Genomic DNA, 57,671 nt, shown 5'->3' with positions numbered 1-57,671 from the left:
CATGCTGTTTCTGCCCAGTATTGACGGTCGCTCATTACGTGCCGATTCCCACCTCGGTGAACCTGATGGTGAGGCCCGCGGGTGGGAGTTTGAGGTGGACGATTTTCGCCAACCCCTGGCCCATGTTCTGCAAAACGGTAAACCCATGCTGCTGGATCCACAGACAGTGGTTTATTGGCGGGAGCAGTCTGAGTTTAGTGAGTTAAGCCAGCTCAACGCCCAGCAAGCGTTGCTCATTTACCCCATGGCCGATGCTGAGCATGTGCTTGCCGTGCTTTGTCTTTGGGTAGATGGGCAGCAGGCGGCTGCCGTGCTCTGTGAGAACGATTGGCAAGATTACAGTAAGGTATTTTTGGGGCAGTGGCAGATGTTGACTCAGATGCACATCAGTGCTGTTCGCCAGTCAGAGCTATCGGACTCTTTACAACAGATGTGTCACCAGCAACGTGAAGCACAAAATTGCGAAGGGCTGAGCCGAACGCTTGTTGGTGAAACCGACGCGATGATCAAACTTCGTCGGGAGTTAAGTCGCGGTGCACCTTTGCAGTTAGCGGTGATGATCCAGGGTGAAACCGGTACCGGTAAAGAGGTTGTTGCCCGCGCTATTCATGACTTGTCTCCTCGCGCGGGTAAGCCGTTTGTTGCCATTAACTGTGCGGCAATTCCTGAAAATCTTTTGGAGTCTGAGCTTTTTGGTTATGTAAAAGGTGCTTTCTCGGGGGCTGATAAAGATAAGAAAGGACTGATAGCCCAGGCCCAGGAAGGAACGCTGTTTTTGGATGAGATTGGCGACATGCCACTCAATCTGCAATCAAAGCTGCTGCGGGTGTTGGAGAGCTACCAGTACCGTCCAGTGGGCGGGCAGGAGGAAGTCTCAGCAGATTTCAGGCTGGTTACTGCAACTCATGTGGATCTCAAGACACAAATCCAGCAAGGCGGCTTTCGACGGGACTTATATTATCGGCTTTGTCAGTACCCTTTGAGCCTGCCGCCTTTGCGTGAGCGGCGTGATGATCTGCCTCTGCTGGTTCAGCATTTTATCCAGCAGTTTAATCGTGAGCAGCAGCGTCAAGTACCAGGGATCCGTCATGGTGCATTTAAGGCATTGTATGGGCACGATTTTCCCGGCAATGTCCGTGAGCTCAAAAACCTGATCGAATATGCCTGTGCTCTGACTCCCGATCATGAGGAAATCAGTCAGGACAATCTTCCGCCGCTGGATGGTGTATCCCTCGATTCCGGTGAGCTGGATGCCCAACATGAATTTGACCGCATTTTTGATTTAAAGGCGGCAGTTTCTCAATTCGAGCGGGCGGTGATCCGTTCCCGCTTAAAGGCGTTTAATGGCGATCGTAACAAAGCGGCAATGAGCTTGGGGCTGCCCAAGCGTACCTTGTCCCATAAGTGCCAGAAGCTGGAGATCACCGAATGAATGCCATGGTCAAACACCTGTTTCTGTGGGGGAGTCTGTGGCTGGCGGCTAATGCGCACGCCGACACCTTATCTGAGGCGAAATCCTGCACCCTCATTCAGGCGAGACTTGAGCGTCTGGCGTGTTTTGATGCTGTTTTTCAAACCCAGGTGTCACCGGACAGTTTGGTCGTAAATGCCAGACGTGAGCCTGACAGTGTGGTCTTTGCCAACGCTTCTGAGGCGTTACGGTCCGACCGCAGTGGCTTTATCGCTGCTCCGAGTAATACAGAGAGAGATTATAGATTCACGGCATCGGCACTCGGCGCGCTGCCGCCACGACCCATACTCATGCTCAGCTGTGTAGATGATATCAGTCGGGTCGAATTAATCCTTCCCAAAGCAGTGGCGGCATCAAAGGTCTCTGTGACATTGGCCAGCAGCAACGGCGGGGCCATGACGCAAGATTGGCTAAGCGACGATACAGGGCATATATACCGCTCCGGCAGGGGGCTGGTTGCCATTGGTGTGATGAAGCATGTGTTAAGAGGGAATGAGCTGACACTGTCTTCGGATGTCGAGGCTATAGAGGGATTGCGTTTTGATACCAGCCATTTGGCTGAGGTAATTGCACCGATGCGAGGTGCCTGCAAATGGTAACCATGGTCATTTCCGATTATGTCGACAGCATCGTCCGCCCTGTGTCAGCAAATAAGCCCGAGGGCGACAGGCTGAATGACGACCCGGTATTCGATTTCATTGAAAGCCAAATGATGAAGGTGGGTTCACTTGCCCACGGTGACGTAGCTTGGCAGGAGGTGGAGCGAGCTGCGGTGGGGTTGCTTGAATCAAAATCTAAAGATCTGAAATTGATCAGTTATTTACTTCAATGTTTGCAGTATCAAAGCAGTATTCAGCGGTTCAGTTGCGGGGTGGCGGTTTTAGGGGCGTTCATGGCCGAGTACTGGGATGTTTGCCACCCGGCCCCAGGCCCCCGGGGAGCGTTGCCAAGGCGGCGTTTTTACCTGCAGATCATGCAGCGATTTCTGAAGTCTATCGACACTATGCGATTGGCTGACGATCCGTCTCAGTGGGACGAGTTGCACAGGTACATGGATTTGCTGCGTCAGCAAGTGGTTGCGCAAGATTTACCTCTGGACGAGCTCAATCAACTTCAGAGCTTGGTATCCCAGAGGCACAAGGAACAGCAGAGTCAGTCTCAGGCCAATACGACTGTGCCCGAAAACCATCACACGGCTCCGTCAAACGCCTCTTCCACGCTGGAACATGACAGTAGCAGCGACAAAAGCAGCAAACAAACTTTGCTGAAAGTTGCTGAGTTCATCTGCGAAACCCCCGGAGGCATGGCCTTGGGCTTAAGGCTCAGACGTTTCGCCGTTTGGTTCTCGATTGCCACAGCGCCGGAGAATGCCAATGCCAAAGGCGTGACCAGTTTGATGCCAGTGTCAGCTGACAGGATTGCCGATTATGAATCGGCCGTGGAGCGCAGCCCGGATTTAGCGCTGCTTCGGAAGATAGAACAAAGCCTTTGCCTCGCGCCTTTTTGGTTGGATGGTCACTATCTTTCGGCACGATTGGCGCTGAAGTTGGAACAGCCAGCCTGGAGTCAGGCCATTCGTGAGGAAACCCACGCCTTTCTTGAGCGCTTACCCATGCTGGCGCAAATGAGCTTCAAAGATGGTTCACCGTTTGCGTCCAAAGCGACGCTTGCCTGGCTCAATGAAGAACCCCGTGGCGGCGCCGGGAAAGCACAACATGGCGGCGAAGCTGAAATCAAGGATTTAGCTCAGCAAGGTGGATTGGTATTGGCGTTGTCGGCGCTGAACGAGCAACTGCTCAGAGCCAAGGAGCCAAGAGACCAGTTCTACCTTCGCTTGTTGGGAGCGGATTTGAAACACCAGCATAAATTGGGTGCGTTGGCACAGAGCGAATATCAGGTGCTGCTGGAGCAGGCTAATAAAACCGCCCTGGCCGACTGGGAGCCTGGTTTGATGTCGCGGTTAACACAAAAAGCAAACATAAATTGAGTACAGGGAAAGTGATATGTGGTCAATGGTGAAATCGGTATTTAAACGTCTGCAACCCGAGCTGAAAGCCGCGTTGCCGGTGTTGATTGTGGCCATCATCGTCTTGGTGAATGTTGCGATTTGGTGGATGGGTCCCTGGTGGGAATATCAGGACGACAGGCCGCTGGAGAGTGTGAGCGCGAGGCTGATAGCCAGCATCATGTTCACCCTGATGTGTTTCTGTATTTGGGGCTGGCGTCAGTGGCGTCGACTCAAAGGCATGGAAGCGCAACAACAGAAATCCAAGCAATTGCAGGAAGATCCTATTCTGGCGCTGGAAGAGCGTCAGGAACGGGAACTCGACCAGGTCATGAAGGGCTTAAAAGATAGCTTGGCGCGTTCAGACTATCTATATGCGCTGCCTTGGTATCTGGTTCTGGGCATCGAAAATGCCGGGAAAACCAGTCTGATTAATCGCTCTGGGCAGAAGTTTGTTTTCTCCTCTGTGATGCGCGCTTCGGGCAAGAAAAGCGACAACCCGCATTCGTTTGACTGGTGGATTGGTGATGATGCTGTTGTGATTGATCCCGATGGCGAGCTGCTGACACAAAAGAACAACGGCCGTGATGGTCAGCAGGATATGGAGCGCCGGTTATGGCTGCATTTTGTGCAGTGGCTTGAGAAAACCCGTAGCCGACGTCCGTTGAACGGTGTGGTGCTGGTACTTGACCTCTCCGCATTGCTGGTTGAGACGGTTGCTGAGCGGAAGGCTTATGCACATCTGCTTCGTGCTCGTCTGCGGGAATTGATGGAAACACTCAGCACCCGCTTACCTGTGTATATTTCCCTGACCAAGCTGGATTTACTCCAGGGGTTTGAGCCGTTTTTCCGTCATATGACCAAGGCTCAACGGGAGGAAATTCTGGGGTTTACCTTCTCGTTGGATTCGGTCAACAACCTCGACAGTTGGTTGAATGAATTCGATCAGGACTGGCTGGCATTTATCGAGCGGATCAACGCTTGTTTACCCAAAGCCATGTTGAATTGCCGAGATAAAGATGAAAGGGCGCAGCTCTACGGCTTTTCGAGGCAGTTGGCCGGAGCTCATGGACTATTGCGTGAGTTTTTTCATGATGCGCTTGCCAGCGATTCGTTTTCCACTTCTGCCTTGGTGCGCGGCGTTTACCTCACGTCTGTATACCAGCAGGGTGTTCCCACCAATGCCTATGTTGATGGCGCTGCCCGCAGATACGGCCTTGCCGATGCTATCAACAGTGCACAGCGAAGCGAAAATTCAACGACTTACTTCACTCAGTCACTATTTAGCCGGATCATTTATCCCGAAGCTGGATTGGCATCGGACAACTTCAGGGTGGCCAAGCGTAAACGGCGGATCATGATGTTGTCTGTGGTTGCCTGTTCCATCGCATCAGCGATGTTGATAGGCAGTTGGCATCGATATTATCTGAAAAACAGCGCTCAGGCAGATGCGGTTTTGGATAAGGTCAATAGCTTCAATGCCCAGATTGAGAAAAACAGCCTGGACCCGGCGGCAAGCAATATCATTCCGCCACTGAATACCATTCGTGCCGCGACACTTGAGTTTGGTTTTTTCAGGGAAAAGCCCTGGCTTATATCTGATTTAGGGCTGTATCAAGGCCACGCCATCGGCCCAAAGGTTGAAGAAACCTATCTGAACCTGCTGGCGTATCGGTATTTGCCCATTTTACAGCGCCAATTGGCCGCAGAACTTGCCAATGCACCCAAAGCCAGTGAGCAAAAACTCGCGCTGCTTCGTGTCTATCGGATGCTGATAGACAAGAGTGGACGTCGGGATGCGTTTGTCACCGACTATTTCGCTGACACCTGGCAAAAGGCGTTTCCCGGTAACCGTGAGCTTCAGGATCAGTTGATGCAACATCTGCAATATGCGTTGCAACATACTGATTTGGCAAAAGCACAGGCTGAGGGTAACAAAGAGGCGATAGCCGTGGTGCAGCCCTTTGCATGGCTGGTGAAACAAGCGCAGCAGGAGTTGACCCAACTGCCTATCGAAGAGCGGGTATACCGTTATCTGAAACGTTCATCTGTTTCTCAACTGGGGGAGCCGTTGGATTTGCGCTTGACCATTGGTCCTGTAAATGAGCTGGTGTTTGAGAAACGAAGCGCTGCTGAAGATTCGTTGCAAATCCCACAAATGCTGACCAGTAATGGGTTTAAGACTTACCTTATCCCAGCATCTGACTCTGTCACCGAATTGGCGCTGATTGACAGCTGGGTGCTTGGGCAGTCGCAAAACATCAATTTCAGCGAGGCTGACAAACTGGCGTTGCAAAACAAGATAGTGGCCCAATATTTGGCTGACTATAACGCAACCTGGCGCAAGGCATTAAATAGCTTCAACGTTAAGGCTTTTGATGGCATCGGCGATGCGGTGACGGTGTTGGACAACATTGCAGTGAGTCATCAGCCGCTTAAACGCATCCTTGAAACTCTGGATGCCAATACAGAGCTGTTTCCCCAACTACCTGAGGATGAGCAAGCCAAAGCTGCCTTGCTCAAGAGCCAGGATTATCGTTGGGCTCAGGTAATTGACAGCAATTTCCATGAACTGAACCAATTTTACGGCGTCAACGCGGCGAAAGCTGACTACTTTGAGGAGGTGATGGCGGCCATAGTGCAACTGCATGATTACATGCTGGACATTCAGAATTCGCCTGATCGGGGAAAGACTGCACTTGAAGCTGCTCAAAAGCGGATAAACCTCAGTGGTTCTGACCCTGTATACGCGCTGCAACGAATCGCTTCCGGTTTGCCCAAGCCAATGGACTCCATGGTCGCCAAGCTCGCCGACGAAAGCTGGAAAGTGGTGCTCAAAGAAGCCGTTCGTCATTTGGAAATCAAGTGGTACGACGAAGTCTACAGTGAATACGAGCAAACCTTGGCAACGCGTTATCCATTTGATCCCAAGGCAAGTAAACAGGCCTCGATTGCCGATTTTGAACGTTTCTTTGGCCCTCAGGGAGTGATGGCGTCCTTCTATGACAAACAGCTTAAATGGTTTGTTGAAGAGCATGCTGCCCAGCTTTCAGCACTGACAAACAGTGATAAAGGCTTGATAAAACCTGAAGTTTTGTCGGCATTCGATGATGCTCAGAAGATACGTGCTGCTTACTTCAATTTGAAAGGTAACCTTGATGTGCAATTCAGCCTCGAACCACTGCAAATGAGTCCGAATAAACGTCGTAGCGTGTTCAATATTGATGGTCAGTACGTGGAATATACCCACGGCCCGAGTCGCAATATAGAACTGGTCTGGCCCAACACCTTACGCCAGGGGGCTGAGAGCCGGTTAACACTGGTTCCGAGTGAGCAAAATCAGTCACCGCGGTCCTTAGGCTCTCAGGGGCCATGGGCGTTCTTCAAGTTATTGGAAGGCGCCAGGATCACGGGTTCAAGTTCCACCAGCGTTGACTACCGGTTTGCTGTCGACAATGGGGAGGTGACATATCGCATCCACACTCGGGACAGTATCAATCCCTTCACGACCAATTTGCTCAGCAATTATCAATTGCCCAAAACACTTTACTGAGCATGTTGGGCAGGCAGCCAAGCTGCCTGCCCCTGAATATGAAGTCGCTTTTACCGCTAAGTGAGTTGCCATTGACCTCTATCCCATTGCCCAAGTTGGCGCAATTTTCCATATCACAATCCCCTGACACATTGCGGGAGGATAAGCGCTATCAAAGGATCCGCCACATGATAAACAGTCGCTATTCGCCACTGAGCGGCGGTGTTGATTGGGAGCGTATTTATCAGGATGGACGAGAACTGTTGTTGTCTGACGGCGTCGACATGGTGCTTGCCGGCTATCTGAGTGTGTCGGCAGCTAAAACCCGTGGCGTTGAGGGGCTCGCTTTCGGGCTTGAGCTGTTGTTGGTTGCATTGCTGGGAAGCGCTAAAGACCAAAGTCTAAGCGGAGATAAGCTTGCCGATAACATCCATTGGGCAATGGGCAAACTCTTGCCTGAAATTAAGCTGATGGTGTGTACCGGTTCAAATATGAAGGAGTGGTTTCGCAGTGAATATGCCTGCGAGCAACTCTATGAGGCACTCAGGATCCGTGGCGTGAGACAGCTGGATTCTTTGGATGCTGTTGGGTTTCAGGTGTTTGAAAAAATTGATGAGTTCAGACCATCCTCTGCTGAGTTGACGCAAGGATTGTCTGAGCGACAGCACGGACGTCGCCGGCCGTTATGGCTGCCTCTGATGCTGGCTTGTCTATCGGGCGTTGTGGTCGGGGTGCTGTCGATGCCATTGACACAAGTACCACTTGCCAAAGTATTTCCCTCGTTCTTTGCTCCAAAGCCACATCATGGAACGGTCGAGGTTGCACCCGTTTCAGGGTGGCAGCGCATAGAAGAAGTGTTTGCCCCCCAGACCGTACTCGATGCCAATGAGGCCGACTACGCTCTCCAGCTCGGTTACCTCACTGAACTTGACCGTTACCATCAAAGATTCACGGTTGCCCGTACCCAGGCTGCCAATATTGAGCGGATGCTGCTCAAAGCCGATGCTCAGGATATGAGGATTGTCCGCAGCCAGGCTCAGGGTCTTGCAGAGTATGCCAGTGGGTTGTCTCCGCTGCTTGGACGGATTTATTACGTCGATAAGTTGCTGGAAGAACAGGCGATAGAGCGCGCAGGTCACGAGTTGGCACAGGCTGACAGATTGCTAAAAGGCATGCTTATCAAACGTACTTTGCAATTTGGTCGACAGCAGGAGCTGCAAAAGGCACTGGACCGTGAGGCGCCAATTGAACTGGCACCATTCACGACCACCGCGAGCGAAAACTTGCCCGCCGAGCAATAAATTGCCTGGGCTTAAGCAATATGTTGCTTGCAGACGTAATGCAAACAGCAAAGTCGCGTAAATACAATGAGTTAAATATTGGCACGGGATTGGCAGTATCTCCCGTACCCCGGCGTAAGCCCGGTCATTCAATGTGTAAAAAAGGAATTTAACTATGCCAACACCATGTTATATCGCCATCGAAGGTCAAACTCAGGGCAACATCACTGCAGGTGCTTTCACTCCTGATTCTGTGGGTGACATCTTTGTTGAAGGCCATGAGGATCAAATGCTGGTTCAGGAATTTAACCACGTTGTGACTGTTCCAACTGACCCTCAGTCAGGCATGCCTTCTGGCCAGCGCGTTCACAAGCCGTTCAAGTTCACTGTCGCGTTGAACAAAGCTGTACCGCTGCTGTATAACTCACTGTCTTCTGGTGAAAAGCTGACCAAGGTGGAAATGAAATGGTACCGTACTTCTATCGAAGGTAAGCAAGAGCACTACTTCACTACCGCGCTGGAAGGCGCCACCATCGTCAATATTGACTGCCACATGCCTCACTGCCAGGACCCGACCAAGGCTGACTTCACTCAGCTGATTGAAGTGTCTCTGGCCTATCGCAAAATCACCTGGGATCACGTCAGTGCCGGTACTTCCGGTGCCGATGATTGGCGCAAGCCCATCGAAGGTTAAGACACATTAATGGCATAACCGATGAAAGAGCCTTGTCTGTTTCATCGGTTCGCAAGGAGTGAGTCTTATGCCGAAGGAATACTTTTACCCTGATGTGAAAGAGCCCCATATTCACCACCACAAGGGTGGCGTCACTTTCACTGATATCGGGCATAGCCACCGTACATTGGTCAGCGGTTCCAAGGACTACCATGGCGTGATCCGTGAGGTGATTGCAGATCTTCAGCGCCGTGGCGATAGTCGCAGCTTGGACATAGTGCAGCACATCCGTAATCAGGTTGCCTGAATATTAAAGCCAGTCCCGAGAGGGATTGGCTTTCTTTGGGTAAGCAGCAGTGTTTACCCAAAGGAAGCCAAACGCATGGCGCTCTAACCTGCATCCAAACGATGTCGGGCTGCGGTAGCCATGGCCATTGTGAGTGGCAGTCAGCAATAAGGATAGGCATATGTACCATCTTGGGTCAGGTCTGAGATTTCATTTCAAGGCAGAAGGATTGGCTGAAGAAGTCTTCAGTCCCTTATCTTTTACAGTAGATGAAGGGTTATCATCGGATATGCACGGCGAGCTTGATTTGCTTAGCCGTGACCCCTCTATGACCCCGGAGGCCATTGTTGACAGAAGTGGCGTGCTTAGCGTTTGGCGTGATGGCAAAGCCATTCGGCGCTTCCACGGTGTTGTTACGGCGTTTGAGCGGCGCGATACCGGCCATCATCACAGCCAATATCGTCTGGTGATGAACAGCAATATGGCCAGATTGAAACTGCGTCATAACAGTCGAATTTTCCAGCAACAAAGCCTGAAACAAATTCTGGAAACACTGCTCGCAGAGATGGGTATTGCCGATTATGCCTTCAATTGGGATACCCGCCACGAAACAGAGCAAAGAGAGTATTGTGTCCAATATCGAGAGTCAGACTTTGAGTTTATCCAGCGTTTGACTGCTGAGTCCGGCGTATTTTGGCTGGTAACTCAAGGGAACGACAACCACAGCATCGTCTTTTGTGATGCGACTTCTCGCTTAACTGCTTCGGGGCTGGCATTGCCTTACAACGCACTTGCTGGAGGAAAAAGTGAGCAGCCTTTTGTGCGCCGCTTTGCCTACAAGAAGCAGTTGGCATCCGGCAGTGTCGCGCTGAAGGATTACAGCTTTAAAAAACCCGCCTACAGTTTTTTGCAGCAACAGATTGGTAAACGTTTAGAGCACCAGCAAATGGGTTCTGATGCCTTGTACGAGCATTATGATTACCCCGGTCGCTATAAAGACGATAGTCAGGGCAAACTCATTACCCAAAGTCGCTTACACGCCAGGCGTGCTGAAGCTGAGGTGGCGCGGGGTGAAAGTGACATCCCCCAGTTGGCAGCTGGGTTCAAGTATGGGCTGCAAGATCATCCTGAGCGCAGCTTCAATCGTGACTGGCTGCTGTTGTCCGTTCGCCACAGCGGCGAGCAGGGCGCGGCAGCTGAAGAAGCAAACACCGAAGCACCAACTCGCTTTCACAACCAATTCAGGGCCCTGGAGGCCAATTTGCCTTGGCAGGCTAATATACCTGCGAGGCCCATGGTCGGCGGGCCGCAAATTGCCACGGTTGTTGGGCCAAAAGGGGAAGAGATTTTTTGTGATGAGCACGGCCGGGTAAAGGTGCAATTCCCTTGGGACAGATATGGACAGGCTAACGAAAACAGCAGCTGCTGGGTACGTGTCAGCCAGGGATGGGCAGGTGCTGAGTACGGCTTTTTGGCGATTCCCAGAATTGGCCATGAAGTCATCGTCTCGTTTTTGGAGGGCGATCCGGATCAGCCTATCATCACCGGCCGAACTTATCATGTGGTGAACACGCCGCCTTATTTACTGCCTAATCACAAGACTCGAACTGTCCTGAAAACTCAAACCCATAAAGGGGAGGGATTCAATGAACTGCGCTTTGAAGATGAGGCCAGCCGTGAGCAAATCTACCTCCATGCCCAAAAAGACATGGACAGAGTGGTCAATCATATTCGTCGCACGGAAATCGGCGTCGATGAACATTTAAGTGTCGGTAATGACAGTGTGGCAAAGATAAAAGCGAGCCGTCACTGTGAAATCGGCAAAGATGAGTTGATACGCATAGGGCAAGACAGGCACGAAACTCTGGGACGGAATCTTCTGCAAAAAATTGGCGGAGCCATTCAACGTTATGTGGCTGGTGGCATGATATCGCGCATAGATGGTGGGCGTCAGACCAAAATCGCAGCGTCTGACCATACCAGCATTGGTGCTGATTGGTTGATTAAAGTCGGGAATGAGACAGGGCTCAAAGCGAAAACCATAGTCCTTGATGCTGGCGATCAACTGACGATTAAAGGGCCTGGTGGCTTTATTAAACTCGACAGCGGTGGTGTAACCATCAGCGGCAGTAAAGTCAAAATTAATGAAGGCGGTTCGCCGGGTAAGGCAACAGAACCGAAACCGGTCGATCCTGAAGCGCCAGCCAGCCCGACGGCACCAACCGCAGCAGACAGGCGTTAAGGAGGCACTATGCCCAAGGCTGCAAGATTGGGTGATAGCTGTGCTGGACACGGCTGCTTTCCTGCAACGCCCATTATCGTCGGTAGCGGCGATGTCAGTATCAATGGCAAGCCAGCCGCACGAAAAGGTGACGCAGTGCTGTTGCATGCTTGCCCTTGTCCCAACATGCCTCACGGTGTGCATGGTCGTAGCATCTCAGCCGGATCGTCGACGGTTTCCATCAATGGCAAGCCCGCCGCCAGAGTCGGCGATGCCATTGGCTGCGGTGGCTCGGTATCGGCGGGCTCGGGTGATGTGCTGATTGGCGATACGCCTTTCCAGTCCCCAGCTACACCCTGTGGTGAAGCGTGCGCCAAGGAAGGAGAAGCGCTGATAAGGCTATTGCCAGCGGCCGTTATGTCCGATGCATACTGGGGAACACCAGGGGCCTGGGTTGCCAGGTTGAAAAATCCTGTCAACAGTGTTGCCGAACGTAAGGCTCGTTATGAGGCAAGAAAAACCCTTGCAGCTGCAAACGTTGAACCGGAATCCGGTCCTAAAGCGGCGGCGGCAAAACGTCTGGCGTTTAATAATGACAGCATATTGCGCGCCGAGGCGGCGCAATATGTGTACTCGTTGGATGAATATCGACGTGGGCATAGTCAGGCGTTGCCAGAGTTGCCTATAGGCCTGGAGGTACCGGATACCAGCATCATTCCGGGATTAGAAGATGCGGTGTTTTGGGATGAAGAAAGTGGCTTTGGTGCCGGCCTATTTAAGTCAAATATCAATGGCGAAACCATGCTGACTTTTCGGGGTACTAACAACGGTGTCACTGGAAGTAAGGATTGGGCGACCAATGGGCAGCAAGGCATTGGGCAGGAAAGTGCCCAGTACAATCAGGCGATGGATTTAGCGCGACAGATTAAATTGGCTGGCGCAGCAGATGTGATGGTTGGTCACTCACTCGGTGGTGGGTTAGCAGCGAGTGCCGTTGGGGTCACAGGATTGCCGGGGTATACCTACAATGCCGCTGGCTTGCACCCGAACACGGTCGCACGCCGTGGTGGGTTACCCATGGCCGAGATAGATAATCTTATCCAGACTCAATCCGTCGACGGTGAGGTGCTGACGGGAATTCAAAAAGGCCGAGGGCTATTGCTGCCAGGCCTGCTGGGCGGACTGGGTGGTCTGTTTTTTGGGCCCGTGGGAGCCACTGTTGGTACCCTTGGAGCCGCGGCTTTATTCAAAAAGGATGCATTGCCTGAAGCCGCAGGCGAGATGCATTCTTTACCTGGAACTGGACTAAATCCAGTCAGTCGTCATGGCATGGAGCAGGTAATCGCCGGAATAGAGAAGCAAAAGGTTGAAGATATCGATATCCTGACCGGAACAGCTGGCTAGCAAATGGAATATCTACATGAAAAGGAACGGACTGCATTGGTTGGGTTGCCTGTTGGTTGGACTTTTGGGCGCTTGTGGCTTTGGGGGAAAGAATATGGATGCGAAGCAGTTTTTTGAGCCACAAATGGTTGCGGTACTGACAGCCATTTCCAAGGGTGATGAAACAAAAGCCAAAGCGCTTTTGGCATCAGGCGTTGATCTAAATGTGATTGGCGAGCATGAGATCACACCACTCTTTTGGTTTATAGCGCGGCATGACAAAGAAGGCATGCAGTTGGCACTGAAGTTGGGTGCTGATCCCAATTTTAAAAGTGGTAAAGGCAATACCCCGGTGGCCTACGTCGCCGGTTGGAAGGATATCGAGTGGCTCAGGCTCCTGCTGCAAGCGGGTGGTGACCCAAACAGCATGAATCATTTAAAGCAGCCAGCCCTCTTTGGCGCCATAGGAGAGGCTAATTTCGACGCAATAGACACACTTTTGGAATTTGGCGCAGATCCTAACGTGACAGATGGACCCAAGCGAAACGCTGCACTCTACGCTGCATTCATTAATGATTGGGAGTTGGTGTATCTGATGTTAGAGCGGGGAAGTGATTACCGTCAGTACTCCTCAGTCGGTGCTGACATTGCGGCAATCGTGAACGATGTGGAAGTCGACAAGCTGTATGACCCAAACCGCGATAACTACCAGTGGCTTTTAAAAGTTAAGCAATATCTGCTGGAGAAAGGGGTGGCATTTCCACCGCCAAGCCCGGCTGAGGTGCGGACCCGTTGGGCCAAAGAAGGTAAGCCCGGCTACAAGATAGAAGTTGAGCTGGATAAGTAGAGATTTTCCATTCAGGCGAACTCACCACCAGCTAAAAGTCACTTAGACGGTTGTAACGCCTTGCGATGTTTTACCCCTAGGGATTGATGGCTGCGGGCAGCCTGCAAATTGCAATTCAGTGCGGGGATCATGGATGAAGCTAAGCGTGCAGCGATGGATTGGAACTCTGTTGGCCGGACTGCTGGGTGCCTGTGGCTATGCTGGAATGGCCGAGTCTGGACAGAATATGGATGCGAAGCAGTTTTTTGAGCCACAAATGGTTGCGGTACTGACAGCCATTTCCAAGGGTGATGAAACAAAAGCCAAAGCGCTTTTGGCATCAGGCGTTGATCTAAATGTGATTGGCGAGCATGAGATCACACCACTCTTTTGGTTTATAGCGCGGCATGACAAAGAAGGCATGCAGTTGGCACTGAAGTTGGGGGCTGATCCCAATTTTAAAAGTGGTAAAGGCAATACCCCGGTGACTTATGTCGCTGGTTGGAAGGATATCGAGTGGCTCAGGCTCCTGTTGCAAGCGGGTGGTGACCCAAACAGCATGAATCATTTGAAGCAGCCAGCGCTCTTTGGCGCCATAGGAGAGGCTAATTTCGACGCAATAGACACGCTTTTGAAATTTGGCGCCGATCCTAATCTTTGCGATGGCAGCGGAAGTCATGCCGCATTGTATGCCAGCGATCTAAATGACTGGGAACTGGTTTATGTCATGCTTCAACAGGGTAGTGACCCTTATGCTTATGACAAAGCTGGGGCTGATATAGCCTGGAGCGTTGATGACTTCTTGAATCGGAAAATTTACACAGAGGGCTCTGATAACTACCAGTGGTTGCTAAAAGTTAAGCAATATCTGCTGGAGAAAGGGGTTGCATTTCCACCGCCAAGCCCGGCTGAGGTAAGGACCCGCTGGGCCAAGGAAGGTAAACCTGGCTACAAAATTGAAGTGAAACTGGACGATTGAAGCCATTCAATACAAGAGTGCCCTGAATGACGAAAACAGATGCCTCGGGTAATAGTCCCGTTTCTACTTGGTTGTTACACGAACTTGTCCGCGAGCATAGTGCCCAATACCTGTATGCGATTATTTCACCGATTCTGCATCCAGATTGGCAAGACAGGTGGCAGGTATGCGCTCAAAGCGACTGTTGGCGACATATCTATTGGCCTGCCAATATCCAGTCAAGCGATGACCCTTTGATATTGCTCAGGCTAATTGAAGGTAATGCAGCAGAAACCTTGTTGCTGTGGACTTCTGAGGTCTTCGACGGGCTTTTTGCCCCTCTGCTGTTTGAATCCAATCTTGATTGGAGTCAGGCACAGCAGTTTTGGCAACAACGGCTTGTTGCACATTACCCAACCGGTGCCCTGGCAGCGCTGCCATGCCATGCCACCGATGTTTTCCCAAGGCTTTGGTTTGTGCTAACCGAGCAGCAGCAGATCCAGTGGCTAGCTGATGTCGGGCGGATTTATAGACCCGAGTTACCAGGTTGGTCATTGCTGGCGGGGCGCCACTCGGAGTTAAACAGCAATTTTGATAACTTTTCTCCGCTGTATCTGAATGACGAGCAGTATGAGTTTTTGGTAAGACCCGCAAGACGATATGAGCAAGTTAAAGCGCTCTTTGGACGCTTGTCACTTTACCACCAAACCGAGCTTTCAGTTGATCAGATAACCAAGGTCTACCTTGGCTGTCTTGATGCGGTCGAAAAGGTGTTTCCAACACTCCAGCCAACAGAACATGAGTTCATTGCCCAGCGATGCTTTGTTTGGGGGCGTCAATACTATCATCTGCCCGAATTTCAGCTGTTGATTAAGTCCAACTCCCCAGCTGACGCACTGACTAAGTTTCAGTTGCAGTGTGAGAGCCAGATTGAACTGGCTGCCAAAACTGATTTTTACAATTGGCTGACACCCTGAGGACGACCTCTTTTTCGTATTTTCAAGTTCAAGGATCTGAACATGCAGTTAATTCCCCAAGTTACTCCCGAGCAGATCGCTGCTGATAATTGGCCTGGCTATTTAACCAGCAATGCCGTGTTTTTATTGGCCGATGCGACCTTCAATCGGGATGTGATGGCGATTGCCGAGCATCAGTCACCCGAAGATTTAACGGTGAACCGACTCTACTGGGGGGAAATGGGGCGGCTGCACGCATCGCTCTCGCCTTATCTTATCAAGGCTCATACCGCCAATTGGGCCCAATTGGCAGAACAAATCTGCGCACAATCCAAGTGGGGCATGGCCTGGGTGTTGGAAGGCCAGATGATGGCTTATACCCCTGAGCAGCAGTTATTAAAGCTGATGGGGCACATCCGCAGTTGGACACTGGTTGCTGACGAGCATAGCGACTCTTCCCAAGAGGCTGCGTTGCTGCGATTGTGGGACCCTGAGGTGTTGGCAAGCCTTATGGCCGCCAGCACTGAAGATGACATCACGGCTTTCTATGGACCTGCCTCATCACTGCTGCTTATCAACGAAAATGGCATCTTTCGTCACCATTGGCCCAAGGCCGGAGTTACCCGAAATGACAAGCTGGATGCGCCCAGAAGGCTTTCGAAGGCACAGTATTTGGCGCTTGATAATCACAATCGCTATCGCCGCCAACGAGATTTTCTAGCTCATCTCAACGCCCACCATCCGGAAACACAGTACTGGTCAGAAGCTGATGCCGTTGAATTTATCGATGCGGGGGTAGAGCAGGCGCAGAATTATGGCTTTTTGGGAAAGCAGCAGCAAATCAAATGGCTGACACTCGCCGTGCTCTTTGGGGCTGATTTCGCCGAACAGGCTTGGGCCAAAGATGTAATCACTGCGCGGGCCGAGGGTGAACAATCGCGAATGCAACAGCTTTATCGCGCCGCAGAAGTAGAATTGGACAAGGAAGTAACCCATGACTAACGGTAAAAAAGCGCAATTGCTCTCAAGTGAACAGGCTGCCGAGCAAAATTTCACTACAGACAATGTGTTGAAGGGCAGTTGTGTTGAGTGCGGTTGCAGCGCATTGATCTTTTATCACTATGACGACGGCAGCCCGGTGCCAGAGGCTCCGTTTGTTCTCACCGACAGCAAAAGTACACAAGTCGAGGGCAAAACCGATAAAAAAGGTCTGTGTCTGGTTGAGGATATGCCCTGCGGCCCGTTTGAGATCCTGCTTGATGAGGGTTCCGATGAATTTAAGCCCGCCCAAACCAAGCCCAATAACCCATCCCTACAGGTAAACCCGGAACATGCGGCGTTGGCCGGTGAATATTTCACCTTGTTTACGCTGTTAAGAAACAAAGGCTTTATCGAATACGATGCCGATGACAGCAGTGATAGTCATATCGACATCGATGACACCAGTTTGTTTTTGAATGTGCCTGACGAGTATGAACCTGCTTACGATCGATTTTGGGAACTGAATGAGCAGATCAATAAAGGGCCTGCATCGCTGCGTAAAGCTATCAATAAAATACACGTCAGCTTACCAGCAGAAGTGGTAGCCAAAGCTGGAGACAACAGTGCCATTCTGCTGTTTTGCGAAATTGCGCTGGGCTTTATACCCGTGGTGGGGCAAGCCATGGATATTTACGATCTGGGTGAATGGGGCTGGACGACATATTCCGATGCCAATGCCCGCAGCAGTACCATGCACTGGGCGATGGGTGCCTTGGTCGTCGTGGGTTTTGTTCCGGGGCTTGGTGATGCACTCAAGAAGACCGGCTCAGCAGTGCTTGAGGCTTTGAGGAAAAACACGCCGGAAGCCATACAGTCAGCAATTCGGGTACTTCGTGGGTTGTCTAACGGAAACCTGGTGAAGTTTCTTAAGAATTTTGCAAACAAAATCAAATCTGTCGCCAAAGATGCATTGGCTCTTATCAATAAGATCATCGACGGTCTCACCAGGGCTGTCAAAAACGGCGCTCACTGGATTTTTCGCCTGATGCCTGAAAGCTTTCAGGCCTTGATCACAGCTATGCGGGATATGGCGAAAAAGCTCGAAGCACAAATCGATTGGGTTTGCAGCAAAGTGGATGAATTTTTGGGGAAGGTTGTTACCCGGCTCACCGGTACACCCAGACCAAAAAACACCCCTAAACCCCAGGTCGGACTCAATGCCGGTAAAGATGTCAAACCGGCACGCTCAGAAGCTACAGCCGCTAAGGTGGATGAATCCAACAAGGCCCGACCGGGGGAAAATGGTGTGTGCACCAACGGCTGTCCAATCGATATGGCGACGGGCTTTGTGGTGGACTGGCGCACCGACTTCGTTTTGCCCGCAGCCTTTGGTTTGTCGCTGAAGCGCTTTTATTATTCATCTCCCGATGTAGAGCCCGGTCTGCTGGGCCGCCGCTGGCGAGCGGACTGGGATATGTACCTGGAGCTTGATGACGACATTGCCCATTTTACCGACGGTGAATACAACAAAGCAGCCTTTGTTATTCCAGTGGAAGGGGAGAGTGTTGCTGCGGCCCACATGCCGAAGTGGCGCTTTACCCGCCGACAGGGTCAACTGTTGCTTCGCCATATCGATGGATTGGAATACGAATTTAATCACAGTATAGGTTCTCGTCTGCTGCTTAGCCGAATCGCGGATGGCAAAGGCCGCAGCCATGAATTTGTCTATGACCGCGGACATCTCAAGGGCATCCATCTGTTCGATGGCCGTGTGATTAAGGTCAAAGGTAGCTGCAGGCGTATAGACACCCTGGAACTGTATGCCGGCAATGGTGATTTTCTAAAGACATTGGCCAGTTATCAGTATGACAACAATGGATTTTTGCTACGTTGCCGTGCAGATCCAGGCCGAAACTTCGACTACCAGTATTCTGAACAAGGCTGGTTGCTGCGTTGGCAGGACTTGAGCCACACCTGGGTTGAGCATGACTTCGATGAAAAAGGCCGCGCGATTCGCTCTCGCGGCGCCGACAAACGTTTCTGTGATGCCCTGCACTATGACGATGACAACCGTATCGTCTATTACCGCAGCCCACTCGATGGCATCAAGATGTACCACCGCGATGAGCGCAACAACATCATCCGTGAGGTGATGCCAAATGGCGAAACCCTCTACCGCGAATGGCAGAACAACCAACTGGTGCGCTTAAGCAACGCCCTTGGAGAAACCACCCAGATTGAACGAAATACCTACGGCGAGCCAAGTCGGATTACGGCAGCCGATGGAAAGTTACGCCAATGGCAGCACGATGAGCAGGGCAAGGTACTGGCCTATACCAACGAAGCGGGCGAATGCTGGCAATATCAGTGGGATAAGCAGGGCAATCTTGTCAGTGTGACCGACCCACTCGGCAAGCCAAGTTACTTTGAATATAGCGGCATGGGGCAATTGGCCTGGTCTATCGATGCCGATGGTGAACAAACCGGCTTTGAATACGATAACGGCTTCGGCCTGCCAAGTAAGGTCATGCCCCCCGGGCAGCCACCATTACAGCTGAGCTACGATGAGCTTGGCCGCTTGGTTCAGGTTCAAAGCGGTGAGCAGCGCCGCCGCTTCAACTATCAGCACGGCACAACGCTGGTGAATGAACTTGAAGATGCCCAGCAAGGCAGCAGCCACTTCGAATACGATTTGGAAGGTAACCTCACTAAGGCCACCGACAATGCCGGAATAACTCAGCAATACCGTTATGGGGCCTTTGACCTGCTGCTGGAAAGCATTGATGCCCTCGGTCACTCGCTGAAGCTTTACTACAACGGAGAATGCCAGTTTGCCGGTATTACCAACAGCAAGGGAGAAGCCTGGCGGCTGGAGTTCAACACCAGTGGTCAGGTCGTGGCAGAGACGCACCTGGATGGGCGTCAAACGTGTTTTGAATACGATGAAGCAGGTCGCTTGAAGAGCCGCACCGCAACAGATGGCAGCAGTATCCATTTCTATCATGATCTGTGCGGCAGATTGCTACAAAAGCAAACCCGCGGCCCCAGTGGTGTGGTGATGGTCAACAGCTATTTCGATTACGATGCGGCTGGTAGGCTTATACGCGGCCGTAACCCTGTGTCGGAAGTTGAATTTGAGTACGATGGTGCCGGCAGGCTGATAGCAGAAACTCTCGACGGTGCCAGCAGCCGCTACCATTACAGCCCGGCGGGTCGCCGAGTTGGCAGTGACGGCCTGTTGCTGCCTGAGCAGCTTAACTGGCAACAGGGTAGGTTGGCTCAGCTGAGTATCGGTGATTTTGCGCCGCTCAGCTTCGACTACAACACACAGGGGCAGGAAAGTCGCCGCGGCAATGGCCTGGGCTTTTTACTGCAGCAATCCTTTACCGCCGATGGCCTGCTCGCTTCCCAGGCGCTGATGCCTGTAGGAGATTCAGGTAGAAGTCACGCACTGCGAGGTCGATTCAGCGGGATTGACCGCCGTTATCAATACAACCATCAGCGCCACTTAACTTCGGTGGAAGACAGCCACTGGGGCCGCAGCGAATACGCCCACAATGCCCTCGGGCAAATTATCAGTGAGCAGCGCACAGCGCCCTGGCACGAGCAAAAGGAGCTGCGCTTCTTTAGCTATGACTCCGAGCTGCAACTGACCCATATCGAGCGTCAACTCAGCCACAATGGCGATAACAAGTTGGTGTCGCTGGCCGAAAAGCGGCTGGAAAAATCCCTGCAGTATGGCGAGGCAGGCCGGGTGGTGCGCCAGGGGCCAATCACTCTGCGTTATGACGCCAATGGTCGCTTGCTGGAAAAAACCGTGCTTAAGCCCGGGTTCAGGCCTCAGACCCGTTTCTTCCATTGGGATGAAGAAGACCGCCTGGTGCAGCTCAGTCTCGAAAATGGCGAAGTCTGGCATTACGAGTACGATGTCTTTGGCAGGCGGGTACGCAAATACCGCAGCCAGCAGGGCCGCGCCCGCGGCGAGGTCAAATACCGCTGGCAAGGGGACCAGCTGTGTCAGCAGCAGCAATATTTTGCCGACGGCAGTATTGCCACTACCCAGTGGCTCTATGAGCCCGGCAGCTTCCGGCCACTGGCCCAGGCGCGCCAGCACAGTCAGCCGCAGCTCACGCAGGCAGTTGACAGCCCGGCGCCGGTTAAACGTGATAACAGTGCGCCGATGCCATCATCCGAGATTGAGCTGCATCTGGCCGTAGTCGACCAGGCGGGTACGGTGCGGGAGCTTTGCAGCGAAGAAGGCGAAGTGGCCTGGCGCGGTGAGGCCGGGCTGTGGCGCGAATTTGAGCAGTGGCGCTTAACGGGTAAGCCAAAACACTATCTTGAACAAGCCGCTAACGAGCCGTTACACTGTGACCTGCGCTTTCAGGGGCAGATTTACGACCGTGAGAGCGGGCTCTATTACAATCGGCACAGATACTACGACCCGGATATCTGCCAATACCTGAGTCCCGATCCCATCGGCATGGCCGGCGGCAGCAGGCCACAGGCCTATGTGCACAATCCCTTGGAATGGGTCGATCCACTGGGGTTGAGTGGGTGTCCTGAGAGCGCGGACGCATCTGGCAGGCCACTTAATAGCCCAAATTATTCAGTTGTTTATGAAACCAAGATCGATGGATCGCTTTACCCTGGACGTACAGATAAAGCTCATTTCCAGGATTCGAATAAAAATTTACATGAAGCTATGCAGTCAGATCCTAATTTTGCGAAAAGTATGGAAGAAATGTACCCTGGAATTACAGAAGGGGTCAAACCTGGACCACGTGGCGCACACCCAAGACGGTCACCTACTAGCGATTTGACATGGCATCATCATCCAGAAAAACCTGGCGTTATGCAATTGGTCCCTGTATCTCAACACCAGGCTCCTGGCGTAGTTCAGGAATCCTTACACCCGGGTGGGAAAGGAGGAATGTATAATTGGGGAGGAGGGAGATAAAATGATTTATAAAAATCTAAGAGAAGTATTAAGAAACGCAGGGAATATTGATTGGTTTTTAGCCTTGTATTTACCTAAGGATGTTTCTTCATGGAGCTTAGATTCATTAGTTATGATCGAAGACCCTGATGATGTTGATTCTGATGATCCAGATGAAGATCCTAATGTGGTTAAAAATGCAGGATATAGGTATGTTATGGGAATTCAGTCAGTACAAGGCATCGTGAACAATGTAATCCTTCAGAAAAATAATGCCTTGGATGAAGATTTTTTTAAGGGATTTATATATTTTTTTGAAAATGATGCATTTATAAAATTTTAACCATGTGCCTATTAGGGAAGGTGCGGATAAGTCCTGTGCTTGCTCTGCGTGTGCTTAAAGTGGATAGATGCAAGGCACATTCGCAGCGAATGGCTCTAGTCCTTAGCAAGAACTGTAACGCAGCAGATACCGCTTTAATCCAAGCCCTACGGGGCTTTGATAGCAACACCATTTCTTCGTTATTCAACTTTAGCAGGACGGTGGGGGTGCCCAGCCATGCCTTCAGTTGAATGCCTTGAACTGTCGTCGCTATCAAAGCCAGAGCTGTGCGAGGACTTGTTCGCACCTTCCCTAGAAGTGATGCTGGTAGATATAAGGGGGTTGGAGGTAAAAGATGAAAGTATTTCTAATAGAAAATATAAACTCACAATGAATACAGGACAGCCAAACCTTTTGATGTTTTGCAGACCCTCGGCTAGGCTTTGAATTACCTGCTTTGAACCCGTTGAGGCTTGCCATGACCACTGCCCGTAGCCAGTTGATAGATGCGGAAAGTACGCCTTTCTATCACGTGATTAATCGCTGTGTGAGAAGGGCATTTTTGTGTAACCTATAATACTGGAATATAATACAGAATACAGGACAGCCGAACCTTTTTGATGTTTTGAATGTTAATTAAATAAGACACCCATAATTGTTGACGCCTTGCTCATGGCTTGACTAGGATTTCATTATCCGATTGACTGGTTGTCTGGAGTAGTTGATAACTGTATTGATTAATGATGTTTTGGTTGTTTTTTAACTGTTCCAATGAGAGCGAGTAAGCAAAATTTTTTATATTTTTTGTATATATGAGCACAGAGATGAGATGGTGCCTAAGCTGGGATAAGTTAACAAGGAGCGTTATTCGATGGAACAGCTGCTTGTCAGGTTCGTGATGGCGTTGATGGGGTTAATCAGTATCTTTGGCTGGTTTGCCATGATGTTTGCCTCATTGCCCGGTGCAGAAATGTCCTATGCACTCTCGATGCGGATTATTCGTGGGCTTTTTTATATTTATCCCATCACATCGGGGCTGAGTATCTACCTATTACATCGTCACTTCGATACCAGCTATTTTGCGTTACTCTGGTTTTTAGGACCGATATTACCGCTGATGATTGTCTGGTTTATTTTCAGTCAGCAATAATTGCTTTTATACACAAAAGCCCGGCATTACCGGGCTTTAGGCTGCGGTTGGGCAGTTGGGCCGCGCTTATGCCTGCGCCGTTACTTCACGCCGCGGGGCAAGGTGTTGCCTTTGGCCAGCAGTTGCTGTTTCCAGAGGTCTTTTGGCAGCAGGCCCCCCTTGCCGGTGTTGGCAGTTGGCTTGGCTGCGGCTTTGGGGGCTGCCTTGGCTTTAGCCTTAGGTTCGGCCTTTGCGGCCGGTGCCGGTTTGGCGGCCTTTGGGGCACTCTTGGCGCTGCTGCCGCTGTGCTCGGCCAGCATGGCTTCTAGCTCAGCGAAACGCAGGGATTTGCCACCATCAATTTTGAACCAGCTTCCTTTCTGTTCAATGCTTACCTTACGGCCTTCGGCTTTCTCCAGCGCGGCCTCCAAGGCTGAGATCACCTCTTCTTTGGTCATGTTAGACATATTGATATAACCTGTTGTCGTCTATGGTTGTTTGGGTTACCGGCCACATAGTAAAAGCGGATGCCTGTCTTGTCCAATTTTTCGCCGCCGACTGGCGAGATATGCAGCGCGGATTGACGCTGAGGGCAAGATAAGTACACTTTGCCATCAACGTATTGAATATTAAGCACAGTCTGGGAGGCGCCATGGAGCGCAGCACGTTGGATCAGTATTTGGCCGACTTTCTTCAAATCAGCCGTTTTAAGGATTATGCCCCCAATGGCCTGCAGGTTGAGGGCAGGGATGAAATCAATACCCTAGTTACCGGGGTAACGGCTTGTCAGGCGCTTATCGACAGAGCCATCGAGCTTAACGCCGATGCGATTTTGGTTCACCACGGCTTTTTCTGGAAAAATGAACCCGATGTGATAGTGGGTATGAAACAGCGCCGCATTAAGGCGCTGCTGAACCATGATATCAATCTCTTCGGTTACCACTTGCCATTGGATGCTCATGTGGTGGTGGGCAATAACGCCACTCTAGGTAGGCGCCTGGGCATTCTCGATGCCGAAGCCTTTGAGAATGTCGGTGATGGGCTGCTGTGGAGCGGCACTCTGGATGCGTCTCTAAGCGGCGCAGCCTTCAGTAGCCTGCTTGAGCGGGTGCTGGGCCGTACGCCACTGCATATCGCTGCGGACAGACCCGTACAGCGCCTTGCCTGGTGCACCGGTGGCGCCCAGGACTATATCGACCTTGCCGTGAGTCAGGGCGTCGATGCCTTTATCAGCGGTGAAGTGTCGGAGCGCACCTTCCACAGCGCCAAAGAGCAGGGCATTCATTATTTTGCTGCCGGTCACCATGCCACCGAGCGTTATGGCATTGAGGCTTTAGGTGAGCACCTGCGCCGTGAATTTGGTCTGACTCACCATTTTGTGGATATCGACAATCCGGTTTAAGGTGGTTTAATCAGCAACCGGAATAAATAAAAAAGGCCGCAATTGCGGCCTTTTTTATTTCAACGCAGAGCGAAGTTATTTCACCCGCATGCCAGGCTGGGCACCTTCGTGTGGCTCCAGTACAAACAGGTCTTTACCGCCAGGGCCTGCGGCCAGCACCATGCCTTCGGACATGCCAAAGCGCATCTTGCGCGGCGCGAGATTCGCTACCATCACGGTGAGTTTGCCTTCCAGATCTTCCGGGTTGTAGGCAGACTTGATACCGGCAAACACCTGACGCACTTCACCGCCAATATCCAGCTGCAGTTTCAGCAGTTTATCGGCTTCTGGTACGGCTTCGGCCTTTTTAATCAGCGCTACGCGCAAATCGATTTTGGCGAAGTCTTCGTAGCTGATAGTTGGGCTGATGGGGTCATCGGCCAGCGGGCCTGCTTTAACTGGCTCTGCAGTGGCTTGCAGGTTTTCCTTGGAGGCTTCCACCATGGCAGCAACCTTATCCAGCTCCACACGCTGCATCATTGGCTTGAACGGTGCAATTTCATGGCCGCTCAAATCGCTGCCAAGACCATCCCAGGTCAGTTCCATCCTGAAGAAGTCTTCCACGTCTTTGGCAAGACGCGGCAGCACAGGCTTTAAGTAAGTGACCAGAATACCGAACAGGTTCAAAGCGTTGGAGCACACCTGATGGGCCTCTTCCTGCTTGTCATCCTGTTTCACCAGCTGCCATGGAGCCGCATCGGCCACGAAGCCGTTGGCCACGTCGGCCAGCGCCATGATTTCACGCATGGCTTTGCCGTATTCGCGGGTTTCAAACAGTTCGGCAATCAGGTCCTGCTTTGCAAGGAAACTGTCAATCAGGCTCTTGTCGGCTACGGCGGCGAGCTTGCCATCGAAGCGCTTGGTGATAAAGCCGGCGGTACGGGATGCGAGGTTAACAAGCTTGCCAACCAAGTCGGAGTTCACCCGCTGGGCAAAGTCTTCGAGGTTTAAATCCAGATCGTCGATACGGGCGCTGAGTTTGGCCGCGTAGTAGTAACGCAGGTATTCAGGGTCCAGGTGATCCAGATAGGTACGGGCCTTGATAAAGGTGCCCTTGGACTTGGACATCTTGGCGCCGTTTACTGTTACATAACCATGGGCGTACACGCTGCTTGGCTGGCGGTAACCGGCGCCGTGCAGCATGGCTGGCCAAAACAGGCTGTGGAAGTAGACGATGTCTTTGCCGATAAAGTGGTACACCTCGGCGCTGGAATCTTTGGCCCAGAATTCGTCGAAGTTGATATCGCCGCGCTTGTCGCAGAAGTTCTTGAATGAGCCCATGTAGCCGATTGGGGCATCGAGCCACACGTAGAAATACTTGCCCGGTGCATCGGGGATTTCAAAGCCGAAGTAAGGGGCATCGCGGGTGATGTCCCACTGTTGCAGGCCCTGTTCGAACCATTCATCCAGCTTGTTGGCCATTTCTGACTGCAGCGCGCCTGAGCGGGTCCACTGTTTGAGCATGCCTTCGAAGGCAGGCAGGTCGAAAAAGAAGTGCTCGGTCTCTTTCATTACCGGCGTGGCACCACTGACGGCAGAGCGCGGGTTAATCAGCTCGGTTGGGCTGTAGGTTGCGCCGCAGTTGTCGCAGTTGTCGCCGTACTGATCTTCGGACTTACACTTGGGGCAGGTGCCCTTAACGAAGCGGTCTGGCAGGAACATCGACTTTTCTGGGTCGAACAGCTGGGAGATAGTCTTGCTCTTGATATAGCCGCCATCGCGCAGTTTCAGATAGATATGACTCGCCAGTTCGCGGTTTTCGTCGCTGTGGGTGCTGTGATAGTTGTCAAAGGCCACGTTGAAGTCAGCAAAGTCCTGCTGATGCTCAACATTAACCTGGGCAATCATCTCTTCGGGAGCCATGCCAAGTTGCTGGGCCTTGAGCATGATAGGCGTGCCGTGGGCATCGTCGGCGCAAATGTAGTGGCACTCATGGCCGCGAAGCTTTTGAAAACGTGACCAGATATCGGTCTGGATGTATTCCAGCATGTGCCCCAGGTGGATTGGGCCGTTGGCATAGGGAAGGGCGCTGGTGACAAGGATTTTACGTTGTGAATTGGCCATCTTTACTCAAAATCGTGTTGGTCCCGAAATAATTGGCTTAGATACTAACCGATGCGCGCACTATTTTCACCAAATGCCTGTGCAATTGAGTCATTTGTGCACGCATCTTTTCGGCAATATCTGATACACTTGGGCAAATTTTTGCGCCGGAGAATGTCCCAGGTGTTGTCTTCACAGAATTATCAGCTGCAGGAACCGCTGAGGTCTGCAGTACTCGCCGTGCTCGAAGCCTTTATCGAACCCAAGTTACAGCAGGGGCTGGTAAGCGCCGGGATGGTCACCAAACTGGCCCTCAATGGCCGCCGTTTGGAGCTGGGGCTGGTGTATTCCTACCCCTGTCAAAGCACCTACAAAGACACGGTCATGGCGCTTACTCAGGCGCTGGCCAAGCTCGATGCCATCGACGAAGTTGAATGCGAAATCGACCTGCAGGTGCCAAGCAACACAGGTAACACCAATGCGGCGCCTATCCCCAATGTGAAGAACGTGATTGCGGTTGCGTCCGGTAAAGGCGGCGTGGGTAAATCCACCACTGCGGTAAACCTGGCACTGGCGCTGGCGGCAGAAGGCGCCAATGTGGGTATTCTTGATGCCGACATTTATGGCCCGTCCGTGCCTTTGATGCTGGGCGTGCCCGACTTCAAGCCGGTATCCCCGGACGGCAAAATGATGACCGCCGCCAAGGCCCACGGTATTTCAGCGCAAAGTATTGGTTTTATTCTGGCGGACGAGCAAGCCGCTGTCTGGCGTGGCCCTATGGCGGCAGGCGCATTGGTGCAGCTGGTGAACGAAACCAGTTGGCCTGAGCTCGATTACCTGGTGGTGGACATGCCCCCCGGTACCGGCGATATCCAGCTGACACTGTCACAAAAGGTGCCGGTGAGCGGCGCCGTGGTGGTCACCACACCGCAGGACATAGCCACACTGGATGCCAAAAAGGGCATCACCCTGTTTAATAAAGTGAATATCCCGGTGCTTGGCATTGTGGAGAACATGAGTTTTCACCTTTGCTCCAATTGCGGGCACAAGGAACACCCCTTTGGTACCCAGGGCGGCAGCGATATAGCTGCGCGTTACGGCGTACCGCTGCTTGGCGCGTTGCCACTCAACATCGCCATCAGGGAAGGAATGGATAAAGGCTTGCCGTCTGTGGTGGCCGAGCCTTCGGGTGAAATTGCGGCTATCTACCGGGAGATTGCCCGCAGTGTGGGAGCCAGTTTGGCCAAAGCCAAACCCCAGACCGGTGTTTCAATTAGCATATCGGACGACGAGTAAGGTTTTAAGTATATGAATTCGCAGCAATGTGTCATTATTGGGATTGCAGGGGCAAGTGCATCGGGCAAGAGCCTTATCGCAAAGACCATATATGAAGAATTGTGCCGTGATCTGGGAACGGATCAGATAGGTGTTATCGCAGAAGACTCCTACTACCGTGATCAGAGCCATCTGTCCATGGAAGAACGGGTGCAGACCAACTACGACCACCCCAAGGCCATGGATCATCAGTTGCTGGCGCAGCACCTGCGAAACCTGAAAAATGGCGAGTCGGTGGACATTCCCGTGTACAGTTACACCGAGCACACCCGCATGAACGAAACCCGCCCAATGACACCGAAGAAGGTGATCATTCTGGAAGGGATTTTGCTGCTCACCGATCCGCATCTGCGTGATCTGATGGACGCCTCAGTGTTTATGGATACACCGCTGGATATCTGTTTCCTGCGCCGTCTGACCCGCGATGTGGCCGAGCGCGGCCGCACCATGGAGTCGGTGATCAGCCAGTACCAAAAAACGGTAAGGCCGATGTTTTTGCAGTTTATCGAGCCTTCCAAGCAATATGCCGACATCATAGTACCCCGTGGCGGTAAAAACCGGATTGCCACCGATATTCTCAAGGCGCGTATTCAGCACCTGTTGGCAAAATAAAACGAATAATTCAGGGAGATAAAGGCAAAATGCGATTGACTGACATTGAAATTGAACAGGCGCTCGATGCAGGCAAAATCCTCATTGAACCCCGTCCGAGCAACGATGCCATCAGCGGTGTCAGCGTGGATGTGCGTCTGGGTAACCAGTTTCGGGTGTTTCAGGATCACACCGCGCCTTTTATCGACTTAAGTGGCCCCAGTGCCGAAGTACAGGCGGCGCTCGATCGGGTGATGAGCGATAGAATCGACATCAAAGACGGCGATGCTTTCTTTCTGCATCCGGGCGAACTGGCGCTGGCCGTGACACTGGAAAGTGTGACTTTGCCTGCTGATATCGTTGGCTGGCTCGATGGCCGCTCGTCGCTGGCACGTCTGGGTTTGATGGTGCACGTAACCGCGCACCGTATCGATCCGGGCTGGCAGGGCAAAATTGTGCTGGAGTTCTACAACAGCGGTAAATTGCCGTTGGCGCTGCGCCCTGGCATGACCATCGGCGCTCTCAACTTTGAGCGTTTGAGTGGCCCGGTGGCGCGCCCTTACAACAAGCGCAAGAACGCCAAATACAAGGATCAGCAGGAAGCGGTAGCCAGCCGCATCAGTCAGGACGGCTGAGTCTGCCCATGGCCACTGTGACCATGGAAGGCGGCAAGGGCCTGGCAGTAGCCAGCCTTTGCTGGCTCGATTTGACCCTGGAGCCAGCTCATTCAGAGCAGGCACACAAGATTTCTCCAATGGACAGAGGCCTCGCCTATGGCGATGGCCTTTTTGCCACCATGGCGCTGAGCCGCTCGGGCAAGGTCGCCTTTCTCGAATCCCATCTATCCAGGTTAAAGCAGGGTGCCAGCCGCCTTGGTTTTGCGCTGGATATCAAGGATATCGAGGCAAGGCTGATTATGGCCGCTAAGTCGCAGGCCAAACATAAAACCCCAAGGGGATTAAAGCTGCTTATCAGTCGCGGCGTGGGCGGCCGTGGTTATCAGCCGCCGGAAGACCCCAGCCCTGTGGCTGTACTGAGTGCCTTTGATGTTCCGGCCCATTACCAAGGCTGGCAACTGCAGGGGATAGCGCTGGCATCGAGCGAGCTTATGCTTGGCCGTCAGCCCAAACTTGCCGGTATTAAGCATCTGAATCGGTTAGAGCAGGTGCTTATCCGCCGCCAGGTGCTGCCCGAGTGGGCCCAGGACTTTTTGGTCTGTGATGCACAGGGGCAAATGGTTGAAGCCTCGATGGCCAATCTTCTCTTTATCAAAGGCAAACAGTGCATTACCCCAAGTCTTGCTTATAGCGGCGTCTCTGGTGTGATGCGTCAGCAGGTAATTATGGCGCTGCTGACGCTGGGTTACTCAGTAGAGATGAAACCGCTGCACCGAGCTGAGCTGGCTCAGTTTGAGGCGGTACTGATGACCAACAGCCTGCTTGGCATTGTCGATGTAACTCGCATCGACAACTTTCACTATAAAGCCTTCAATGGCACGAACAAGGTGCGCAAAGCACTGGAACTTACCCTATGAAAAAGTTACTGCTGGGCATGGTTGCCACCATTATGACCCTGACACTCCTGGGCGCCGGTGTGGCGATGTGGGGCCTAAAAAGCCTGGAAACTTTTGGCAATACCCCGCTTACCCTCTCTGAGGCTCAGGAGTTTGAAGTGCCAAGGGGCATGCACGCCCGAGCCCTTGGTAAAGCTTTGAGCGATAAAGGGTTGTTGCCGCAAGGTTGGCAATACGATTGGTATTTGCGCCTGCACCCCGAATTTGCCGCTATCCGCCAGGGTGTGTATCAACTTGAACCCGGCGAGACGCCCGCCAGCCTGTTTGCCAAGCTACTCAGCGGCAAGGTAAAAGAGTTTTCCATCACTCTGGTAGAAGGCCAGAATCTACGGGAGTGGCAGCAAAAGCTGACTCAGGCTGAACGTTTAGTTTGGCAGGATGAGGCATTTCGTACTGTGCTCAAGGCTGAAGGCGACAACTCAGGCCTGCCGGAAGGAAAGTTTTTCCCGGATACCTACAGTTATCATGCCGATCAGAGCGTGGCTGCACTTCTGACCCAAAGTTACCGCAAAATGCAGGCAGAACTCGACGCGGCCTGGCAGGCGCGGGAGCCGGATTTGCCCTTGAAAAGCCCCTATGAGCTGCTGATCCTCGCCTCTATCATTGAAAAAGAGACGGGCCTTGCCGAAGAGCGGCCACTTATCGCTGCTGTGTTTATCAATCGGCTTAATAAAGGCATGCGTCTGCAAACCGACCCTACGGTAATTTATGGGATGGGGGAGCGCTTTAACGGCAACATCACCCGTAAGGATTTGCAGGAAGCGACGCCCTTTAACACATATAAAATTAATGGCTTGCCGCCCACCCCCATAGCGGCGCCCGGCCGGGCAGCGCTGATGGCGGCCGCGCAGCCAGCCGATGCCGATTATTTGTATTTTGTGTCCCGCAACGACGGCAGCCACGTGTTTTCCCGCACTCTGGCTGAGCATAACCGGGCCGTAAACCAGTATCAGAGAAGACAGAGATGACACACGCCGCAGGCAAATTTATCGTAATTGAAGGCCTGGAAGGGGCTGGCAAATCCAGTGCGGTGGCACTGGTAAAAGAGCTGATAGCAAAACACACAGGCCAGGCACCGCTTTGTACCCGTGAGCCAGGTGGTACGCCGCTGGCGGAAAAAATTCGCGATCTGGTGAAAAACGCTGAGCCCGGCGATCCGCTGTGCGACGAGGCCGAGTGCCTGCTGTTTTATGCTGCCCGGGCGCAATTGGTCGCCAATGTGATTAAACCTGCTCTGGCTACCGGGCAGTGGGTGCTGGGTGACCGGCATAATCTGTCGTCCATCGCGTATCAGGGCGGCGGCCGCGGTTTGATGCACCTTGTTACCCGCATAAGTGAAATCACTCTGGGTGATTTTAAGCCAGATTTGACGCTGTATCTCGATATCGATCCGCTGATTGGCCTTGAGCGCGCGGCCCGGCGCGGCGAGCTTGACCGCATCGAACAGCAGGAGATTGATTTCTTCCAGCGCGCCAGAGCAACCTTCCTTGCTGCGGCGCAGCAGGATGAGCGTATTTTGGTGATTGATGCGTCCAAGCCCATGGCAGAAGTGCATCAGGATATCAGTGCGCGCCTGCAAGAGGCTTTTGTGGAGGCCAACTGATGGCAAGCTTGCCCTGGCTTGAACCGAGCGTTAATCAATTCCAGCGCCTGCTGCAATCGGGGCGCATGCCACATGCGGTGCTGGTAGCCGTGGATACTGGGCTCGGTGCCCGCGCTCTGCTCGAGGAGCTGGCAGCCAGTGCACTTTGTACTGAGTTGACGCCCCTTGGCGCCTGCGGTCAGTGCAAGAGCTGTCAGCTTTTCAACGCCGGTAACCATCCCGATTTTTATCCTATTGAAGCCGATGGCAACCAAATTAAGGTTGACCAGATCCGCAGCTTGATTGGCAAACTTGCCACCACGGCGCAGCAGGGCGGTAAGCGGCTGGCGGTGATTTACGGCGCCGAGCGGATGAACCATGCCGCTGCCAATGCGCTCCTGAAAACCCTCGAAGAACCGGGCGAGCAGACCCTTATTCTGCTGCACACTGACACCCCGGCGCAGCTGTTACCCACCCTGAAAAGCCGCTGTCAGAAGCTTGCGTTTCAGGCGCCCGACAACGGGCAGATTACGACCTGGTTATCGGCGCAGCAACTGGCAACCGATGCCATGTGGGCATTGCCCATTGCCGGTGGTCCATTAAAGTTGGCAGACTACTTGCACAACAATTACATAACAGTGCTGGAGCAGTTTCGTGTAGACTGGCTTTCCAGTTTGTCCACGGGTCATCTATGTGCTAGCTTGAAAGATATCAGAGAAGAACAAATCACTGATGCACTTAAAGTTTTGTACGTGGTTTTGATGGATGAAGTGAGACGCCTGTCCGGCATTAATGCGCTGGCAGCGGCAAAAGTTGCCGGTCTGAGTGGCGAAATTATGGCTGTGTGCCATACGTTAACTACTATGCCAAGCGTCAATTATCTGGCACTATGTCACAGAATTGTTTCAAGTTATCAGGGATTAAAAGCCGAATAGCCTATGGTAGATCTGGTGGTTAATTTCGATACGCTGCATCAGCTGTATCGTGCCTATATGCCTTTTATCAAGCCCGCGGGCTTGTTTGTCTCGACCAGTGAAAGCCATTTCCTCGGTCAGGAGCTGACGCTCGCCTATCGTTTGCCCGGTGCTACTACCGTGCATCAACTCAAAGGCGTGGTGGTGTGGATCAATCCCGTTGGTGCCTCCGGTGGCCGCCCGCCCGGCGTTGGGCTGAAGATTTTATCCGATGCTGATACCCACAAGCACCATATCGAGAACCTGCTGTCCCGCGAACTGGCTTCGGGTGATTTGACCTGCACCATGTAGGTCGTTATCCTTGCCATCCTCAATTTGACCGGCAGGAAATTCACTTTGCTTATCGACTCTCATTGTCATCTCGACAGGCTCAAGGCTGCGCCTTGTCATGACTCACTGGCCGCCATGCTGGATGGCGCCAAGGCCCGCGGTGTGGACTATGTACTGTGCGTGAATGTGCGCCAGAAAGGCTTTGAGTCCATGCGTGAACGGGTGGAAGCCTTTGACAATGTGTTTCTCTCAAGCGGTGTTCACCCGCTGGATGTGAAAGAGGGCCTGAACCTCACCGAGCTTAAGCAGTTTGCCGCCCATCCCCGGGTGGTTGCCATTGGTGAAACCGGGCTTGATTATTACTACGCTGATGACAGCCGTGAGCTGCAGCTGCAATGTTTTGAGCAGCAAATCGCGTTGGCCCGTGAAGTCGATAAACCCCTGATTGTGCACACCCGTGATGCCCGCGAAGACACTATCCGCCTGCTTAAAGAGGGCGGTGCCGATAACGTGGGCGGTGTGCTGCATTGTTTTACCGAAAATTGGGAGATGGCCAAGGCGGCGATGGATCTGGGCTTTTATATCTCGGTTTCCGGTATTGTGACTTTCAAGAATGCCGCCGAGCTCAGGGAAGTGATCCGCAAGGTGCCAAAAGACCGGCTGCTGGTTGAAACCGACTCGCCGTATCTGGCGCCTGTGCCGCACCGGGGCCAGGAAAATCAGCCAGCCTATGTTCGTGATGTGGCGGAATTTGTCGCCGAACTTCGCGGTGAAAAGTTCCCGGAGCTTGCCGAATACACCACCAATAACTTCTTCAACCTGTTTAAGGATGCGGCCCGTCTGGCAGGGCGCTGAGCGGCAGATAAAAAAAGGCCCAAAACTATTCCGATTGTTTTGGGCCCAGGGGAATGGCTCATAAAGAGCCGTGCGCTATTCGGTCGCAAAAGGGGATTAAGGAAACACTGACATGATTGTAGGACAGTGTTTCAGCCTTTGCTTAAATTTTGTGCAAAAAATTTTTACCAGTTTCTCATCGCCGTGTCAGATCTGACTCAGATCTGCACATTGTCCCGGCAAAGATCCCTTGGGTAATTGTTTTTAAGCTTATTTCCCAAGTGTTTGGCAACGCCAAGTGCGATGCCATGCAAGGACAGAATTTTTTCACCCTGTGCCTTGCCAGCGCTGTCCAGTGCAATATCCCGCCCCATCAAAAAGCTCACCGCCTCTTCGGCGGTCACTTCCTGCATCTTGCTGCAAGGTAATGCCATCACGGCATCGTGGCGCACTTTAATGCCGTGTTTGTGCTGCTCGGCAAGTTTCACACCAATACGCTGGAATCTCACCTTGCCAATAAAGGCATCGAGGGGCGCAGGGCAGAGCCAAAACTCGTCATCCCGGCAGAAAATCAGTCCATCTTCGGGAAGTGTTAAACCCAGGGCGGACAGCGCTTCGTCAAGCAACTGGCGCTGTTTGGCACTCGCCCTGGTGAAGGGAAAATTCTTTGGTGGTGCTGGCTCGTCGGTATTTCGCGCCACACTGGCGGTTTTACGAATACGGGCCACAAAAAAGCCTTCACTGTCGTAAATTTGCGGCCAAATGTGCAAAAAGCCTTCTTCAGTCAGTGACTTGTCAGCGCCGTCAAACAGGTCGTGCAGTGACTCAAAGACCACTGCATCGCCGTAGCTTTGCTTGAGGAAATGGCATACGTCCTGGTTTTCCCGGCGATTCAGGGTGCAGGTGGAATATACCAGTACGCCACCTGGTTTCAGTGCCTGGAAGGCCGAGTCAATCAGTTCCCGCTGCAAGGCTGAAATAGCTTCGATTTCGGCCGGGTCCCAATTTTTCAGCGCCAAAGGATCTTTACGAACCGTGCCTTCTCCGCCGCAGGGGGCGTCCAACAGAATCGCATCGAGGGATTCGTACAAATACGCGCCAAACACTCGGCCATCGAACTGCGTCAGTGCTGTATTGGCCGCGCCCATGCGCAGGGTGTTGGCATACAGCACCTTGCTGCGGCTTGCTGAATACTCATTGGCGATGAGCAGCCCTTGATTTTGCATCAGCGCCGCCAACTGGGTGGTTTTGGAGCCGGGCGCCGCGGCCACATCCATCATCACCCGTGGCGTGTCGCCGTCTTTGAAAAGGGCACTGGGCGGCATCATGGAGCTGGCTTCCTGAATGTAAAACAGCCCCTGAATGTGCTCGGCCAGATTACCGGGCTGGCATTCCGGGGGATAACTCACCCAAAAGCCATCTTCGCACCAGGGCACGGGCTCAAAATGCCAGCCGCGAGGCTCAAGAATTGCCTTTAACCCATCGCTGCTGATTTTAAGAGTGTTAACCCGAATAGATGGGCGCAGCGGCAGGCCGCAGTAATGGATAAAATCATCCATTGACAGGTGAGCCGGCATTTCTTGTGCGATGCTATTGATAAAATTCTGATTTAATTGAACCATAACCGCTGAGAGCTTAACGCGAATGGCCGGAGTATATCAGAATTCACCCGTGCCTTGTTGCCTGAATTGGGGGAGTTGGCTTGCTGAACCGGGTTTGGTTGGCGTTTTTTAGCGCGAGTTTGCTGGCAATATTGCTGCGCTTGGGGCAGGGGGACACCAGTGTCCTGAGTACCGCCGTGGAAGGGTTGTTTGCCAGTGCTAAGTTGGCGGCTGAAATTGCCCTCGGCCTGATAGGGGTATTGGCGCTGTGGATGGGGCTGATGCGGGTTGGTGAGAAGGCAGGTATGGTGGCTATGCTTGCCCGGGTAACCGAGCCGCTGCTTGCCAGGCTGATGCCGGACGTGCCAAGGGGGCATCCAGCGTTTGGCAGTGTGACCATGAACCTCACCGCCAACCTGCTTGGGCTCGATAATGCCGCTACGCCGCTTGGCCTCAAGGCCATGAACGACCTGCAAAGCATCAACCCGCTTAAAGACACCGCCAGCAACGCACAAATCCTGTTTTTGGTACTCAACACCTCGTCGGTCACGCTGGTTCCGGTCACTGTCTTTTTGTACCGTGCTCAGCAAGGGGCCGCATCACCCGCCGATGTGTTTTTACCGATTTTATTGGCCACCTCGGCATCCACCCTGGCGGGTTTGCTGGCGGTGGCGCTGGTGCAGCGGCTGCCTCTGTTATCCACTGTGGTGCTGGGGTATGCCGCGCTGGGAATAGGTTCGCTCAGTGCGCTGGTGTTCTTCCTCGGCACCCTGGCCGCCGATGAGATAGCCCGGGTGTCCGGCGTGATGGGCAATGGGGTGCTGCTGGCGCTGATTTTTGTGTTTGTGCTGGGGGCGAGCATTCGCAAAGTGGCAATTTATGATGAATTTATCGAAGGCGCCAAAGAGGGTTTTGGTCAGGCCATTAAGCTGATCCCGTTTTTACTCGCCATGCTGCTGGCCATTGGTTTGCTGCGCTCGTCCGGTGCGCTGGATTACCTGCTGTCCGCCATCGCCGGGCTTGTGAGCCTGTTTGGTCTCGACACCCGCTTTGTGGATGCCATGCCCACGGCTCTGATGAAGCCTTTCAGCGGCAGTGGTGCCCGGGCGATGATGTTGGAAACCATGGCGCATCAAGGGGTGGATTCTTTCGCAGGCCGATTAGCGGCGGTGTTGCAGGGCTCAACCGAAACTACTTTCTACGTGCTGGCGGTGTACTTTGGTGCAGTGGGGATCAAATACAGCCGCCATGCGGTAGGCTGTGCCCTGACGGCGGATGTGGCCGGTATTCTGGCAGCGATTGGCGTATGTTATTGGTTTTACGGCTAATATGACTGACTTTCACCTGAAAACAGTAAAGCGGGCATTTGCCCGCTTTTCTGTGATTTGAGTGTGATTTGTGATTAACAGCCAGCAGATGCTGCGTCAGTAAATCAGCTCGCCAATGGGGTTTAACAGCTTGGATAGCCCCTTGGTGAAGTGCAGCGGAGCATCCACCAGGGTGTAGCACAGGCAGCCATCCAGAGTCTTGGGCGTATGTTGGTGACTGGCATCGGTCAACATAAAGTCCCCCGGCGCGTAGTCACCCATTTCATCGCTGAAGTGTCCGTGGAGCAGCAGGGTTATTTCCTGACCCTTGTGGGTGTGCTCGGGAATTTCACCGCCAGCCGCTATGTGCAGCAGACTGGCTCTGGCCTTGCCATCCAGCGTGTTAAGCCGCATCCGGCTGACATGGCCAAGTCCGCTCCAGGCCGAGGCGAGAGCGGCGTTGTCGACAAACTGGCGAAACGCCCCTGGCAGGGCGAAATCCTGACCTTTGACCTGCGTGGCTATTGGCCTGCTGTGCTCTACGCTCTGGCGTTTCTCGCCGATAACCTCTTTGACGCTGGTGTGACGGCTAACAGCATCGTCTTCGGCGGTGATGGCATCGAACAGATTGTCCATGCCCAGCCATTCAGCGTCGTCTGCCTGGGTTTCGGGTAAAAAGTGCTGTGCCAACCGGCTTTGCATTGTGGCAACTTTGGCGGCGCATTCACTGCACATTTCGCAGTGAGCGCTAATCGCAATGGCAAGCCCAAGGCTGGTTTCTCCCGCCGCGTGGGCGAGCAACATATCGTCGCTGGGGTGGTGTTTAATCATGGTGTTTCTCCAGCAGGCTTTTCAGCTTTTCCAGGCCCAATCGCAACCGCGATTTGATGGTGCCCAGGGGCACGCCGAGTTTCTCGGCCAACTCCTGTTGACTGAGTTCCTGCAGATAAATGCCCTGAACCACTTCCCGTTGGAGCTTTGGCAGGCGAGATAAATACTGAGTGAGCAGGTTATCGAGTTTGTGATCGCCAAACTCGCCGCTGCTGCTGTCGGCCTCAAACAGTGGCCAGAGGTCATCCCCAAACGCATCTTCACGGTTGTGTTTAACGCGCCTTAACATGTCGAAGCACTGGTTCCGCATGATGGCGTAAACCCAGGTGCTGACATTGCCTTTATCGGCGTCGAACAGATGCGCTTTGATCCAGACTGTGGTGAGGGTTTCCTGCACCAGATCCATCGCCAGCCCCTGCTGAGAAAGGCGAGCTAAACCAAAGGCTTTGATTTTGGGGCCGAAATGGTCAAACAGTGCGCGAAAGGCTGCCTTGTCTCTGTGATTGGCCACAGCCACAAGTAAGCCGCGCAGACTGTCTTCGCTGTTATCCTGTACCGAGTCCTGCATATCCCTGATAGGCGTTGTTGCTGTGCTTCTATCATAGCGGGACTCGCGTTGATTTTGCCTGAAAATTTGCATGTTTTTGCTCATTCAAGGGCGATAATGCCAAGTTCCAAGTGATGCCTAATTCCAACTTAGGTGCTGCACAGGCGAAAGGACTAAGCCTTGTGGTTTGCCACTTTGTCCTGCACATGATTGCCAATACGCCGGCAGCGACAGTCTGGATCAGTCTTTTTCGAAAATTTGCTCAAGCAGAGTCAGGGTGAGTTCGGCATTGTCTTCTCGGTAGCAGCGCTGCTTGTGTTCAAGACCAATCGGCAGTATTTCCAGCCAGCGCTGACACACCCAGGTGAGGTTGTTAAAATCGGCTTGCTCGAAAAAGGCATTTTGGCGCGGATAAGCTTGAAATAACTCAGTAAGTTTGTCGCTCAGCACCCTATAATCTTCGGTTAACTGCTGCTGTGGCCAAGGGGGCAGGGTACGTACAGTGCCGCGCTTCAGTCCATCGGATTCACTTTGCCACGAGAGCACTTCCAGCCGCTCTTTTCCGTGGACGGTAATGCCGAGCAGACCATCTTCCAGGGTTTCAAAATCAACGATTTCGGCGCGGGTGGCCACTGGCAACGGCTGATTGTCTTCCCCCAGCATGCACAGGGCAAATCCCTGAGCTGTGCTTAAGGATTCACTCACCAGCCGCTTATATCTGGGCTCGAAAATCCGCAGTTGGGTGGTGCCGCCGGGAAGCAGACAAACAGGTAGTGGGAACAGCGCCAGTTGCATAGAGGCTCCAAGGTAAACTTTTCTGGAGTGTTTTACGTATTGGACGCCAAAGCGGATCAGAATTTACCTTCGGAGCATCAATGAAACTGAATCAAACCGAACGCGCCGTCGTGACATCAAAGGGCCGCGCCTGGCTGCAAACCAGCGTGGAGGCGAGGCTCTTGTTGTCTTTGTTCCGTCAGGGATTACCTGTGGTGGACGATGCACTTGAAATTGGCTGTGGCGGCGGTCTTGGAATGCAGTTTCTAAAAGAGCGCCTGGGGGCGCAAAATGTGACTGCCATGGATTTGGACGCCCAGATGCTTGCCATCAGTGCCGCGCGCTGGCAACAGGCATCCTGGGCCCATTTCACCGAGGCCGATGCCTGCAATATGCCCTTTGCGGACCGTCGCTTTGATTTGGTGGCCGAGTTTGCGGTGTTCCATCATATTCCCCGCTGGCAGGACGCTCTGGCCGAAGTGGCAAGGGTGTTGCGGCCGGGAGGGCAGTTTCTTTTCTGGGACTTGTACCGCGCCGCCATTTGTAACCCCATCAGCAGGCGACTCTTCGAGCATCCAATGGAGAATCGCTTTAATCACCAGGAATTTCTGGGCGTGATACGCGAGCTTGGGTTAAGCGCCGTTTCAGCGCGGGAACTGCCGGGGCTAGCGGGAATGGGGCTATTTATCAAACAGTGATGAAGCAAAAAGGCATCGACGCTCGATGCCTCAATCTTCAACTGTGGCTCTTGGGGCCTTAATCCTCAAAGCGCCGTGACAACTGCCGACAGCCAACTGCGAACTGCAGACTGCGAACTGCCAATAGCCGACTCAAATGAGCCTCGGTGCTAATTGAAAATCACCTTGCTTGGACACCGCGGTTCAAGCTGGAAGCTTAGGCGCTGCGGGGAAGTTACAGTGCAGGCGAATGAGTCAGCCAAACCAGCTCGTCTGGCTCAATGCCGAGGGCGCGAATTTTCTCTTTAAAGAGGTTAAGCTCATCGTCTTGCAGTGAGCGCTGTCTTGAGAGCAGCCATAAATAGTCCAAATCGTTACCTGCCACCAGTGCGGTGCGGTAGCGGCCATCATCTGACTTGGTGGCAGCAAGGATTTGATAATCCCCGTAAAAGGGGCCAAAGAAAGAGACCTCAAGCCTGCCTTCGTTGGCACTGCAAACAAATCTTGCCTTACCTATGGCTTGCTGCCACTCACCACTTTGCGCCGAAAAGCCGCGGTTGATGACCTGCACAGCATCGCCCTGGCGCCGATACTGCGCTGTGACTTCAGTGAGGCCGCGCTCAAATCGATTGTCGATGCGGGCAATTTCGTACCAGGTGCCCAGATAATTATCCAGATTAAAGTCCTGAATCACCTGCATGGGTTTACCGGCGCAGCCGGTCAGGATCCAAAGTGTTAAAAGTACGACGAATTTTTTCATGATGCGGCCTTTACTGAGAGGTGTTTGTCAGGCTTTACGCAAGGCTTGCAAAAAAAGATCACCCGAAAGCTCATCAAAGCACGGCAAAATTGCGCCATGCCATGGTTGCTGTGGTATTAAAGGCCTATAATTTAGGGCGTTGGCACTTTCTTTGCGCAGACTCGGTGTGACAATTTCGGTTTGCGCCCATCGTGAAGAGACCTGTTTTTATGGCCAAAATTCTTGAAACCGTTGATCAGCGCACTCAGTTGGTAGGGGAAAACCGGCTGGAGTTGTTGCTGTTTCGGATAAATTCGACGCAGCTGTTTGCAATCAATGTGTTCAAGGTCAAAGAGGTGGTGAAGCTGCCTCACTTAAGCTCTATGCCGGGTGCCCACCCCAGCATCAGTGGCGTGGCCAATATTCGTGGTTTGTCTATTCCTGTGATTAATCTACGCCAGGCCATTGGGTTTTCGCCCCTGCCTGCGGACGGCGAAGCCAACCTTATCATCACCGAATACAACCGCTCGGTGCAGGGCTTTTTGGTGGGCAAGGTGGAGCACATCGTCAATATGACCTGGAGCGACATCATGCCGCCGCCCAAAACCGCGGGCCGCAACAATTACCTCACTGCCATTACCCGACTGGAATATCAGGGAGTGACCCAACTGGTTTCCATCATCGACGTGGAAAAGGTGCTGGCGGAAATCATTCACTACGATGTGCGCCTCTCTGAAGGGGTGCTCGATGAATCTCTGTTACCAGAAATGCCCGGACGTAAGCTGTTGGTGGTGGACGACTCTTCCACAGCCCGGCGGCAGGTAAAAGAAACCCTTGGCCAGCTTGGGCTGGAAATCATTGAAGTTTGTGATGGCTTGCAGGCGCTGCAATTGCTTAAGTCCTGGGCGGACGAGGGCATTGATGTGTCCAAAGAGCTGCTGATGATGATCACAGATGCCGAGATGCCGGAGATGGACGGTTATAAGCTTACCCATGAAGTGCGAAGCGATAACCGTATGAAAGATTTGTACATTACTCTCAATACGTCACTGAGTGGCAGCTTCAACAACGCCATGGTGGAAAAGGTGGGCTGCAACAAGTTTATTTCCAAGTTTCAGCCAGACCGCTTGGTCGAAGTGGTGCAGGAGCGACTGCGGCAGGTGCTTGCCTAATACGCCCCCTCATCTTGTTTAAGCTCTTGCAAAAACTGCTGTTTTTGCTTGTTATCCGCGCCCCGATACAACCCGGCCAACCGCAGTGCGTAACCAAAACGGTTGCGCCCGAGCAATTTAACCAATGCACATAAAAAGGCTTCATCCAGCCCCTGGACCCGGCTGTAATGGGCAGCAGCTGTACCCAGGCTTGGGAACTGCAATCCATCGTGCTCAAAAGCCAGCGCCATTGATGTGTCGTCCAGCGGCACACCATTGACTGACACCGGCCAGCCGCGGGCATTCACCCTGTCTCTTGCCACTTCATACATAAACCAGGCGCTTTTTTTAAAACCGCCCAGAATTTTGCAATCGAAGCCTGAGTCTTCCAGCTCTTCTTTGGTCCAATTCACGCCGATGGCGAGATGCCTGGCGTATTTTTTCAGCAGCCCGTCTTTTACCCATTGGCGATATTCTGCCAGCGAGTCGAGTTCTCGGCCTTTGGCGAGTTGGCGACATTCTTTACAGGCGGGCAGGGCGCAGGAGGGCGTTTCACGCTCCCGAGGGCTGATAAAAGCAAAGAGCCCATCAGCGGGCTCTTCACAAAACCAGCAGAGATGCCTTTTATCGAAGGGCACCTCTGCCAGGGGCAACGCCTGACTCACTCAGCTTCAATCTCCGCCAGTGACTGAGCCAGATCGATTGGGTCGCACTCCAGACACTCTTCGTTGGCCTGCCAGTCTACGCCAACCAACACGCCATCGTGATTCAGGTCTTCAACCCAGTACTCGAGGAATTCAACCAGTGGAATGGCGGTAGCCTTGTAGGTTGACCATTCGTCGGTGCAATGCTCGCTGGCCTTGGCCTCGCTTGACCACAGCGGCATGACGTCGGTTTCTTCGTACTCGCTGGAGTCACATACCACCCAGCCTTCGCCTTCAGCATCCATAAGCCCCCACAGCATTTGGGACTCTTTGACATTGTCGATGAAGCTTTTCAGCGCGCCTTGCATTTCAGTCATAGCGGGATCTCTTTGTTTGTTAATGCATTGATTATAAGGCATGCCACGACAAACCCAAGGAGTTTTACGCCGGATTGATGATGAAATGGCGTATTCGCAGGAGTTTTTTGCTCCGACAATTGCCATAGCGGACGCCATCATGCAGGATGAGGGTTCGCCTGTGTCCCTTTTTTTAGCCACCCGGCCCGACCCAGGTCACACGGAGGAGTTGAAGCTTTGAAGTATCCATTCATCCTGGCCTCATCATTGAGTTTACTGGCGCAGTTTTCTGCTGGCGCCGAATCCCTGCCATTTGAGAGCTGTATTGCCAACCTGAAACAACAGGCGCAGGAAGCGGGGATCAGCCCTGCACGCGTCAATTATCTCGATGCCATCAAACCCATAGAACGGGTGGTTGAGCTCGACCGCAGCCAGCCCGAATTTACCCAAACTTTTGCCGATTACTTTAATAAGCGGGTCACCGACCGGCGCATTGAAGAAGGCCGCAAGCTGCTAAAAACCCATGGCAAACTGCTGGCGAAACTGAAGCAGGAATACGGGGTGCCACCACAGTATTTGCTGGCATTCTGGGGGCTTGAAACCAACTTTGGTGGCTATAAAGGCAAAATGCCTGTGCTGGATTCGCTGGCGACTCTCGCCTGCGATGCGCGCCGCAGCACTTACTTTACCACCGAGCTTTTGCAGGCTCTGCGGCTGGCTGACAAATACGATTTGAGTGCCAATATCATGGTAGGCTCCTGGGCCGGTGCCATGGGTCACACCCAGTTTATGCCAACCACTTTCCTTGAATATGCCGTCGATGGTGATGGCAATGGCAAGGTGGATCTGTGGAACAGCACAGACGATGCCCTGACCTCGGCGGCCAACTTCCTGATGCACTTGGGCTGGCAGCGCAACGAGCGCTGGGGCCGTGAAGTGATGTTGCCAAAACACTATAATTTTGCCCACCTTGGCAGAAGCCACAAGCAGCCACTCAGTGTCTGGCGCGAGCTTGGCTTCAAACAGGCCAATGGCGCTTTGGTGCCAGCCCTCGAGATGCAGGCGGCGCTCTACGTTCCTGCGGGTCACACCGGGCCTGCTTTCCTTGGCTACAGCAACTTTGAAGTTATCCAGCGCTGGAATCGCTCAGAGTTTTATGCGCTGGCGGTGGGGCATCTGGCCGATCGGATAATGGGCGCATCACCTTTGAATGTGCCTGCGCCTATCCAGCCAAGACGCACCCGGGATGGCATCAAAACCATGCAAACCAAACTGATTGAGCTTGGTTATGACATAGGTACAGCCGATGGGGTGATTGGTGGCAAGACCCGCACAGCAATCCGAGATTTTCAGTCTAAAAATCAGCTTGTTCCCGATGGCTTTGCCGACGATGCCACCCTCAGGGCTTTAGGAATCGATGTGGCGTTAATCAGCTCAAAATGATTGCATCATCGGCAAAGGCCACGTAAGTTTGGGGCATTAACTGCATCAACCACAGGGAATGCCCCATGCCATTGGATGAACTCAGCCATGGCCAGCGCCAACGACTGGCCTTTATCGATTTCAGTCTGCAGTATTTTGGTGAAATCAGCCGTCAGGATCTGATTAGCCGCTTCGCCACCGGCCTGGCGGCCGCCACCCGCGACTTTGCCCTGTACCGGGAATTGGCGCCGGACAATATGCAGCTTATCCATCAGACCAAGCGCTACCATCGTCAGCCGGGTTTTAAGGCGCTGTTTCCCCACGATCCCGAATCGATTCTCCACGGTCTGGCACAGGGCTTTGGTGATGGTTTGTCGCATCCAAAGAAGCCAAGCGAAGTTTGTTTTGATGCGGTGGCGCTTATTCATCCCGAACCTGAAATTGTGGCGGGAGTGATGCGGGCGATCCAGGCCAGTGCCTCATTGAAGATACGTTACGTGTCGACATCCTCCGGCGAAACCAGCCGCGAAATCGTTCCCCATGCGCTGGTGAATAATGGCCAGCGCTGGCATGTGCGGGCATTTGATCGCCACAATGGCCAGTTTACCGACTTCGTTATCAACCGGATAAAGACCATCGGCGGCTTTGGTGAACCGGTGCTCGAGCATGAAAGAAGCGGCGCCGATGGTTTCTGGCAGCGCCAGGTGTGCCTGCTGCTGATCCCCCATCCTTCGCTTAAATTCCCCGAAGCCATTGAGCTTGATTACGGTATGCAGGAAGGCGTGCTTGAGCTGCATTGCCGCGCGGCGCTTGCCGGTTATTTGCTGCGGCAGTGGAGCGTGGATTGCAGCAGTCGCCATCAAATCAGCTCCGGGGTGTGCCAGTTGGCACTTAAAAACCTCGAAGTGCTGGATGTGATTGAGCATCGCACCATAGTCCCGGGCGCCCAGAGCCGATAAGGCTGGAGGGCGGGGCGCTTCTTTGTTAAGCTCCAGCGGTTTTAATTAATGAACAGGACAATTCATGGAAATCAAAGACGATCTGGTGGTGCAGTTCAACTACACCCTGCGTGATGAAAAGGGCGAAGTACTGGAAACCAACGAAGGCCATGATCCGGTTGCCTACCTGCACGGCCATCACAACATGATGCCCGGCGTGGAAAAAGCCATCGAAGGCAAGAATGTAGGTGACAAATTCAGCGTGACTCTGCCTGCCAGCGAAACCTATGGCGAGCGTATCGAAAACGCCGAGCAGCGCGTTCCAGCCAAGCACCTGATGGGTGCCAAGGTGTGGAAGCCTGGCATGCGCGCCATTGTGAACACCGATCAGGGTCAGCGTCAGGTGACTGTGGTTAAGGTGGGTAAGTTTATGATCACCGTTGACATCAACCACCCACTGGCTGGCCGCGAGCTGACCTTCGATATCGACATCGTTGCTGCCCGTGAAGCCACCGCTGAAGAAATCGCCCATGGCCACGCCCACGGCGTAGGCGGCCATCAGCACTGATTTTTGAATCGATGCAACAAAAAGCCCGGCAATGCCGGGCTTTTTTATGGGTTGGATTTGGCGATGACGTTCAGTGAAACAGCCGCTCGACACTTTGGGTGGTCATGGGGTGATATCCCGCTTTGGCGCGCCTGAACACGGCTTCGGCCCAGGGACGCTCCTCGCTCGCGGCCAGTTGCTCGTAGAGGGGCACCACCAAGCGGCGACGGCCAATGCGCTCAAGATACTGACCAAGCTCGGGTTTAATTTGGTAGTAGTGGCGCGCCAGTGCCAGTGAGTACCAGGCAAAGGCGATTTCGCTGTTGCGGCTTTGGCTTAGCTTAAAGCGGCTATCCAGCGCCTTGAGTCTGTCGTTATCGGATGCATCAGGCCTTAGTTGCAACTGATGTAAAAAGTGCAGCCAGTGATGGGTGCTCCAATCGCGGGTTTGCATGCCATTGATGTGGGCCTGGCTGCGACTGATGGCATCAACGCTGTTATCAATGGCTACAAAGGCCGAGCGGTCGATGGCCGGTACGGACTCGGGCAGGCCATGACCGAAAATCCAGCTGGTTAGCAGTGGCTCAAGCCGCGCCTTTTCGCCGGGGAAGGCACCAAGCAGATAATCGATAAAACTCTGGGTATCGACACTCTTAAAGGCGAAATGGTCAAAGTAGCCGGTGAGGAACTGATCGAAGGCGTCGCGGCCGAGTGTATGTTCCAGCGCCCTTAGAAACTGCTGCCCTTTAACATAGGCGACGCTGGAGAAGGCATCGTCCGGATCGCGCTGGCCAAGGTCTAGTTTCAGTGCCGTGTCACTGGCATCCAGTGTCGGCAGCTCGGCTCTCAGTTCATCATCGGCAATGGCAAGTTCCATCTGCGCCCGGGCTTTGCCGTAGAGATCTTCCATGATGCGGTTTTCCACGTAGGTGGTAAAACCTTCATTGAGCCATAAATCATCCCAGCTGGCGTTGGTGGCAAGATTTCCCGACCAGGAGTGAGCCAGTTCGTGGGCAATCAGGCTGACAAGACTCTTATCGCCGGCAATCACAGTTGGAGTGATAAAGGACAATCTGGGATTTTCCATACCGCCGAACGGAAAACTTGGCGGCAGCACCAGCAGGTCGTAGCGTTGCCAGCGGTAGGGGCCGAAGCGGCGCTCGGCAATCTCAATCATGTGTGGCGTTTCGGCAAATTCCTGCCAGGCGGCATCCAGCATGTCCGGCTCGGCCCAAACCCCGCTTCTATCATCAAAGGCTTTATAGTCGAGCTTGCCTGCGGCAATGGCAAACAGGTAGGCGGGAATGGCCTGGGGCATTTCAAAGCGGGTGGTGGTTTCATTGATGGGCGTGCGCTGCGCGCCCATTAGCACCTGTATGCCTTTGGGGGCATGAATGGTGGCATTGAAGGTGGTGCGTACCGCCGGGGTGTCCTGCAGCGGCAGCCAGCTTCTGGCATGAATAGCCTGGTTCTGGCTGAACATAAAGGGCGCCTGCTTGCCCTGAGTTTGCCCGGCGCTGAGCCACTGAAGCCCCGAAGCCTCGGTACTGCTGCGATAACGGATACCAATCTGCTGCGGCGCTGTGGCTGTTTCGATAATAATGGCTTCGCCCATGACCGGATGGACCGGACCCATGCTAAAACTAAGCGGCGTATTCCCCGAGGGCGTCACGGCCCAGACACTATCGATATCAAGGCCGCGGCTATCCAGAATGAGTTTACCTGTGCGCTGCTGCCAATTGAGGCTCAGCAGCGCTTCGCCGACAATTTGATGAAGATTGAAATCCAGCGTTAACTCAAGCTCAATATGCTCCAGTCTCACTTGCTGATAATTAGCGAAGGTAAGGGCATCTAGCTGTTGCTGGGGCAACTGCGCAGGCGTTTGGGCTGGTACAGAAGCTACTGGGATAGAAGCCGTTGGAATAGAAGCCGTTGGAATAGAAGCTGCTGCGATAGCATGCGGCGTACTCATTAACGTCAGAGTAAACAGCAGCGCTGAAAATCCTGTGGAGAACACAGCAGAAAAGCGTGGCTTCCCGGCAACGGGGTTAGCTTTGGGCAGATTTAGGGCAGACATGGCGTAGAATGTGAGGTTATTGTAGTTTTGCATGCATTATACACAATGTATGAACCATGCCTACCCAAGCGCAGATCCTGCCTATGCCAGCAGATTAAAGGATGCAGGTCTTCGCTTACATCAAAGCGTTGAGCCCTTGCGCTTATCCAATACGCTTTTTCAACCCGCGGCTTCACCGCGCAGTTTGGCACTCATTCAAAATGGTGTTTCAGGTAGCCAAGGCTGTTTTGTATGCCGTCTTCGAAGCCATAGCGCTCGGCATACCAGATGACGAAGGATGCTTTTCTCAGTGCTTGAAATTGTATCCGCTCCATCAGGCTTGCAGGATGCAGCGCCTGCCAATGGGTGTCACCAAGCTCGGTTTGATACTGTGCCAGCAGCGATGCAAAAAAGTCTGAAGAAGTACGTCGCCACAAAGGTGCCAAATCCATGGCCGGATCGCCAAGGCAGACATCGGAAAAATCCAGCACGCCGCCAAGGCTGCCATCTGGGCCAATCAAGATATTCCCCGGGCCAAAGTCGCCGTGGCAAATGCGCGGCTTGGGCAGGGGATTATGCTCAAACCTGTTCACGGCATTCTCGAAATAAGCCAGGGCGTTTTGCTGGCCGTCGCGGCTTAGGTGCGCGGCAGCAGCTGGCAGAATATCCGCTAAAAAATCATCATCGCCATAGGGATACGCATTAAGTCCAAGCCCAACAAGCTCTGGGGCTCGGGGCAGCTGGTGCAAGGATGCCAGAAACCGGGCAAGCTGCTGAGCCAGTAGCTTTTGTGCTTCGCGGATTAAGCTGTCTATGGCAGTGTGAGCGCCATCGATTTTGGGGTATAGCATCACCTCTGGCAGCACCTTTGTGGCGGGGGATTTAGCGGTGTTTGCCGTTGACGCAGAACTTAAGATAAGGGCAGGCATGAGTGATGCGGGTAGCCCCTGATGGCAAAGCGCGGTGATTATCGCCTGCTCCAATGCGAAGCGAGGCGCAGGCAGTCCTTTTTCAGGGGCAATCAGCTGCTTTGGTAATCGCAGTATCCAGCGATGGTTAATGTCGATAACAAGGTTGCTCCAGCCAGTGTCATTAATGGTCAGGGTGGTGATTTCAACGCCTGTTTTCGACACTATCCAGACTTCCAGCCAGTCTTCCAGCCAGTCCGCCAGACGCTCAAGGGGCAAGCCTGTTGCTGCATCTGAGTGCGCCTGCAGGGCACGAGACAGGGCTATAGGCGTGGCATCGGTCCCGTCCGGCGATTTCTCTGTTATGTGTCCTGATTTATGCAAACCTTCCTGATACAATTTGCCCCCTTGTATTGACCAAGCATGCCCACGGAGCACGCCGCCATGGTACTGCAACTTGTTAATGGAAAACTTATCCTTACCCCGATGGAGCTGCTTTGCAAGCTTGAAGGCGGCGTCCAGTTCAGGGCCCTGTGTGAGGATATCAGGCTGCTTGACTCGCCCAGGTTGCTGATAGCCGATGCGGGCGCCGTCAGCTGGACATTACCGCTGGATACTGATGAGCAGCTTGCGCTGATCCGCGACTTTTATGGATTACCAAAGGAATAATAATATCAATGACTAATCAAAAACAGCCACTGGACGCCATTGTCGTCGAGCCCAAGGTTGGTGCCCGCTATGCGGTGATTTGGCTCCACGGTCTGGGGGATTCGGGTGCCGGTTTTGCCCCTGTGGTGCCTGCCCTTGGTTTGCCCGATGATGCGGCCATTCGTTTTGTGTTCCCCCACGCCCCCGAGCAGCCGGTGACCATCAATGGTGGCTACATTATGCGTGCCTGGTACGACATCAAGAGCATGGATTTGCACGATCGGGCCGACATGGCCGGGGTGCTTGAGTCTGAGCAGCAGGTGCGTGGGCTGATTGAGGCGCAGATAGCGGCCGGAGTGCCGAGTGAGCGCATTGTGCTGGCAGGTTTCAGTCAGGGCGGGGTGATGAGCCTTTTCACCGGCTTACGATTTGACAGGCCATTGGCCGGGATTATGGCATTGTCCTGTTATTTGCCCGGTGGTGAGCAGCTGCCACAGGATGCCAGTGAGGCCAATCGCATGACAGCCATATTACAGCATCATGGCGAGCAGGATGAGGTGGTGCCCTTGTTTGCAGGTCAAATGGCCAAAGACGCCCTGGTTACCGCTGGCTATCAGGTTAACTGGCAGACCTATTCCATGGGCCACAGCGTGTTGCCAGCTCAGCTTGCTGACATTCGCCGCTGGTTGTTAGAAAAATTGGTCAACTAATCATCAATTGTTCATTTTGCCTTTTAAAAACGCACCTCGGGTGCGTTTTTTATTTGGAACAGTGCAAGCCGTTTACTTCGGATATGAAAACCCCTGTTTTTGGGACTTTAACAGAATGTTTACTCAGTCGTAGGTGTTAGCGTACGTCATTCATCAGAAAATCGGCATTGAGCTTGTTCTGTGAGGTAAACAAATGCTTGGTAAAAATGCTGTCAAAACCTACATTTAGCTCACGAAAATTCATATTTCTGCCACAATTGGGCGTCAAAATTGCTATTATGGTGCGCGACCAATGGCAAGATAGCCAAGTCTGCAATTGATGATGGTTAAAAATTAATAAAATCATGGGGTTGATAATATGTCACATAAACTGATCAAAGGAATGCTGGCCACAGCGGTTTTGGCAGCTCTCACTGGCTGTATGGATGCCGATCCAAAAGAGCCGGTTGTACCAACAACGTGCGCTGAAGCCGGTGATGCCTGTAAGACCTTTACTGTGCTGCATACCAACGATAACCACGGTCGTTTCTGGGAAAACAAAGACGGCGAGTACGGCATGGCTGCCCGTAAGACGCTGATCGACCAGATCCGCGGCGAAGTGGAAGGCAATGGCGGCGAAGTGCTGCTGCTGTCCGGTGGTGACATCAACACAGGTGTGCCTGAGTCTGATCTGCAGGATGCGGTACCTGACTTCATCGGTATGACCAAAATTGGTTACGATGCCATGGCGGTAGGTAACCATGAGTTCGACAACCCTCTGAGCGTGCTGGACATGCAGCGCCAGCTGGCCGACTTCCCATTCCTGTCTGCCAACATCTATAAGGCTGATGGCACTCGCTACTTCGACGCTTACAAGGTGTTTGAAGTCAACGGTGTGCGTATCGCCGTCGTGGGTCTGACCACAGAAGATACTGCCAAGATTGGTAACCCTGAATTTATCAGCGAGCTGACCTTTACCGATCCAAAAGAAGAAGTGGCCAAAGTTATCAAGGAAATCAAAGACGGCAACAAGGCCGATCTGGTTTTCGCCGTAACGCACATGGGTCACTATGCTGACGCACAAAACGGCAGCAACGCCCCTGGTGACGTGGCCATGGCCCGCAGCCTGAACAAAGGCGATCTGCAGCTGGTTATCGGTGGTCACTCTCAAAACCCAGTATGTATGGAGCCTGGCACCAACAACTACGCCGACTTCCAGCCTGGTGACGAGTGTACACCTGATCAGCAAAACGGTACCTGGATCATGCAGGCCCACGAGTGGGGCAAGTATGTTGGCCGTGCCGACTTTGAATACTTCAACGGCGAACTGCACCTGGCTTCTTACAAGCTCATCCCGGTTAACCTGAAGAAATCAGTAACTGATGAAGCCGGTAATAAGACCAAGGTACTGGTTGCCGATGCCATCGAGCCGGATGCCGAGCTGAAAGATCTGCTGCAATACTACCAGGACAAAGGCCAGGCCTCTCTGGATGAAGTGATTGCATCAACTGACGGTCGTCTGGAAGGTGATCGTACTTTCGTTCGTAACGAGCAGACCAACCTGGGTCGTCTGATTGCCATGGCGCAGGCCGTGAAAGTGAATGCCGATGTGGGTGTGATGAACTCTGGCGGCGTGCGTGCTTCTATCGATGCCGGTGACATCTCTTACCGCGACGTGCTGACCGTTCAGCCTTTCGGCAACATGGTTACCCTGAGCACCATGACTGGTACTGAGCTGGCTGAATACCTGAGCGCAGTAGCGACCATGCAGCGTGGTTCAGGTGCATACGCTCAAATCACCGGCGTGAAAATGACCGTTGACTGTACTGCCAAAACCGTTGATATCAGCGATGTAAACGGCAAAGGCTTTGCGGCCGACGCCAGTTACACCTTCACTGTACCCAGCTTCAACGCCGCTGGCGGTGATGGCTACCCAGTGCTGGCCCCGGTGCAAACTGGTTATGTAGATGCCGACGTACTGTACGACTTCTTCAAGACCAAGGGCACCATTAAGGCTGCCGATTACAACCCAGTTGGTGACATCGTTTACACCAACTCTGACAGCCCACTGGGTTGTGAAGTGACTGCTCAGTAATCTTTGATACTGTGAACCCAAAAAGGCCGGATTTCCGGCCTTTTTGTTTTTCAGGGGTTGAAAGCCAAAAAGCCGCCCCTATATAGGATAGTGAGCCGCGATAAATCGGGCTCGGGCATTGCCTTCGGGGATGCCGTTTCTGGCGCCAAACAGGCCCACAACTCTGGTGCGACAACGGTCGGCCAACACTTTTATATTGCTTTAGATGAGGATATAGCGATGCGTAACTATGATTTGACTCCCCTTTACCGCAGTGCCATTGGTTTTGACCGCCTGGCGCAACTGGCCGAACATGCCGCCGCCAACAATGGTAATGCCGGCTACCCGCCATACAATATCGAGCTTTTAGGCGAAAACCGTTATCGGATCACCATGGCCGTGGCAGGGTTTGCCATGGACGAGCTTGAGATCAGCAGCGAAGGCGACAAGCTGGTGGTGAAAGGTAACAAGCAAGACAAGAGCGCAGAGCGCAAGTATCTTTATCAGGGCATTGCCGAGCGCGGCTTCGAGCGTACTTTCCAACTGGCCGACTATGTGACTGTCACCGGTGCCTATCTTGAAAATGGCTTATTGAACATTGATTTGGTTCGGGAAATCCCTGAAGCCTTAAAGCCACGCAAAATTGAAATTGGCGCCCGTCCTGTGCTGGAAAACGTTGAATAACCACAGCTTCAGCGCTATAAAAAACGCCGGTCTATGACCGGCGTTTTGCGTTTCAGGTGCGGATAACCCGGTATAGCGCCGGATCGCCATGCAGACCTTCGACCTCACAAGGGCCAAGGGCGGCACGCATCTTCTGCGCGGCCTGGTAAAAGGCCTCTGGTGATGCCCATTTAGCCACATTGATAAGCTCAAAGGTGGCATCTGATTTGAGGGATTGATGCAACTGGGTAGACAGATACCCGGGCTGGGTCGCCATAAAATCGCGATGCCGTTCCCAGTAGGCGATACTGTCGGCAAGTTTCCCGGCGGGAACCGTAAAGGGATTGATCAGGGTAACTTCAGACATAGTGACTCCTCAGTCGATGAGCGGGTGAGTTATTTACCTGTCAGCGTTGAAGGCTGGCGTTTTTTGCCACGGCCACTCAACTTCAGGCCATCGCGAATATTCAGTCCCATCAGGACAAGATTGCCTGCACCACTGAGCAGCTCCAGCGCCTGCAGCAGATAAAACGTCAGCGTAAATTCACCTGCTGCGGCCAAAGAGTTCAGCACCAAGGCGCAGGGCAGCAGGATAAGCAGGCCATTGGCGGCAACAATTTTCATGCGCTTTTGCTTTTGTTGAACCAGCTTTCCAGCGCGCCCCATGGCTGAGCCGCTGGCACCTGTGGCAATCATGGCCGGGATCAGCAGCCACAGACCGGGAAACACAATCAGGCTTTTCACTGTGGCCACCTGTGCCGGGCTGCCAAACAGCTCCGTCAGTAAGGAGCTTGAAAAGAAAGTGGCAATACAAAGGGTTGCTATAATCGCGCCAAACATATGCAGTAACTTTTTCAATGAAAACCTCCGTTGGTGCTGCTGACGCAGTGCCGGTTATGGGATAGAATACGACAACAAGTTGTCAATTAATGACAGCATGTTGTCATATTGATTTGTATCTGTCAACAAATGACAGCATGTTGTCGTGTTTTAATGGGGGAAGGCCATGCAGCCATCAGCAGAAGGGCAGTTATTTACCTATATTGTGCTGGAAGTGTTCAAATTGGCGGGATTATTGGCCAGCGAAGGCGACAGGCTTGGCAAAGATCAGGACATGAGCAGTGCCCGCTGGAAGGTGCTTGGGGCACTGGCGCGGGAAAACACGCCGATGACAGTCTCTCAGGTCGCTAACTCCATGGGCCAAAGTCGCCAGGGGGTACAGCGGCTGGCAAATGAATTACAAGCCATTGGTGTACTTGAATTTGTAGATAATCCAGCACACAAAAAATCCAAGTTACTTAGCCTTACGCCCCAAGGGCTCGAGGTGCTGCAGGCGCTGCAGCAAAAGCAGGTTCCCTGGGCTGAAGACTGCGCCCGCACAGAAAAGCTCGCATCGCTGCAGGTGACGCTGGCACAGCTTCGGGCACTTAGCAGTAAATTCCAGCCCTGACTTGGCTAACGCCTGATCTTCATCTTTGGGCGAGTCCGCTTGCACTGCCGTGCGTTTTCATGGGGTAGCGCAATGCTTCTTTGCCGTCACTCGATGCTGCATTGCTGACAGCGGCGGGGTTTAAGGTAATGCTGGGATGCAAGACACCGGCAGGCTCCGGCGCCTTGCATCCATTCTCTCAGGTGTTTTCGACTGAGCCGTCACGGAATATCCGTAAGAACTCGACCTTGTCTTTGATACTGTCGGCGTGTTTTTCGAACTTATTCAACGTCTTGAATTCTTCCAGATCGCCAGTGTCGTTGTAGCGGAAGTGGGTGATTTTGGCGTCTTTCGGGTCGAAGCCAAACTTGGCCGAGTAGCGACAGTGCAAATCGCCAAGGAAAATATCCTTAAATTGCAGGAAGTACACGGTATCGTACCAGGCTACGTGCAGCACGACGCTCAGACCATGCTGCATAGGTGACTCCCAGGTCCATGCCGGTTGCACCCGGGAGCGGATAAGTAAATCGGAGACCGCTATCTCCTTAAGGCAGGCACGTACCTGGCTTTCTTCTTTAAAGTGCATCTCAACCCGGCTCAGATGGGTGGGGGCCACATCGAAATTCACCGGTGTGCCCATGCTGATAAGTTGATGTTTGGGAAACTCTTTTCGAAGCAGATTCAAGAGTTTTACAAAGGTAATGTCCTTGGTCACCCGCTTGGTTTTACCAAACACATCGGTGACGTATTGGGGCACATAATCCACTTTGGACCTGACCAGAATGTCCTCGGTGGGGATGGAAGCGACCAGGGTAACTGTGTAACCGTCTTCCTGTTTGACGTGCAGGTATTTCATGGGACTCTCCTTGTGTTATACCGCCGGGCGGCTTTGCCAGGATGAAAAAACACTTATCCCCGTAAAACCTGATTATTTTTACTGCTCTTCTATTGGTTTGTGGTTAAAAATACTGCAATCAGGGTTTGGTTAGCATATTGAACTGATTTGCATTGTAGAATCGGTTGAAAGTCGGACATTTGCCCATAAAAAAAGCCGGATTGACCGGCTTTTTTTATGGAGAGCACAAATCAGGCGCGCATGGACTTTTCGCCGCGGGAGAGGCCAACCACGCCGGAGCGGGAGACTTCCACCACCTTGGTCACTTCCGCCAGGGCATTGATAAAGGCATCAAGCTTGTCGCTGGTGCCTGCCAACTGAATGGTGTAGTGGCTGGCGGTCACATCCACTATCTGGCCGCGGAAGATATCGGCGCTGCGTTTGATTTCCTCGCGCACTTCGCCCTGAGCGCGCACCTTCACCAAAGCCAGCTCGCGCTCAATATGGGCCGATTCGGTGATGTTCGAAACCTTGAGCACGTCAATCAGCTTGTGCAGCTGTTTCTCGATTTGCTCAAGCACCATTTCATCGGCGGCCACGGTAATGTTCATCCGCGAAAGGGTGGCATCGTCGGTTGGCGCCACGGTCAGGCACTCGATATTGTAACCACGTTGGGAGAACAGGCCCACTACACGGGAGAGGGCGCCGGGTTGGTTTTCCAAAAGTACAGATATGATTCGGCGCATCAGCTTCTCTCCGTTTTGCTCAGCCACATTTCGTTCATCGCGCCCCCGCGGATTTGCATCGGGTACACGTGTTCGGTCTCATCGACGTTGATATCCACAAACACCAGTCTGTCGGTGAGCGACAGCGCTTCGGCAAGCTTACTTTCCAGCTCTTCCGGGCAGGTGATAGTGATACCCACGTGGCCATAGGCCTCGGCGATTTTGGCAAAATCGGGCACCGAATCCATGTAGGAATGGGAATGGCGGCCAGAGTAAATCATGTCCTGCCACTGTTTAACCATACCCAGGAAGCGGTTGTTAAGGTTGATAATTTTCACCGGCACATCGTATTGCATGGCGGTGGACAGCTCTTGAATATTCATTTGAATGGAGCCATCGCCGGTCACACACACCACGGTTTCATCGGGCATGGCCATTTTCACGCCCATGGCGGCAGGCAGACCAAAGCCCATGGTGCCAAGCCCCCCGGAGTTAATCCAGCGGCGGGGCTTGTCGAAGGGGTAGTAGAGGGCGGCAAACATCTGGTGCTGACCCACATCCGACGCCACATAGGCATCACCCCGGGTGAGACGATACAGGGTTTCAATCACTTGCTGTGGCTTGATTTTCTCGCTGCCTGTCTCGTAAGACAGGCACTTGCGGGCGCGCCAGCTGTTGATGTCTTTCCACCAACAGTCGATGGCGGCTTCATCCATAGCGCCTTGCTGACCATCATCGAGCAGCGCCAGCATTTCATCCAGCACCTTGTCAGCGCTGCCCACAATGGGAATGTGCGCCTGCACGGTTTTGGAAATGGATGATGGGTCAATGTCGATATGCAGCACAGTGGCGTTGGGGCAGTATTTCTGCACATTGTTGGTGGTGCGATCGTCGAAGCGAACCCCAATGCCGAAAATCAGGTCGCTGTCGTGCATGGTCATGTTGGCTTCGTAAGTGCCGTGCATCCCCAGCATGCCGATATGATTCGGGTGGGTACCCGGAAAGGCACCAAGGCCCATCAGGGTGCTGACCACTGGAATATTGAGCCGCTCAGACAGCGCCAGAATTTGCTGCTGACAGGCGGAGATAATGGCGCCGCCACCCACGTAGAGCACCGGCTTCTTGGCTGCCAGCAGGGTTTGCAGGCCACGGCGAATTTGGCCCTTGTGGCCTGATACCGTTGGGTTATACGAGCGCATTTTGACTTCGGTCGGATACTCGTAGTCAAACTTCAGCGCTGGATTCAGGGTGTCTTTTGGCAAATCCACTACCACGGGGCCTGGGCGACCGGTGGCGGCAATGTAAAAGGCCTTTTTGATGGTGCTGGGGATATCCCGCGGATCTGTCACCAAAAAGGAGTGTTTTACAATGGGGCGGGAAATACCAATCATGTCGCATTCCTGAAAAGCATCGTTGCCAATCAGGCTGGAGGGTACCTGGCCCGAGAGTACAACCAGCGGCACCGAGTCCATGTAGGCGGTGGCAATGCCGGTAATGGCATTGGTGGCGCCGGGGCCCGAGGTCACCAGTACCACGCCCACCTCACCGGTGGCGCGGGCATAGCCATCGGCCATGTGTACGGCGGCTTGCTCGTGACGAACCAGAATATGTTCTATGTTGGAACTTTCATGCAGGGCATCGTAGATGTCCAGGACGGAACCGCCTGGGTAACCGAAAATGTGCTTTACGCCTTCATCGATAAGAGATCGGACGATCATGCTGGCGCCGGAAAGCTTTTCCATTCGTGCATCCTCAAAAAATACCGTTACGGTAAACAGTAAATTGTTACAGCGACGGTAATCGCTCTAAAACCAAGCCCTTGGGGTACCAAGAACTCGCACAATTGCCAAAGCTTCGGGTAAGAAGCCAAACACCGAACCAGATCGGCGTGGCAACTGTCACTCGTGGACAGGCCTTCATCTTTCAAAAAAGCTTGCTCAATTTCAAGCCATATTTCAAAAAAAACAACGAACTTAAAGAAAATTCAACATTCATGGTCGGAACTTCAGCAATTGAGATAGCGGACTTTATGCAGGTTTAAAATCTAATTCATTGGAATAAAACAAGAAGTTTAAGATTTGTGCCCGGCGCGGCCGCGCCGGGCGAATCGAGCGCTTTTTGCAGAATCCTTAATCCTGAGTGCGGCGGCTCAGATGTTGGCACCAAAGAGCAACCACCACGGCGAGCAGCATCAGGACGGAAAATGGCAAAGCCGTGCCGGTATAGAGCAGCGCAAGCAGTGGGCCTGCTGCGGCGCCAATACCAAACCTCAGGGTGCCGATAACCGCCGTCACTGTGCCGGTTTCCTGCTGAAACTTAAGCAACACAATGGCATCGGCATTGACCGACATAACCCCAAGACAGGCCATCAGCGGCATCAGGGTAACCATGGTAGCCATCAATTCCAGCTCAAGCGCATTGGCGCCAACCAGTAGCAGCGCAAATATGACCCCCAGTACGCTGGAAGCCCTGAGAAGCCTAAGGGACCCATAACGGCCGACAATC

At 53.0% G+C, this 57,671-nt stretch carries 54 protein-coding genes and 1 pseudogene (2 of these 55 cut by a window edge); 38 read left to right on the top strand and 17 right to left on the bottom strand.

The annotated features are described in order from the left end of the window. The 17 genes and pseudogenes from STH12_RS08780 to STH12_RS08700 all read left to right on the top strand — a co-directional run. On the top strand, positions 1 to 1,432 hold the 3' portion of the coding sequence (locus tag STH12_RS08780; RefSeq protein WP_126167199.1) for a sigma-54 interaction domain-containing protein. 29 nt of this gene lie to the left of the window's left edge; the window shows 1,432 of its 1,461 coding nt (coding positions 30-1,461); its start codon lies beyond the left edge, outside the window; it ends in the stop codon at positions 1,430 to 1,432. Beyond that, complete coding sequence (gene vasI, locus STH12_RS08775; protein ID WP_126167198.1) at positions 1,429 to 2,070, top strand: type VI secretion system-associated protein VasI; 642 nt, start codon at positions 1,429 to 1,431, stop codon at positions 2,068 to 2,070. The genes STH12_RS08780 and vasI overlap by 4 nt, the downstream gene beginning before the upstream one ends. Next, positions 2,064 to 3,458 (top strand): type VI secretion system protein TssA, encoded by a 1,395-nt coding sequence (tssA, locus tag STH12_RS08770; protein WP_335925357.1) that lies wholly within the window; start codon positions 2,064 to 2,066, stop codon positions 3,456 to 3,458. Before vasI ends, tssA begins: the two co-directional genes overlap by 7 nt. 16 nt (positions 3,459 to 3,474) lie before the next feature. Then, on the top strand, positions 3,475 to 7,029 hold the full coding sequence (gene tssM, locus STH12_RS08765; RefSeq protein ID WP_126167197.1) for a type VI secretion system membrane subunit TssM: 3,555 nt from the start codon (positions 3,475 to 3,477) through the stop codon (positions 7,027 to 7,029). Positions 7,030 to 7,196: 167 nt separating this feature from the next. Next, positions 7,197 to 8,309 (top strand): type VI secretion system ImpA family N-terminal domain-containing protein, encoded by a 1,113-nt coding sequence (locus tag STH12_RS08760; protein ID WP_237158808.1) that lies wholly within the window; start codon positions 7,197 to 7,199, stop codon positions 8,307 to 8,309. Positions 8,310 to 8,463: 154 nt separating this feature from the next. After that, entirely contained in the window at positions 8,464 to 8,982 is a 519-nt protein-coding gene (locus STH12_RS08755) for an Hcp family type VI secretion system effector (RefSeq protein WP_126167195.1), read from the top strand. Positions 8,983 to 9,049: 67 nt separating this feature from the next. Continuing rightward, positions 9,050 to 9,268 carry a hypothetical protein gene (locus tag STH12_RS08750; protein ID WP_126167194.1) on the top strand — a complete coding sequence of 73 codons (219 nt, stop codon included), beginning with the start codon at positions 9,050 to 9,052 and terminating at the stop codon, positions 9,266 to 9,268. Between the two features lie 160 nt (positions 9,269 to 9,428). Next, positions 9,429 to 11,489, top strand: a complete 2,061-nt coding sequence (locus tag STH12_RS08745; protein WP_126167193.1) for a type VI secretion system Vgr family protein — start codon at positions 9,429 to 9,431, stop codon at positions 11,487 to 11,489. Between the two features lie 9 nt (positions 11,490 to 11,498). After that, positions 11,499 to 12,872 (top strand): PAAR domain-containing protein, encoded by a 1,374-nt coding sequence (locus tag STH12_RS08740; protein WP_126167192.1) that lies wholly within the window; start codon positions 11,499 to 11,501, stop codon positions 12,870 to 12,872. 16 nt (positions 12,873 to 12,888) lie between these two features. Beyond that, the gene (locus tag STH12_RS08735; protein WP_126167191.1) at positions 12,889 to 13,698 is read left to right on the top strand and encodes an ankyrin repeat domain-containing protein; all 810 of its coding nucleotides are present in this window, start codon (positions 12,889 to 12,891) and stop codon (positions 13,696 to 13,698) included. 133 nt (positions 13,699 to 13,831) lie between these two features. Further along, positions 13,832 to 14,656, top strand: coding sequence for an ankyrin repeat domain-containing protein (locus STH12_RS08730; RefSeq protein ID WP_218567780.1), 825 nt, complete (start codon positions 13,832 to 13,834; stop codon positions 14,654 to 14,656). A 26-nt stretch (positions 14,657 to 14,682) separates the two neighbouring features. Then, complete coding sequence (locus STH12_RS08725) at positions 14,683 to 15,612, top strand: DUF4123 domain-containing protein (RefSeq protein WP_126167190.1); 930 nt, start codon at positions 14,683 to 14,685, stop codon at positions 15,610 to 15,612. 42 nt (positions 15,613 to 15,654) lie between these two features. Continuing rightward, complete coding sequence (locus STH12_RS08720; protein WP_126167189.1) at positions 15,655 to 16,593, top strand: DUF4123 domain-containing protein; 939 nt, start codon at positions 15,655 to 15,657, stop codon at positions 16,591 to 16,593. Beyond that, positions 16,586 to 21,532, top strand: coding sequence for an RHS repeat-associated core domain-containing protein (locus STH12_RS08715; RefSeq protein ID WP_126167188.1), 4,947 nt, complete (start codon positions 16,586 to 16,588; stop codon positions 21,530 to 21,532). Before STH12_RS08720 ends, STH12_RS08715 begins: the two co-directional genes overlap by 8 nt. Before the next feature lies 1 nt (position 21,533). Next, entirely contained in the window at positions 21,534 to 21,854 is a 321-nt protein-coding gene (locus tag STH12_RS08710; RefSeq protein ID WP_126167187.1) for a DUF7716 domain-containing protein, read from the top strand. Positions 21,855 to 22,311: 457 nt separating this feature from the next. Next, positions 22,312 to 22,401, top strand: a pseudogene (locus tag STH12_RS21780) (transposase); the annotation flags it as partial. 303 nt (positions 22,402 to 22,704) lie between these two features. Continuing rightward, positions 22,705 to 22,983, top strand: coding sequence for a hypothetical protein (locus STH12_RS08700; protein WP_126167186.1), 279 nt, complete (start codon positions 22,705 to 22,707; stop codon positions 22,981 to 22,983). A gap of 80 nt (positions 22,984 to 23,063) precedes the next feature. Here STH12_RS08700 and STH12_RS08695 read toward each other — a convergent pair whose 3' ends face one another. Then, complete coding sequence (locus STH12_RS08695) at positions 23,064 to 23,429, bottom strand: hypothetical protein (protein WP_126167185.1); 366 nt, start codon at positions 23,427 to 23,429, stop codon at positions 23,064 to 23,066. Positions 23,430 to 23,614: 185 nt separating this feature from the next. On the opposite strand from STH12_RS08695, the gene STH12_RS08690 reads away from it, so the two are divergent. Further along, entirely contained in the window at positions 23,615 to 24,364 is a 750-nt protein-coding gene (locus tag STH12_RS08690) for a Nif3-like dinuclear metal center hexameric protein (protein ID WP_126167184.1), read from the top strand. Positions 24,365 to 24,439: 75 nt separating this feature from the next. On the opposite strand, the gene metG is transcribed toward STH12_RS08690, so the two are convergent. Next, a complete protein-coding gene (gene metG / locus STH12_RS08685; protein ID WP_126167183.1) occupies positions 24,440 to 26,467 on the bottom strand; it encodes a methionine--tRNA ligase in 2,028 nt (675 codons plus the stop codon). A 162-nt stretch (positions 26,468 to 26,629) separates the two neighbouring features. On the opposite strand from metG, the gene apbC reads away from it, so the two are divergent. The 9 genes from apbC to STH12_RS08640 are packed head-to-tail and all read left to right on the top strand — an operon-like array spanning position 26,630 to position 33,626. After that, complete coding sequence (gene apbC / locus STH12_RS08680) at positions 26,630 to 27,742, top strand: iron-sulfur cluster carrier protein ApbC (protein WP_126167182.1); 1,113 nt, start codon at positions 26,630 to 26,632, stop codon at positions 27,740 to 27,742. 12 nt (positions 27,743 to 27,754) lie between these two features. Continuing rightward, positions 27,755 to 28,393 carry a uridine kinase gene (udk, locus tag STH12_RS08675; RefSeq protein WP_126167181.1) on the top strand — a complete coding sequence of 213 codons (639 nt, stop codon included), beginning with the start codon at positions 27,755 to 27,757 and terminating at the stop codon, positions 28,391 to 28,393. A 29-nt stretch (positions 28,394 to 28,422) separates the two neighbouring features. Further along, positions 28,423 to 29,007, top strand: coding sequence for a dCTP deaminase (dcd, locus tag STH12_RS08670; protein WP_126167180.1), 585 nt, complete (start codon positions 28,423 to 28,425; stop codon positions 29,005 to 29,007). Positions 29,008 to 29,015: 8 nt separating this feature from the next. Then, a complete protein-coding gene (gene pabC, locus STH12_RS08665) occupies positions 29,016 to 29,906 on the top strand; it encodes an aminodeoxychorismate lyase (protein ID WP_237158806.1) in 891 nt (296 codons plus the stop codon). After that, entirely contained in the window at positions 29,903 to 30,913 is a 1,011-nt protein-coding gene (gene mltG, locus STH12_RS08660; RefSeq protein ID WP_126167179.1) for an endolytic transglycosylase MltG, read from the top strand. The genes pabC and mltG overlap by 4 nt, the downstream gene beginning before the upstream one ends. After that, entirely contained in the window at positions 30,910 to 31,548 is a 639-nt protein-coding gene (gene tmk, locus STH12_RS08655; protein ID WP_126167178.1) for a dTMP kinase, read from the top strand. The genes mltG and tmk overlap by 4 nt, the downstream gene beginning before the upstream one ends. Further along, positions 31,548 to 32,462, top strand: coding sequence for a DNA polymerase III subunit delta' (holB, locus tag STH12_RS08650; RefSeq protein WP_126167177.1), 915 nt, complete (start codon positions 31,548 to 31,550; stop codon positions 32,460 to 32,462). Before tmk ends, holB begins: the two co-directional genes overlap by 1 nt. 3 nt (positions 32,463 to 32,465) lie before the next feature. Next, positions 32,466 to 32,792: a PilZ domain-containing protein gene (locus STH12_RS08645; RefSeq protein ID WP_126167176.1), complete on the top strand. Its 327-nt coding sequence runs from the start codon at positions 32,466 to 32,468 to the stop codon at positions 32,790 to 32,792. A 45-nt stretch (positions 32,793 to 32,837) separates the two neighbouring features. After that, the gene (locus STH12_RS08640; RefSeq protein ID WP_126167175.1) at positions 32,838 to 33,626 is read left to right on the top strand and encodes a TatD family hydrolase; all 789 of its coding nucleotides are present in this window, start codon (positions 32,838 to 32,840) and stop codon (positions 33,624 to 33,626) included. A 197-nt stretch (positions 33,627 to 33,823) separates the two neighbouring features. Here the strand turns inward: STH12_RS08640 and rsmF are convergent, their stop codons facing one another. Next, complete coding sequence (gene rsmF, locus STH12_RS08635) at positions 33,824 to 35,227, bottom strand: 16S rRNA (cytosine(1407)-C(5))-methyltransferase RsmF (protein WP_126167174.1); 1,404 nt, start codon at positions 35,225 to 35,227, stop codon at positions 33,824 to 33,826. Positions 35,228 to 35,307: 80 nt separating this feature from the next. On the opposite strand from rsmF, the gene STH12_RS08630 reads away from it, so the two are divergent. Further along, positions 35,308 to 36,534 carry a nucleoside recognition domain-containing protein gene (locus tag STH12_RS08630; RefSeq protein WP_126167173.1) on the top strand — a complete coding sequence of 409 codons (1,227 nt, stop codon included), beginning with the start codon at positions 35,308 to 35,310 and terminating at the stop codon, positions 36,532 to 36,534. A 96-nt stretch (positions 36,535 to 36,630) separates the two neighbouring features. Here the strand turns inward: STH12_RS08630 and STH12_RS08625 are convergent, their stop codons facing one another. From STH12_RS08625 to STH12_RS08615, 3 genes are all read right to left on the bottom strand, one after another. Continuing rightward, a complete protein-coding gene (locus tag STH12_RS08625; RefSeq protein WP_126167172.1) occupies positions 36,631 to 37,344 on the bottom strand; it encodes a ChrR family anti-sigma-E factor in 714 nt (237 codons plus the stop codon). After that, positions 37,337 to 37,984, bottom strand: a complete 648-nt coding sequence (locus tag STH12_RS08620) for a sigma-70 family RNA polymerase sigma factor (RefSeq protein ID WP_126167171.1) — start codon at positions 37,982 to 37,984, stop codon at positions 37,337 to 37,339. Before STH12_RS08620 ends, STH12_RS08625 begins: the two co-directional genes overlap by 8 nt. 147 nt (positions 37,985 to 38,131) lie before the next feature. Continuing rightward, the gene (locus STH12_RS08615) at positions 38,132 to 38,686 is read right to left on the bottom strand and encodes an LON peptidase substrate-binding domain-containing protein (protein ID WP_126167170.1); all 555 of its coding nucleotides are present in this window, start codon (positions 38,684 to 38,686) and stop codon (positions 38,132 to 38,134) included. A gap of 80 nt (positions 38,687 to 38,766) precedes the next feature. Here STH12_RS08615 and STH12_RS08610 point away from each other — a divergent pair, with 80 nt between their 5' ends. After that, positions 38,767 to 39,363 carry a class I SAM-dependent methyltransferase gene (locus STH12_RS08610; RefSeq protein WP_126167169.1) on the top strand — a complete coding sequence of 199 codons (597 nt, stop codon included), beginning with the start codon at positions 38,767 to 38,769 and terminating at the stop codon, positions 39,361 to 39,363. Positions 39,364 to 39,577: 214 nt separating this feature from the next. Here the strand turns inward: STH12_RS08610 and STH12_RS08605 are convergent, their stop codons facing one another. Further along, entirely contained in the window at positions 39,578 to 40,102 is a 525-nt protein-coding gene (locus STH12_RS08605; RefSeq protein ID WP_126167168.1) for a lipocalin family protein, read from the bottom strand. A 209-nt stretch (positions 40,103 to 40,311) separates the two neighbouring features. On the opposite strand from STH12_RS08605, the gene STH12_RS08600 reads away from it, so the two are divergent. Next, on the top strand, positions 40,312 to 41,253 hold the full coding sequence (locus tag STH12_RS08600) for a chemotaxis protein CheV (RefSeq protein ID WP_126167167.1): 942 nt from the start codon (positions 40,312 to 40,314) through the stop codon (positions 41,251 to 41,253). Here the strand turns inward: STH12_RS08600 and STH12_RS08595 are convergent. Continuing rightward, positions 41,250 to 41,897 carry a hypothetical protein gene (locus STH12_RS08595; RefSeq protein ID WP_237158804.1) on the bottom strand — a complete coding sequence of 216 codons (648 nt, stop codon included), beginning with the start codon at positions 41,895 to 41,897 and terminating at the stop codon, positions 41,250 to 41,252. The two genes, STH12_RS08600 and STH12_RS08595, sit on opposite strands and share 4 nt — an antisense overlap. Next, positions 41,894 to 42,253 (bottom strand): DUF2750 domain-containing protein, encoded by a 360-nt coding sequence (locus tag STH12_RS08590; protein WP_126167166.1) that lies wholly within the window; start codon positions 42,251 to 42,253, stop codon positions 41,894 to 41,896. Before STH12_RS08590 ends, STH12_RS08595 begins: the two co-directional genes overlap by 4 nt. Positions 42,254 to 42,469: 216 nt before the next feature. On the opposite strand from STH12_RS08590, the gene STH12_RS08585 reads away from it, so the two are divergent. From STH12_RS08585 to STH12_RS08575, 3 genes are all read left to right on the top strand, one after another. Continuing rightward, positions 42,470 to 43,675 carry a lytic murein transglycosylase gene (locus STH12_RS08585; protein WP_126167165.1) on the top strand — a complete coding sequence of 402 codons (1,206 nt, stop codon included), beginning with the start codon at positions 42,470 to 42,472 and terminating at the stop codon, positions 43,673 to 43,675. A gap of 65 nt (positions 43,676 to 43,740) precedes the next feature. Next, positions 43,741 to 44,613 (top strand): WYL domain-containing protein, encoded by an 873-nt coding sequence (locus STH12_RS08580; protein ID WP_126167164.1) that lies wholly within the window; start codon positions 43,741 to 43,743, stop codon positions 44,611 to 44,613. A gap of 64 nt (positions 44,614 to 44,677) precedes the next feature. After that, positions 44,678 to 45,160, top strand: a complete 483-nt coding sequence (locus STH12_RS08575) for an FKBP-type peptidyl-prolyl cis-trans isomerase (protein ID WP_126167163.1) — start codon at positions 44,678 to 44,680, stop codon at positions 45,158 to 45,160. Positions 45,161 to 45,230: 70 nt separating this feature from the next. Here the strand turns inward: STH12_RS08575 and STH12_RS08570 are convergent, their stop codons facing one another. Continuing rightward, entirely contained in the window at positions 45,231 to 47,111 is a 1,881-nt protein-coding gene (locus STH12_RS08570; protein WP_237158858.1) for a M1 family metallopeptidase, read from the bottom strand. A 296-nt stretch (positions 47,112 to 47,407) separates the two neighbouring features. Next, complete coding sequence (locus tag STH12_RS08565) at positions 47,408 to 48,487, bottom strand: phosphotransferase family protein (protein ID WP_164551170.1); 1,080 nt, start codon at positions 48,485 to 48,487, stop codon at positions 47,408 to 47,410. Between the two features lie 60 nt (positions 48,488 to 48,547). Here STH12_RS08565 and STH12_RS08560 point away from each other — a divergent pair, with 60 nt between their 5' ends. The 4 genes from STH12_RS08560 (at position 48,548) to STH12_RS08545 (ending at position 52,198) form a co-directional block, all read left to right on the top strand. Beyond that, a complete protein-coding gene (locus tag STH12_RS08560; RefSeq protein ID WP_164551169.1) occupies positions 48,548 to 48,772 on the top strand; it encodes a DUF3389 family protein in 225 nt (74 codons plus the stop codon). An 8-nt stretch (positions 48,773 to 48,780) separates the two neighbouring features. Then, positions 48,781 to 49,461: an alpha/beta hydrolase gene (locus STH12_RS08555; RefSeq protein ID WP_126167160.1), complete on the top strand. Its 681-nt coding sequence runs from the start codon at positions 48,781 to 48,783 to the stop codon at positions 49,459 to 49,461. 358 nt (positions 49,462 to 49,819) lie between these two features. Continuing rightward, positions 49,820 to 51,535 carry a bifunctional UDP-sugar hydrolase/5'-nucleotidase UshA gene (ushA, locus tag STH12_RS08550; RefSeq protein WP_126167159.1) on the top strand — a complete coding sequence of 572 codons (1,716 nt, stop codon included), beginning with the start codon at positions 49,820 to 49,822 and terminating at the stop codon, positions 51,533 to 51,535. A gap of 219 nt (positions 51,536 to 51,754) precedes the next feature. Continuing rightward, positions 51,755 to 52,198 (top strand): Hsp20 family protein, encoded by a 444-nt coding sequence (locus tag STH12_RS08545; RefSeq protein WP_126167158.1) that lies wholly within the window; start codon positions 51,755 to 51,757, stop codon positions 52,196 to 52,198. A gap of 52 nt (positions 52,199 to 52,250) precedes the next feature. On the opposite strand, the gene STH12_RS08540 is transcribed toward STH12_RS08545, so the two are convergent. Together STH12_RS08540 and STH12_RS08535 are read right to left on the bottom strand one after the other, a co-directional pair. Beyond that, complete coding sequence (locus STH12_RS08540) at positions 52,251 to 52,544, bottom strand: antibiotic biosynthesis monooxygenase family protein (protein WP_126167157.1); 294 nt, start codon at positions 52,542 to 52,544, stop codon at positions 52,251 to 52,253. Between the two features lie 29 nt (positions 52,545 to 52,573). Continuing rightward, positions 52,574 to 53,035, bottom strand: coding sequence for a hypothetical protein (locus STH12_RS08535; RefSeq protein ID WP_126167156.1), 462 nt, complete (start codon positions 53,033 to 53,035; stop codon positions 52,574 to 52,576). Between the two features lie 148 nt (positions 53,036 to 53,183). Between STH12_RS08535 and STH12_RS08530 the strand changes: the two genes are divergently transcribed. Further along, positions 53,184 to 53,627 carry a MarR family winged helix-turn-helix transcriptional regulator gene (locus tag STH12_RS08530; protein WP_126167155.1) on the top strand — a complete coding sequence of 148 codons (444 nt, stop codon included), beginning with the start codon at positions 53,184 to 53,186 and terminating at the stop codon, positions 53,625 to 53,627. Positions 53,628 to 53,805: 178 nt separating this feature from the next. Here STH12_RS08530 and STH12_RS08525 read toward each other — a convergent pair whose 3' ends face one another. From STH12_RS08525 to STH12_RS08510, 4 genes are all read right to left on the bottom strand, one after another. Further along, positions 53,806 to 54,462: a hypothetical protein gene (locus STH12_RS08525; RefSeq protein ID WP_126167154.1), complete on the bottom strand. Its 657-nt coding sequence runs from the start codon at positions 54,460 to 54,462 to the stop codon at positions 53,806 to 53,808. Positions 54,463 to 54,692: 230 nt separating this feature from the next. Further along, the gene (gene ilvN, locus STH12_RS08520; protein ID WP_126167153.1) at positions 54,693 to 55,187 is read right to left on the bottom strand and encodes an acetolactate synthase small subunit; all 495 of its coding nucleotides are present in this window, start codon (positions 55,185 to 55,187) and stop codon (positions 54,693 to 54,695) included. Beyond that, positions 55,187 to 56,908, bottom strand: a complete 1,722-nt coding sequence (locus STH12_RS08515) for an acetolactate synthase 3 large subunit (RefSeq protein WP_126167152.1) — start codon at positions 56,906 to 56,908, stop codon at positions 55,187 to 55,189. The genes ilvN and STH12_RS08515 overlap by 1 nt, the downstream gene beginning before the upstream one ends. 387 nt (positions 56,909 to 57,295) lie before the next feature. Then, positions 57,296 to 57,671, bottom strand: the 3' portion of a protein-coding gene (locus STH12_RS08510; protein ID WP_126167151.1) for a multidrug effflux MFS transporter. The gene runs 839 nt beyond the window's last position; the window shows 376 of its 1,215 coding nt (coding positions 840-1,215); its start codon lies beyond the right edge, outside the window — the gene reads right to left on this strand; it ends in the stop codon at positions 57,296 to 57,298.

Origin of the sequence: Shewanella khirikhana (assembly GCF_003957745.1) — a bacterium.
In the GTDB taxonomy this organism is placed as follows: domain Bacteria; phylum Pseudomonadota; class Gammaproteobacteria; order Enterobacterales; family Shewanellaceae; genus Shewanella; species Shewanella khirikhana.
The sequence above is the reverse complement of the archived record's forward strand: the minus strand, read 5'-3'. Positions and strand labels throughout refer to the sequence as shown.

Coding starts and splice junctions, on each gene's coding strand:
- vasI (WP_126167198.1), top strand. CDS start 1,429: ATGAATGCCATGGTCAAACACCTGTTTCTGTGGGGGAGTCTGTGGCTG.
- tssA (WP_335925357.1), top strand. CDS start 2,064: ATGGTAACCATGGTCATTTCCGATTATGTCGACAGCATCGTCCGCCCT.
- tssM (WP_126167197.1), top strand. CDS start 3,475: ATGTGGTCAATGGTGAAATCGGTATTTAAACGTCTGCAACCCGAGCTG.
- STH12_RS08760 (WP_237158808.1), top strand. CDS start 7,197: ATGATAAACAGTCGCTATTCGCCACTGAGCGGCGGTGTTGATTGGGAG.
- STH12_RS08755 (WP_126167195.1), top strand. CDS start 8,464: ATGCCAACACCATGTTATATCGCCATCGAAGGTCAAACTCAGGGCAAC.
- STH12_RS08750 (WP_126167194.1), top strand. CDS start 9,050: ATGCCGAAGGAATACTTTTACCCTGATGTGAAAGAGCCCCATATTCAC.
- STH12_RS08745 (WP_126167193.1), top strand. CDS start 9,429: ATGTACCATCTTGGGTCAGGTCTGAGATTTCATTTCAAGGCAGAAGGA.
- STH12_RS08740 (WP_126167192.1), top strand. CDS start 11,499: ATGCCCAAGGCTGCAAGATTGGGTGATAGCTGTGCTGGACACGGCTGC.
- STH12_RS08735 (WP_126167191.1), top strand. CDS start 12,889: ATGAAAAGGAACGGACTGCATTGGTTGGGTTGCCTGTTGGTTGGACTT.
- STH12_RS08730 (WP_218567780.1), top strand. CDS start 13,832: ATGAAGCTAAGCGTGCAGCGATGGATTGGAACTCTGTTGGCCGGACTG.
- STH12_RS08725 (WP_126167190.1), top strand. CDS start 14,683: ATGACGAAAACAGATGCCTCGGGTAATAGTCCCGTTTCTACTTGGTTG.
- STH12_RS08720 (WP_126167189.1), top strand. CDS start 15,655: ATGCAGTTAATTCCCCAAGTTACTCCCGAGCAGATCGCTGCTGATAAT.
- STH12_RS08715 (WP_126167188.1), top strand. CDS start 16,586: ATGACTAACGGTAAAAAAGCGCAATTGCTCTCAAGTGAACAGGCTGCC.
- STH12_RS08710 (WP_126167187.1), top strand. CDS start 21,534: ATGATTTATAAAAATCTAAGAGAAGTATTAAGAAACGCAGGGAATATT.
- STH12_RS08700 (WP_126167186.1), top strand. CDS start 22,705: ATGGAACAGCTGCTTGTCAGGTTCGTGATGGCGTTGATGGGGTTAATC.
- STH12_RS08695 (WP_126167185.1), bottom strand. CDS start 23,429: ATGTCTAACATGACCAAAGAAGAGGTGATCTCAGCCTTGGAGGCCGCG.
- STH12_RS08690 (WP_126167184.1), top strand. CDS start 23,615: ATGGAGCGCAGCACGTTGGATCAGTATTTGGCCGACTTTCTTCAAATC.
- metG (WP_126167183.1), bottom strand. CDS start 26,467: ATGGCCAATTCACAACGTAAAATCCTTGTCACCAGCGCCCTTCCCTAT.
- udk (WP_126167181.1), top strand. CDS start 27,755: ATGAATTCGCAGCAATGTGTCATTATTGGGATTGCAGGGGCAAGTGCA.
- dcd (WP_126167180.1), top strand. CDS start 28,423: ATGCGATTGACTGACATTGAAATTGAACAGGCGCTCGATGCAGGCAAA.
- pabC (WP_237158806.1), top strand. CDS start 29,016: ATGGCCACTGTGACCATGGAAGGCGGCAAGGGCCTGGCAGTAGCCAGC.
- mltG (WP_126167179.1), top strand. CDS start 29,903: ATGAAAAAGTTACTGCTGGGCATGGTTGCCACCATTATGACCCTGACA.
- tmk (WP_126167178.1), top strand. CDS start 30,910: ATGACACACGCCGCAGGCAAATTTATCGTAATTGAAGGCCTGGAAGGG.
- holB (WP_126167177.1), top strand. CDS start 31,548: ATGGCAAGCTTGCCCTGGCTTGAACCGAGCGTTAATCAATTCCAGCGC.
- STH12_RS08645 (WP_126167176.1), top strand. CDS start 32,466: ATGGTAGATCTGGTGGTTAATTTCGATACGCTGCATCAGCTGTATCGT.
- rsmF (WP_126167174.1), bottom strand. CDS start 35,227: ATGGTTCAATTAAATCAGAATTTTATCAATAGCATCGCACAAGAAATG.
- STH12_RS08625 (WP_126167172.1), bottom strand. CDS start 37,344: ATGATTAAACACCACCCCAGCGACGATATGTTGCTCGCCCACGCGGCG.
- STH12_RS08620 (WP_126167171.1), bottom strand. CDS start 37,984: ATGCAAATTTTCAGGCAAAATCAACGCGAGTCCCGCTATGATAGAAGC.
- STH12_RS08615 (WP_126167170.1), bottom strand. CDS start 38,686: ATGCAACTGGCGCTGTTCCCACTACCTGTTTGTCTGCTTCCCGGCGGC.
- STH12_RS08610 (WP_126167169.1), top strand. CDS start 38,767: ATGAAACTGAATCAAACCGAACGCGCCGTCGTGACATCAAAGGGCCGC.
- STH12_RS08605 (WP_126167168.1), bottom strand. CDS start 40,102: ATGAAAAAATTCGTCGTACTTTTAACACTTTGGATCCTGACCGGCTGC.
- STH12_RS08600 (WP_126167167.1), top strand. CDS start 40,312: ATGGCCAAAATTCTTGAAACCGTTGATCAGCGCACTCAGTTGGTAGGG.
- STH12_RS08590 (WP_126167166.1), bottom strand. CDS start 42,253: ATGACTGAAATGCAAGGCGCGCTGAAAAGCTTCATCGACAATGTCAAA.
- STH12_RS08580 (WP_126167164.1), top strand. CDS start 43,741: ATGCCATTGGATGAACTCAGCCATGGCCAGCGCCAACGACTGGCCTTT.
- STH12_RS08575 (WP_126167163.1), top strand. CDS start 44,678: ATGGAAATCAAAGACGATCTGGTGGTGCAGTTCAACTACACCCTGCGT.
- STH12_RS08570 (WP_237158858.1), bottom strand. CDS start 47,111: ATGAGTACGCCGCATGCTATCGCAGCAGCTTCTATTCCAACGGCTTCT.
- STH12_RS08560 (WP_164551169.1), top strand. CDS start 48,548: ATGGTACTGCAACTTGTTAATGGAAAACTTATCCTTACCCCGATGGAG.
- STH12_RS08555 (WP_126167160.1), top strand. CDS start 48,781: ATGACTAATCAAAAACAGCCACTGGACGCCATTGTCGTCGAGCCCAAG.
- ushA (WP_126167159.1), top strand. CDS start 49,820: ATGTCACATAAACTGATCAAAGGAATGCTGGCCACAGCGGTTTTGGCA.
- STH12_RS08545 (WP_126167158.1), top strand. CDS start 51,755: ATGCGTAACTATGATTTGACTCCCCTTTACCGCAGTGCCATTGGTTTT.
- STH12_RS08540 (WP_126167157.1), bottom strand. CDS start 52,544: ATGTCTGAAGTTACCCTGATCAATCCCTTTACGGTTCCCGCCGGGAAA.
- STH12_RS08530 (WP_126167155.1), top strand. CDS start 53,184: ATGCAGCCATCAGCAGAAGGGCAGTTATTTACCTATATTGTGCTGGAA.
- STH12_RS08525 (WP_126167154.1), bottom strand. CDS start 54,462: ATGAAATACCTGCACGTCAAACAGGAAGACGGTTACACAGTTACCCTG.
- ilvN (WP_126167153.1), bottom strand. CDS start 55,187: ATGCGCCGAATCATATCTGTACTTTTGGAAAACCAACCCGGCGCCCTC.
- STH12_RS08515 (WP_126167152.1), bottom strand. CDS start 56,908: ATGGAAAAGCTTTCCGGCGCCAGCATGATCGTCCGATCTCTTATCGAT.